The organism is Marinomonas atlantica, assembly GCF_001639725.1.
GTDB classification, from domain to species: domain Bacteria; phylum Pseudomonadota; class Gammaproteobacteria; order Pseudomonadales; family Marinomonadaceae; genus Marinomonas; species Marinomonas atlantica.
This window is the reverse complement of the sequence record NZ_LTAW01000003.1, coordinates 344,362-402,032: the sequence shown is the minus strand read 5'-3', so window position 1 is coordinate 402,032 and position 57,671 is coordinate 344,362. Positions and strand designations below refer to the sequence as shown.

Annotated in this window: 55 protein-coding genes and 1 pseudogene (2 of these 56 only partly in view); 20 read left to right on the top strand and 36 right to left on the bottom strand. The window is 43.0% G+C overall.

Translation table 11 applies throughout. The features are described 5' to 3' along the window. Nucleotides 1-278 carry the 5' end (the start) of a multiple monosaccharide ABC transporter substrate-binding protein gene (gene chvE, locus AYW75_RS07025; RefSeq protein ID WP_067097394.1) on the bottom strand. The gene continues 787 nt to the left of window position 1, outside the view, so only the first 278 of its 1,065 coding nucleotides appear in the window; the start codon lies at nt 276-278; the stop codon falls past the left edge of the window. Between the two features lie 179 nt (nt 279-457). After that, nucleotides 458-1,390, bottom strand: a complete 933-nt coding sequence (locus AYW75_RS07020; protein WP_067097392.1) for a LysR family transcriptional regulator — start codon at nt 1,388-1,390, stop codon at nt 458-460. Between the two features lie 137 nt (nt 1,391-1,527). On the opposite strand from AYW75_RS07020, the gene AYW75_RS07015 reads away from it, so the two are divergent. The 3 genes and pseudogenes from AYW75_RS07015 to AYW75_RS19215 all read left to right on the top strand — a co-directional run bounded on the left by AYW75_RS07015 (nt 1,528) and on the right by AYW75_RS19215 (nt 3,540). Beyond that, on the top strand, nt 1,528-2,538 hold the full coding sequence (locus tag AYW75_RS07015; RefSeq protein ID WP_067097389.1) for an aldose epimerase family protein: 1,011 nt from the start codon (nt 1,528-1,530) through the stop codon (nt 2,536-2,538). 161 nt (nt 2,539-2,699) lie between these two features. Next, a pseudogene (locus tag AYW75_RS07010) lies at nt 2,700-3,127 on the top strand (transposase); the annotation flags it as partial. Nucleotides 3,128-3,354: 227 nt separating this feature from the next. Further along, nucleotides 3,355-3,540 (top strand): helix-turn-helix transcriptional regulator, encoded by a 186-nt coding sequence (locus AYW75_RS19215; protein ID WP_067097383.1) that lies wholly within the window; start codon nt 3,355-3,357, stop codon nt 3,538-3,540. A gap of 145 nt (nt 3,541-3,685) precedes the next feature. On the opposite strand, the gene AYW75_RS07000 is transcribed toward AYW75_RS19215, so the two are convergent. The 7 genes from AYW75_RS07000 to AYW75_RS06970 all read right to left on the bottom strand — a co-directional run bounded on the left by AYW75_RS07000 (nt 3,686) and on the right by AYW75_RS06970 (nt 12,733). Next, nucleotides 3,686-5,596 (bottom strand): PhoX family protein, encoded by a 1,911-nt coding sequence (locus AYW75_RS07000; protein ID WP_067097380.1) that lies wholly within the window; start codon nt 5,594-5,596, stop codon nt 3,686-3,688. Between the two features lie 204 nt (nt 5,597-5,800). Next, on the bottom strand, nt 5,801-7,864 hold the full coding sequence (locus AYW75_RS06995; RefSeq protein WP_067097377.1) for an EAL domain-containing protein: 2,064 nt from the start codon (nt 7,862-7,864) through the stop codon (nt 5,801-5,803). Between the two features lie 2 nt (nt 7,865-7,866). Then, entirely contained in the window at nt 7,867-9,426 is a 1,560-nt protein-coding gene (locus AYW75_RS06990) for a methyl-accepting chemotaxis protein (RefSeq protein ID WP_067097374.1), read from the bottom strand. A gap of 294 nt (nt 9,427-9,720) precedes the next feature. Next, nucleotides 9,721-10,236 (bottom strand): cytochrome b/b6 domain-containing protein, encoded by a 516-nt coding sequence (locus AYW75_RS06985; RefSeq protein WP_067097371.1) that lies wholly within the window; start codon nt 10,234-10,236, stop codon nt 9,721-9,723. Nucleotides 10,237-10,259: 23 nt separating this feature from the next. After that, nucleotides 10,260-10,532, bottom strand: coding sequence for a PepSY domain-containing protein (locus AYW75_RS06980; RefSeq protein WP_067097368.1), 273 nt, complete (start codon nt 10,530-10,532; stop codon nt 10,260-10,262). A gap of 112 nt (nt 10,533-10,644) precedes the next feature. Then, nucleotides 10,645-11,889, bottom strand: coding sequence for an amidase family protein (locus AYW75_RS06975; protein ID WP_082856429.1), 1,245 nt, complete (start codon nt 11,887-11,889; stop codon nt 10,645-10,647). A gap of 31 nt (nt 11,890-11,920) precedes the next feature. After that, entirely contained in the window at nt 11,921-12,733 is an 813-nt protein-coding gene (locus tag AYW75_RS06970; protein WP_067097365.1) for a helix-turn-helix domain-containing protein, read from the bottom strand. Between the two features lie 296 nt (nt 12,734-13,029). Here AYW75_RS06970 and AYW75_RS06965 point away from each other — a divergent pair, with 296 nt between their 5' ends. The 3 genes from AYW75_RS06965 (at nt 13,030) to AYW75_RS06955 (ending at nt 15,984) form a co-directional block, all read left to right on the top strand. Continuing rightward, nucleotides 13,030-14,433, top strand: a complete 1,404-nt coding sequence (locus tag AYW75_RS06965) for an aspartate ammonia-lyase (RefSeq protein WP_067097362.1) — start codon at nt 13,030-13,032, stop codon at nt 14,431-14,433. A gap of 16 nt (nt 14,434-14,449) precedes the next feature. Then, nucleotides 14,450-15,469, top strand: a complete 1,020-nt coding sequence (locus AYW75_RS06960) for an asparaginase (RefSeq protein ID WP_067097360.1) — start codon at nt 14,450-14,452, stop codon at nt 15,467-15,469. Nucleotides 15,470-15,585: 116 nt separating this feature from the next. Then, on the top strand, nt 15,586-15,984 hold the full coding sequence (locus AYW75_RS06955; RefSeq protein ID WP_067097357.1) for a DUF2721 domain-containing protein: 399 nt from the start codon (nt 15,586-15,588) through the stop codon (nt 15,982-15,984). Nucleotides 15,985-15,988: 4 nt separating this feature from the next. Here the strand turns inward: AYW75_RS06955 and AYW75_RS06950 are convergent, their stop codons facing one another. Genes AYW75_RS06950 through AYW75_RS06940 form a run of 3 tightly spaced genes read right to left on the bottom strand, consistent with a single transcriptional unit; the run spans nt 15,989 to nt 17,461 of the window. Next, nucleotides 15,989-16,192 (bottom strand): CPXCG motif-containing cysteine-rich protein, encoded by a 204-nt coding sequence (locus AYW75_RS06950; protein ID WP_067097696.1) that lies wholly within the window; start codon nt 16,190-16,192, stop codon nt 15,989-15,991. Nucleotides 16,193-16,215: 23 nt separating this feature from the next. Further along, nucleotides 16,216-16,563, bottom strand: a complete 348-nt coding sequence (locus tag AYW75_RS06945) for a VOC family protein (RefSeq protein WP_067097355.1) — start codon at nt 16,561-16,563, stop codon at nt 16,216-16,218. A 13-nt stretch (nt 16,564-16,576) separates the two neighbouring features. Continuing rightward, complete coding sequence (locus AYW75_RS06940; RefSeq protein WP_067097353.1) at nt 16,577-17,461, bottom strand: DMT family transporter; 885 nt, start codon at nt 17,459-17,461, stop codon at nt 16,577-16,579. A gap of 173 nt (nt 17,462-17,634) precedes the next feature. On the opposite strand from AYW75_RS06940, the gene AYW75_RS06935 reads away from it, so the two are divergent. Then, on the top strand, nt 17,635-18,033 hold the full coding sequence (locus tag AYW75_RS06935; protein ID WP_067097350.1) for a GtrA family protein: 399 nt from the start codon (nt 17,635-17,637) through the stop codon (nt 18,031-18,033). A gap of 4 nt (nt 18,034-18,037) precedes the next feature. Here the strand turns inward: AYW75_RS06935 and AYW75_RS06930 are convergent, their stop codons facing one another. Continuing rightward, on the bottom strand, nt 18,038-19,072 hold the full coding sequence (locus tag AYW75_RS06930; RefSeq protein WP_067097348.1) for a pirin family protein: 1,035 nt from the start codon (nt 19,070-19,072) through the stop codon (nt 18,038-18,040). Between the two features lie 235 nt (nt 19,073-19,307). Here AYW75_RS06930 and AYW75_RS06925 point away from each other — a divergent pair, with 235 nt between their 5' ends. The 4 genes from AYW75_RS06925 (at nt 19,308) to AYW75_RS06910 (ending at nt 24,728) form a co-directional block, all read left to right on the top strand. Next, on the top strand, nt 19,308-20,879 hold the full coding sequence (locus tag AYW75_RS06925; protein WP_156490822.1) for a methyl-accepting chemotaxis protein: 1,572 nt from the start codon (nt 19,308-19,310) through the stop codon (nt 20,877-20,879). Between the two features lie 213 nt (nt 20,880-21,092). Then, nucleotides 21,093-22,379 carry a 2-hydroxycarboxylate transporter family protein gene (locus AYW75_RS06920; RefSeq protein ID WP_067097345.1) on the top strand — a complete coding sequence of 429 codons (1,287 nt, stop codon included), beginning with the start codon at nt 21,093-21,095 and terminating at the stop codon, nt 22,377-22,379. A gap of 67 nt (nt 22,380-22,446) precedes the next feature. Then, complete coding sequence (locus AYW75_RS06915) at nt 22,447-24,054, top strand: sensor histidine kinase (RefSeq protein WP_082856428.1); 1,608 nt, start codon at nt 22,447-22,449, stop codon at nt 24,052-24,054. After that, a complete protein-coding gene (locus tag AYW75_RS06910; protein ID WP_082856427.1) occupies nt 24,051-24,728 on the top strand; it encodes a response regulator in 678 nt (225 codons plus the stop codon). The genes AYW75_RS06915 and AYW75_RS06910 overlap by 4 nt, the downstream gene beginning before the upstream one ends. On the opposite strand, the gene AYW75_RS06905 is transcribed toward AYW75_RS06910, so the two are convergent. Further along, entirely contained in the window at nt 24,700-25,575 is an 876-nt protein-coding gene (locus AYW75_RS06905; RefSeq protein ID WP_067097342.1) for a DMT family transporter, read from the bottom strand. The genes AYW75_RS06910 and AYW75_RS06905 overlap by 29 nt on opposite strands. 130 nt (nt 25,576-25,705) lie before the next feature. Between AYW75_RS06905 and AYW75_RS06900 the strand changes: the two genes are divergently transcribed. Beyond that, the gene (locus tag AYW75_RS06900) at nt 25,706-26,194 is read left to right on the top strand and encodes a MarR family winged helix-turn-helix transcriptional regulator (RefSeq protein WP_067097339.1); all 489 of its coding nucleotides are present in this window, start codon (nt 25,706-25,708) and stop codon (nt 26,192-26,194) included. Between the two features lies 1 nt (nt 26,195). Here AYW75_RS06900 and AYW75_RS06895 read toward each other — a convergent pair whose 3' ends face one another. The 10 genes from AYW75_RS06895 to sdhC all read right to left on the bottom strand — a co-directional run bounded on the left by AYW75_RS06895 (nt 26,196) and on the right by sdhC (nt 38,847). Next, the gene (locus AYW75_RS06895) at nt 26,196-26,654 is read right to left on the bottom strand and encodes a hypothetical protein (protein ID WP_067097336.1); all 459 of its coding nucleotides are present in this window, start codon (nt 26,652-26,654) and stop codon (nt 26,196-26,198) included. A 563-nt stretch (nt 26,655-27,217) separates the two neighbouring features. Then, nucleotides 27,218-28,090 carry a succinate--CoA ligase subunit alpha gene (gene sucD / locus AYW75_RS06890; protein ID WP_067036831.1) on the bottom strand — a complete coding sequence of 291 codons (873 nt, stop codon included), beginning with the start codon at nt 28,088-28,090 and terminating at the stop codon, nt 27,218-27,220. A 2-nt stretch (nt 28,091-28,092) separates the two neighbouring features. Beyond that, on the bottom strand, nt 28,093-29,259 hold the full coding sequence (gene sucC, locus AYW75_RS06885) for an ADP-forming succinate--CoA ligase subunit beta (protein WP_067097333.1): 1,167 nt from the start codon (nt 29,257-29,259) through the stop codon (nt 28,093-28,095). 88 nt (nt 29,260-29,347) lie between these two features. Beyond that, on the bottom strand, nt 29,348-30,787 hold the full coding sequence (gene lpdA / locus AYW75_RS06880) for a dihydrolipoyl dehydrogenase (protein WP_067097330.1): 1,440 nt from the start codon (nt 30,785-30,787) through the stop codon (nt 29,348-29,350). A gap of 81 nt (nt 30,788-30,868) precedes the next feature. Beyond that, nucleotides 30,869-32,416, bottom strand: a complete 1,548-nt coding sequence (odhB, locus tag AYW75_RS06875) for a 2-oxoglutarate dehydrogenase complex dihydrolipoyllysine-residue succinyltransferase (protein ID WP_067097328.1) — start codon at nt 32,414-32,416, stop codon at nt 30,869-30,871. A 31-nt stretch (nt 32,417-32,447) separates the two neighbouring features. Further along, a complete protein-coding gene (locus AYW75_RS06870) occupies nt 32,448-35,285 on the bottom strand; it encodes a 2-oxoglutarate dehydrogenase E1 component (RefSeq protein ID WP_067097326.1) in 2,838 nt (945 codons plus the stop codon). A 350-nt stretch (nt 35,286-35,635) separates the two neighbouring features. Then, nucleotides 35,636-36,340, bottom strand: a complete 705-nt coding sequence (locus AYW75_RS06865; RefSeq protein WP_067097323.1) for a succinate dehydrogenase iron-sulfur subunit — start codon at nt 36,338-36,340, stop codon at nt 35,636-35,638. A gap of 12 nt (nt 36,341-36,352) precedes the next feature. Continuing rightward, complete coding sequence (gene sdhA, locus AYW75_RS06860) at nt 36,353-38,125, bottom strand: succinate dehydrogenase flavoprotein subunit (RefSeq protein ID WP_067097320.1); 1,773 nt, start codon at nt 38,123-38,125, stop codon at nt 36,353-36,355. Between the two features lie 3 nt (nt 38,126-38,128). Continuing rightward, nucleotides 38,129-38,476: a succinate dehydrogenase, hydrophobic membrane anchor protein gene (sdhD, locus tag AYW75_RS06855; protein ID WP_067097316.1), complete on the bottom strand. Its 348-nt coding sequence runs from the start codon at nt 38,474-38,476 to the stop codon at nt 38,129-38,131. Continuing rightward, complete coding sequence (gene sdhC / locus AYW75_RS06850; RefSeq protein WP_067097313.1) at nt 38,470-38,847, bottom strand: succinate dehydrogenase, cytochrome b556 subunit; 378 nt, start codon at nt 38,845-38,847, stop codon at nt 38,470-38,472. The genes sdhD and sdhC overlap by 7 nt, the downstream gene beginning before the upstream one ends. Nucleotides 38,848-39,415: 568 nt before the next feature. Here sdhC and gltA point away from each other — a divergent pair. Next, nucleotides 39,416-40,699: a citrate synthase gene (gene gltA / locus AYW75_RS06845; RefSeq protein ID WP_067097310.1), complete on the top strand. Its 1,284-nt coding sequence runs from the start codon at nt 39,416-39,418 to the stop codon at nt 40,697-40,699. A 65-nt stretch (nt 40,700-40,764) separates the two neighbouring features. Here gltA and AYW75_RS06840 read toward each other — a convergent pair whose 3' ends face one another. Both AYW75_RS06840 and AYW75_RS06835 read right to left on the bottom strand, forming a co-directional pair. Continuing rightward, nucleotides 40,765-40,998, bottom strand: a complete 234-nt coding sequence (locus AYW75_RS06840) for a hypothetical protein (protein ID WP_067097307.1) — start codon at nt 40,996-40,998, stop codon at nt 40,765-40,767. Beyond that, a complete protein-coding gene (locus AYW75_RS06835) occupies nt 40,999-42,081 on the bottom strand; it encodes a DUF2066 domain-containing protein (RefSeq protein ID WP_082856426.1) in 1,083 nt (360 codons plus the stop codon). A gap of 120 nt (nt 42,082-42,201) precedes the next feature. On the opposite strand from AYW75_RS06835, the gene purM reads away from it, so the two are divergent. From purM to AYW75_RS06820, 3 genes are read left to right on the top strand one after another with little or no spacing between them, the layout of a single operon-like run. Next, nucleotides 42,202-43,257, top strand: coding sequence for a phosphoribosylformylglycinamidine cyclo-ligase (gene purM / locus AYW75_RS06830; RefSeq protein ID WP_067097304.1), 1,056 nt, complete (start codon nt 42,202-42,204; stop codon nt 43,255-43,257). Beyond that, nucleotides 43,254-43,913 carry a phosphoribosylglycinamide formyltransferase gene (purN, locus tag AYW75_RS06825; RefSeq protein ID WP_067097302.1) on the top strand — a complete coding sequence of 220 codons (660 nt, stop codon included), beginning with the start codon at nt 43,254-43,256 and terminating at the stop codon, nt 43,911-43,913. Before purM ends, purN begins: the two co-directional genes overlap by 4 nt. An 11-nt stretch (nt 43,914-43,924) precedes the next feature. Then, nucleotides 43,925-44,716, top strand: a complete 792-nt coding sequence (locus AYW75_RS06820) for a DUF3108 domain-containing protein (protein WP_231886159.1) — start codon at nt 43,925-43,927, stop codon at nt 44,714-44,716. Here AYW75_RS06820 and mobA read toward each other — a convergent pair. The 4 genes from mobA to AYW75_RS06800 all read right to left on the bottom strand — a co-directional run bounded on the left by mobA (nt 44,713) and on the right by AYW75_RS06800 (nt 50,680). Beyond that, complete coding sequence (gene mobA, locus AYW75_RS06815) at nt 44,713-45,291, bottom strand: molybdenum cofactor guanylyltransferase (protein WP_067097299.1); 579 nt, start codon at nt 45,289-45,291, stop codon at nt 44,713-44,715. The genes AYW75_RS06820 and mobA overlap by 4 nt on opposite strands. A 2-nt stretch (nt 45,292-45,293) precedes the next feature. Further along, the gene (locus tag AYW75_RS18985) at nt 45,294-45,941 is read right to left on the bottom strand and encodes a response regulator transcription factor (RefSeq protein ID WP_067097296.1); all 648 of its coding nucleotides are present in this window, start codon (nt 45,939-45,941) and stop codon (nt 45,294-45,296) included. A 105-nt stretch (nt 45,942-46,046) separates the two neighbouring features. Then, entirely contained in the window at nt 46,047-47,384 is a 1,338-nt protein-coding gene (locus AYW75_RS06805; protein ID WP_067097293.1) for an HlyD family type I secretion periplasmic adaptor subunit, read from the bottom strand. Between the two features lie 2 nt (nt 47,385-47,386). Continuing rightward, nucleotides 47,387-50,680, bottom strand: coding sequence for a type I secretion system permease/ATPase (locus AYW75_RS06800; RefSeq protein ID WP_331709517.1), 3,294 nt, complete (start codon nt 50,678-50,680; stop codon nt 47,387-47,389). 138 nt (nt 50,681-50,818) lie between these two features. Here AYW75_RS06800 and AYW75_RS06795 point away from each other — a divergent pair, with 138 nt between their 5' ends. Continuing rightward, complete coding sequence (locus tag AYW75_RS06795) at nt 50,819-51,169, top strand: hypothetical protein (RefSeq protein ID WP_067097291.1); 351 nt, start codon at nt 50,819-50,821, stop codon at nt 51,167-51,169. 25 nt (nt 51,170-51,194) lie between these two features. On the opposite strand, the gene AYW75_RS06790 is transcribed toward AYW75_RS06795, so the two are convergent. From AYW75_RS06790 to AYW75_RS06770, 5 genes are read right to left on the bottom strand one after another with little or no spacing between them, the layout of a single operon-like run. Then, entirely contained in the window at nt 51,195-53,147 is a 1,953-nt protein-coding gene (locus tag AYW75_RS06790) for a bifunctional diguanylate cyclase/phosphodiesterase (RefSeq protein WP_067097288.1), read from the bottom strand. 10 nt (nt 53,148-53,157) lie between these two features. Then, nucleotides 53,158-53,850 (bottom strand): transglutaminase-like cysteine peptidase, encoded by a 693-nt coding sequence (locus AYW75_RS06785; RefSeq protein ID WP_067097285.1) that lies wholly within the window; start codon nt 53,848-53,850, stop codon nt 53,158-53,160. A 5-nt stretch (nt 53,851-53,855) separates the two neighbouring features. Further along, a complete protein-coding gene (locus AYW75_RS06780) occupies nt 53,856-54,152 on the bottom strand; it encodes a DUF1244 domain-containing protein (RefSeq protein ID WP_067097282.1) in 297 nt (98 codons plus the stop codon). 12 nt (nt 54,153-54,164) lie between these two features. Then, nucleotides 54,165-54,770 carry a tRNA-uridine aminocarboxypropyltransferase gene (locus AYW75_RS06775; RefSeq protein WP_082856425.1) on the bottom strand — a complete coding sequence of 202 codons (606 nt, stop codon included), beginning with the start codon at nt 54,768-54,770 and terminating at the stop codon, nt 54,165-54,167. Further along, entirely contained in the window at nt 54,770-55,495 is a 726-nt protein-coding gene (locus AYW75_RS06770; RefSeq protein WP_067097276.1) for a pyridoxine 5'-phosphate synthase, read from the bottom strand. The genes AYW75_RS06775 and AYW75_RS06770 overlap by 1 nt, the downstream gene beginning before the upstream one ends. A gap of 131 nt (nt 55,496-55,626) precedes the next feature. Here AYW75_RS06770 and AYW75_RS06765 point away from each other — a divergent pair, with 131 nt between their 5' ends. From AYW75_RS06765 to AYW75_RS06755, 3 genes are all read left to right on the top strand, one after another. Continuing rightward, nucleotides 55,627-56,301 carry a DNA-3-methyladenine glycosylase I gene (locus tag AYW75_RS06765; RefSeq protein WP_067097273.1) on the top strand — a complete coding sequence of 225 codons (675 nt, stop codon included), beginning with the start codon at nt 55,627-55,629 and terminating at the stop codon, nt 56,299-56,301. A gap of 10 nt (nt 56,302-56,311) precedes the next feature. Beyond that, a complete protein-coding gene (locus AYW75_RS06760; RefSeq protein ID WP_067097270.1) occupies nt 56,312-56,956 on the top strand; it encodes a DsbA family oxidoreductase in 645 nt (214 codons plus the stop codon). A 159-nt stretch (nt 56,957-57,115) separates the two neighbouring features. Beyond that, entirely contained in the window at nt 57,116-57,313 is a 198-nt protein-coding gene (locus AYW75_RS06755) for a (2Fe-2S)-binding protein (protein WP_067036230.1), read from the top strand. Nucleotides 57,314-57,325: 12 nt separating this feature from the next. Here the strand turns inward: AYW75_RS06755 and bfr are convergent, their stop codons facing one another. Continuing rightward, on the bottom strand, nt 57,326-57,671 hold the 3' portion of the coding sequence (gene bfr / locus AYW75_RS06750; RefSeq protein WP_067097267.1) for a bacterioferritin. 140 nt of this gene lie beyond the right edge of the window; 346 of the gene's 486 nt are visible here — the last part of the coding sequence; its start codon lies off the right edge, out of view; the stop codon is at nt 57,326-57,328.

Here is a 57,671-nt window from a genome sequence, read left to right as displayed (position 1 = left end):
TCAATCGCAGCAATAACCAGTACATCAACCCCTTTCACAATCATATTCTCGATCTGAGCCAGTTGATTAGGGATTTCATCTTCAGCGTACTGGAGGTCTACTTTATAGCCTGCATCTTTAAACAACTGAACCATGGATTCGCCATCGCTTATCCAGCGAGCAGAAGACTTTGTTGGCATCGCAATACCGACATACCCTTCACTTGCATAAAGACCATTAGACAGAATCAAGCTTGCACCTAACACTGCTGTAGCAATACCGCTTTTCACAAAATTCATTAGCTTCTCCTAGTGCATGCAACGCTTTATTGATCACGTTGATGCTGGTTTTTTTATCTTTATTTTTAGCCAATTAGGTATATAACCTAGAAGCAAGGTTAGTGCTAACGCCCATACCATTCAAATGAAATAAATAACAAACTACATACCAAAAAAGGTATGTTTAAGATAAATAAAAATTACCGTTTTTTAAGCTCTGCCTTAATTAATCGCTCCAGTTGATGCGCAACGGGCGATAAATGGCGGCCTTTAAGTTTTAATAAAAAATAAGGGCTAAGCTCAATTGTTTGACCTATATGCAAAGTAACCAGTTTAGCCCCAACTTGATCGCTCATTAATAGATCTGCTACCTCGCTGGCAAGTGGCGCCACACTGTTAGACGACACTAAAATTGCCATTAAGGCCAGCAAGGAAGTGCTGTTGGTAATGGTCAACGGAAATTCGGCATGTTCATTAACGAAAGCTTCTTCTATCGCTTCGCGTATCGGCGCTCGGTGCGATTGCATTACCCATTCAAATTTAGACAGTTCTCGCATAGTGACATCACTTGCACCTGCTAGCGGATGCCCTTCCCTCACCATAATTTTCACTGTTTCAGTACGAGCAGGCAGGACATCAAAGTCAGCTGAATTGTAGTGACTTGGTAAGCGAGATACGACAAAATCATTGTTTCCAGTAACGAGGTCTTTAACAAGATTCTCACTGGTATCGACATTTATATCTATTTCCGCACGCGGCGCTACTGCACGTAACTGTTGTATAGCGGGAATAACAAAACCCACAGCTGCGCCAGTTACGGCCCCAATAGAAATAGATCCGCCATTACCCTGTTTAAGCTCTTCCACCTCTCTTGATAAGTTTCTTAACTCTACAACGAAGTTATGCGCTCGCCGACATATTGCCTGACCAACTAGGGTCGGCTCCATGCCTTTTGCATGACGTACAAATAATTTCGCATCTAGCGTAGACTCAATCTCTCCTAGCATTCTTGAGGCCGCTGGTTGCGTAATAGCTAACTCGTCAGCTGCGATATTTAATTGGCCATATTCCGCAATTAGGGCAATTAAACGCAGTTGATTTAACTTAAGGTTTCTTGATAACCCGATATCCATAGCTTCTCCTATAATATGGAATTTAATAAGGCTTACTTGTCTTTATTTCACTTTCTGTATTTGCTTTAAGCTGATCTGGAGCGTTAAGGTCACATAATTCGTTTGTATTTATCAACAAAATAATAAGGACAGGTAAAATGATTAAGGTACAGTTATTTGGAGAAATTGAAGGACGAGCGGTGGACAAAATCACTCTATCAAATAACTATATCTCTATTTCTATGATTACCTATGGGATGCGTACTACCGAAATTAAGTTCGCAGATAGGCATGGCAGCATTGATAATATAGTTTTGAGCTATCCCAATTTAAATGACTATTTAAATGACAATAGTTTTTTAGGGGCAATTTGTGGGCGTGTTGCAAACCGCATAAGCGGTCACCAATTCAGTAATGAATCCGGTGAACATAGTCTTGAAGCAAATGAAGGTAATCATCATCTACATGGTGGGTCAGTTGGTTTTGATAAACGCATTTGGCAATACGAGACACATCAAGAAACGAACAGTGTTACTTTTTATATCACTTCGGAAGATGGTGACATGGGCTATCCAGGCCGCTGTGAACTTGAAGTCAATGTGGCGTTACAACACAATCAAGTCACGACATCTATCAATGCGATATCGAATAAAAACTCGATCATTAATATTACAGATCATTGTTACTACAACTTAACAGGTGACTCGAAACAAACCATTTTAAATCATAAACTGCTTATTCCCGCTGATTTCGTCACACCAACCGACCACGAACTTATACCAACAGGTGAGTTTCTTAATGTCAAAAAAACGAATTTTGATTTTTCCAACCTAAGAGATATCCATCAAACTAAAGCCTTTTACGCACCTAGCAAAGGATATGATATTAACTATTGTTTATTGGGTGATCGCTATGAAGATAAGTTAGCGTGTAAACTTTACGATCCAAGTTCGGGGAGGCAGCTGTCAATATTTACGACAGAATTGGGTTTACAGCTTTATACAGGGGGCTTTTTGAGCCATGATGGTATCCATGGGGATTATACGGGGGTAGCTTTGGAACCACAAAACTACCCTAACAGCGCAAACATTGACCATTTCCCGAGCGCAAAAATTGGACCCAATTTACCTTACCATCACACCATTCGTCATGTCTTCGAAATTGTGTAAACTGATTTTCAAGAGTCATTAAACAAGCATTTAAGCTATTTGATGCAACTTAAAAAAAACGGTGCATGAGACACCGTTTTTTATATTTAATACTCTAATATCAAACAAGCCGAACATATCTACGTCAAGCAATCATCTACAATATGTTTCAAAGCCACCAATGGTTCTTCGGGCTTAAAACGCATATTGGGGTCGATGCTACACGTGGCTTGGTGCACAGTTTCACCACAACACCCGCCAATGAGCATGACTTAAACCAAATCCATGAGCTGGTGCATGGGGATGAGACATTTGTATCCGCTGACTTGGGATATCGCGGTGTTGAGAAACGTGAGGAAACCAAAGATAAGAAGTTAGACTGGTTGACTGCAGAGATTCCAAGCAAGGGTCGGGAATGGAAGAAGCATCCCCGTATTAATAAAAAGCCCATCAATACTGAGTATATAAAAGCGAGCATCAGAGCAAAAGTAGAGCACCTGTTTCGAATACTCAAGTGCCAGTTTGGCTTCCGAAAAGTAGCCTATAAAAGACTATCAAAAATGACAATAAGCTCGCCGTGTTATTTGCGCTAGGAAACAAGACACGGTAAAAACTGTGGTTTTGAGCAAATTGAAAAGCAAATCAAATCAGCCATGGCTTAGTGCTAATTAGCTGACTTATTCGCGCATTCCTTAAACAACACTGGGGACAGAGACAACTTTTCTTAAAACAGCCCTCTGAAAAAAATCACAACCTAATTGTGCTCGACCCTATGTCTCAGGTACTCAAGCGATTTGACAACCACACACTGACAACAAGAGAACGCGACATAGCACTTTGATCATTCGTGGTTATTCGCTGAAAGCCATATCTGAGTTGCTTGGCATTGCATTTGGAACAAGCAAAGTACATTGTAAAAACTTATATAAGAAACTTGGCATCAACTCTCAGGCAGAGTTATTTGCTATTTTCTTAGATGAAATACTGTTGATACCGGAAGCCATTCCACCTAATAAAAAGTAATTCTCTTTTCTCACTTTTTTTGATGAAATTTCATCTAAGCAATTCTGCAACAAAAGCTTTTTAGCTAAGAGCTTTAAACACAATGTTTTAATTAAAAAAAACGGCGCCTTATGCGCCGTTTTTTATTCAATACTCTAATACGTAACTAGCCGATCATTTCGCCGTCTTCACGTGAAATCGCGATCACACTTGAGCGCGGTACTGAACCTGCTCCATTAGGCCAGTTTGAATTACCTTTCTCGCCCGGATGCTGAACACTGATAAACATGGTTGTGCGATCAGCACTCCAAGTAGCACCCGTAATTTCACACTCTTTAGGCCCTACTAGGAAACGCTTAATCTCACCTGTCTCAGGATCGGCCACCAGCATTTGGTTGTTACCTTGACCTGCAAAGCCTTTCTCGTTCGAGTAGTTACCATCCGTTTGAATCCAAAGCAGACCTTTTGAGTCAAACTTTAGACCATCTGGTGAGTTAAACATGTTGTCTTTGTTAATGTTCTTAGAGCCAGCATATGCATCATCATATACCGCTGGGTTACCCGCCATGACAAACAGATCCCAATTAAATTTAGATGCAGTATGATCTTGGCCCTCTGGACGCCAGCGAACAATTTGACCGTAGTTATTCTTAACGCGTGGGTTTGGCCCACCAGCTGGGGTTTCGTCACCACCCGCGTTCGGTTTAACACCACGGTTCTTGTTGTTAGTTAGACAGCAGTATACCTCAGCTTTGTTTGGATTAGATGCCACCCACTCAGGACGGTCCATCGTGGTTGCACCCACTTTTGATGCCGCTTCACGAGTGTAAATCGCAATCTCTGCTTCGCTCATACCCGTTGATTCAGGCGTTAGCTCTAACCACATACCGGTGTTGTTATCATTGAATTTAGCTACGTACAGAGTACCTTCTTCTAGAAGGTTATTATTATCGCCGCCTACAACGAATTTATTCTTAGAGACAAAGCGGTAAAGGAACTCTCCACGCTCATCATCGCCTAGGTAAACCACAACATGACCGTTAGCTGCCACTTCTACTTCAGCGTTTTCATGCTTGAAACGACCCAGTGCAGTGCGCTTCTTAGGACGTGCAGTAGGGTTAAGTGGATCAATCTCTACAATGTAACCGAAACGGTTTGGTTCTTGTGGGTCTTTTGACAAGTCAAAGCGAGAGTCCGCCATTGCCCATTTGTAGCCACGGTCTTCATGACTGATACCGTAGCGTTTCATCTGCGGCGTCAATTCATAGTTTTTATCACTTGAGGAGAAGTAACCATTGAAGTTTTCTTCACACGTAAGGTAGGTACCCCAAGGTGTTTGGCCGTTACCACAGTTATTCCAAGTACCTTTTGCAACCACGCCTTTTGGATCAGCTTTGGTTTTCATTAGATCATGGCCACGTGCCGGACCCGTGATGTCCATTTCTGTATCAGCGGTAATACGACGGTTGTATTCAGAGTCTTTTACAATACCCCATTTACCATCGCGACGTGCAATTTCAGCAACCGTAACACCGTGTGCAGCTTTGTTTTTACGAACATCGTCAGCAGTCGTTGGCACACCGTCTGTACGATTAGCATGCAGCGTTGAAGTATTAGTATACTCATTGTTCACACAAAGGATTTGGCGACCGTTGTGCGAAAAAAGTGCCATGCCGTCATTGTGATCACCAAATGCTAGCTCTTGTGACTCACCCGTACCGCCTGTTGCTGGGTTAAATGCTGGTGCATTTGAAAATAATGGTTCACCCCAAGACGCTAGAACTTCCCACTTGTAACCTTGCGGCACAGTGACAGTATCCATTGCGTTTGCTTTCACCATATCAAAAGCTAGACGAGACATTTCATTAGTTTGTTCACCTGCCAATGCCTTGCCGGCAGCAAATGTAGTAGAGCCCATTACAAACGCTGTCGCGCCTACAGCCGCGCCACCTGACAAGAAGCCACGACGAGAAACCATGCTTTTAGCCGTTTCTTCAAATTCAACCATTTCTGGCGCAGGACGAACTAGCTCATCATGCTCATCAAAACCTAACATTTGATCTTGCTTAACAGACATCGGTATTCCCTCAAATTATCGTTTCTAGTTATGAGGCTGTGAACACGTTTCCACTCAGTGCCACACCCTTAATTAAAATCGACATCTATTAAGCCTAACAAGCATGTCAGTTTGGTGTTATTAACATGACTGTTTGATAACAAAAATATTTCAACGCTGACATCTGTATGATAAGAGGGTAAAAAAACAGGGATAGAGTAGCTATTAATTCAAACTTATTGTCGCAGTATTTGAGGCTATTAAAGTATGATTTTTCAGAAATCGCTCTAGATGATACATAGGCAATGCCTTTGAAAACAAAAAACCTTGCGCAAAGTCACACCCCATTTGCGCTAATATCTGACGTTGCTCTTCGTCTTCCACGCCTTCCGCCGTCACTGTTAAATCTAAGGACTTGGCAATAGAGATGATTGCTTCCAACATCACTCTACCACGATGTGTTTTAACGTCATTTACAAAAACACGATCGATTTTAAGGTTATCCAATGGTAATTTTCCGAGGTAACTCAGCGCAGAATACCCCGTTCCAAAATCATCTAGACAAATTTTGATACGATGTAAGCGCAGTAAATCAGCATTGGCTTTAACGACTTCACCGATGGATAGGACAGCGTCTTCTGTCACTTCAACTTCGACAACTTCAGAACGCAAGTCACGCTCTTGTAGCCCCAACACTAAATGCTCAATCACATCACGCCGCACAAAGCTTTTTGCCGAGACGTTTATCGAAACAGGTGTATCTTCACAAAAAAGAGACTGGTGATCGTATATCTCATTTAACGTTTTGCTAATAATGTACTTATCTAATTCTATGACCAAATCCAGCTCATGTACCACCTTGATGATCTCCAAAGGCGACACAAACCCCAGCTGATCGTCAAACCAGCGCATCAGAGCTTCATAGCCACACACCGCGCCAGTGTTTAGATCGATTTTAGGCTGCATAAACACTTTTATTTTGCCCTGCCCTAATGCACCGACCAACCCACTTTCGATTTGCTTTGCACGCTCGTAATCTCTCTGAATCGAGTCGTTGTACAACACAAAAGGCAGCTCTTCTTGCTTAGCAAAGCCTAACGCAACATCAGAACGACTGACTGAGAGGTCAAAGCTGGCACAAGATTCATACAAAGCACATCCTGCTCTCATCTCGGAACTAACCACTGCACGAAGATTCAGTAATGCTTGTAGGTTCGATAAACAGGCTGTGACATAATCCTCAACGACACTGTATTCAGGCACACGATACACCACTAAAAAGCAACCTTCAGATAAGCGGCTTGCCATCATTATAGTGGGATCCTGTTCGAACACACTGCTAATACGGCGCAGCTTTTCATCAACTTCTAAGTCACCATCTAACTTAAGCATGCGCTTGAAATTAGACAATTCAAACTGCACAAAAGCATAGGGCTGTTTATCAGTAGTCGGTTCCAATTGATCAAACTTTTTACGCAGATATTCTAAGTTAGGCAGTTTAGTGACAGCATCAAAATGCTTTAAAAAGTAGGCCTCATTCGCGGCAATGACCTTTTCTGATATATCGATACCTACCGCTTGTATATGCAGCCCTTCGTGATCCATCACTCGACGCAACCACCACTCCACTTCATTACGACTGGCGCCAATCTGTAGCGTTAAAGGCAGCTTAAACTCGTTATCTCCACCATGCTTTAACAGCGTCATTCGCCCAATAAATTCTTCTCGGCTAGCATCAAAAAGACAATTAATAAAATTATCGCTTCGCTTAATACCTGCTATGGAAAATAAGCTATCAAAGGTACTGTTAGTAAGTAAAATCTCACCCTCTAAATCCATCCGTACGATATACAAGCCTTGGCTATTAAAGACACTTCGATAACGAGTATCGACCCGTTCCAACTGCCGCAAAGTATTTTTGTATTCAGTTAGATCATGACAAATACCCACAAATGATGGTTTTTCATCACTATCAGAGGTTTTCCCAACGGATAAATGCATATCGAAAAGATCACCATTCTTGCGACGCGCTGTGACCTCTCGACCCCAGCCAATGATTTCAGTATGGCCCGTAGTCAAATGATCATGAATGTACTCGTCATGCTTAATGGCAACGTTTTCTGGCATCAATACTGATACATTCTGACCAATTACCTCATCGGCGCAATAGCCAAACAAGTCTTCTGCAGCAGGAGAAAATTCTTCTATCAAACCACAATAATTAATAATAATGATGCCATCTGCTGCTGAGCTAATCAGTGCTCGGTACAAAACTCCATCTTGACTCATTGTCATTTCCTAAACCTTTGAACCAATTCATGCAGATCAACAGACGATTGCCTGGACTTTTCAACGGCCGCACCGAACACATTCATAAGTTCAGTGTTTTCGTGAGCCAGCTCAGCAATGCGTACAACTTGAGTACTCGTCTCATCAATCACACTGGCTTGCTGTACCGCTGCAGCCGACATTTGCATGGTTCGATCAGCTATATCGTTCATTCGCTGGCTAACTTGCTCCATTAAAGCCCCTTCTTGGTCAACTAACTGCATACTGTGCATAGATGCCTCTGCACCCACCCTTGCTAGATTAGCGGTACTAATAACGCTCTGTGATAGAGATTTCACTTGTTCATCAATATCATGTGTCAGCGCTTGAGTTTTAGACGCAAGGTTCCGTACTTCGTCAGCGACAACCGCAAAACCACGCCCATGCTCCCCTGCACGGGCCGCTTCAATCGCTGCATTCAAAGCTAACAAATTAGTTTGCTCGGCTATTTGATCGATCGACTGAGTGGCAGTGGAGATATGATCTGTTAATGAACGAACGTCATGGATCGCTTGCTCTACAGACTGAACTTTACTGGTGAGCTCCGCGATAGACTGTTTTACGCTCCCACCCAATACGGCCGCATCTTGCATCAATACCGCTCCGGCCTGAGTAAAGTCAGCGCTCTCCGTCACATGGCGCGACACCTCATCGGTTGTTGAGGACATTTCTGTCATCGCTGTGGCCATTAGATCGGTTTGATTATTTTGGTCCAGCATTTTGTCACGACTCAATTTCAATGAGCCGTAGCAGGTTTCCATTTGCAGTTCTACTGCAGAGCTAGATTCCTCAATACGCGTAAGCACAGTAATCATACGACTATGCAATGACTTTATCCCCATCGACAAAAGTGCGACTGGTGCGGAATGATTCGAATAGGTTTTCGCAATCAATGGGTGCTGAAATGCATTATCACCCAAGTGCTTTTGGATTGCTGACATCATTAGGCGTTGCTTGGAATATAAATAAAGACTGATTAAGGTGCTGATAAACAACGCTACTATTAATGCCACTTGCATTGAAAACACAGCGAAAGCACTTCCCACTATCAAGACGAGTAATACAGCCAGTACTATTGGATTTACAAACCAATCTATGAGCGTTGCGAAAGCGCTCGGACTCTTTAATTGTTGATAAACTTTTTCAGCACGAGCTACGTCTTCTCGCTTCGGGCAAGAGCGGACCGATTCATATCCAATTACTTTCCCACTTTCATAAATCGGCATGACGTACGCATCGACCCAGTAAAAATCACCATTTTTACAGCGGTTCTTGACGAGACCCATCCACGCGTTGCCAGATTTTAGTGTCTGCCACATATTTTCAAATGCCGCTTCAGGCATATTAGGATGGCGCACTAAATTGTGTGGCTGACCAATTAACTCTGAGTAATCGTATCCGCTAATTTCTACAAATGCCTGATTGCAGCTGACAATACAACCTTTGAGGTCCGTCGTAGAAATGAGAAGAGCATCATCTGCAAAGCGACGCTCAGTCAAATTAATAGGGAGATTATTTCTCATTTACATTCCGTAACATTTATATAATATGGCGTAATTTACGAGCGGATAATGCCTAAAAATATAATTTATAGAAATAACTAATCTGTATTTTCGACAGACAAACAAAAATTGATATAAAAAATACTGACATAGATCACATTGATAAAAACCGGAATATAGATACAAAGCAAAAAAAGTGCAAAAACTTGCCCGAAATAGGAATTATTACATAAAATTACAAATACTTTTTACACACAAAAAAGGCGGATAATCCGCCTTTTCTAAAATTAAGCCACTCATGACCCGTTGTTTAAGTTACTTAGATATTGTCCCTGTAATCATTTGCATAATAAGATTTCTTGGCCCAATCAAACTAAAAGCAACTACAGCTAAAGTATGAACGAGTACCAGCGTAAAAGTCATGTTTGCAGCCACTTCATGCAGCTCTTCAGCCCAGCCTTCTCCCCAAAAGATTCCCTCTAAGCTCCAGCCACTTAATCCCGTCACACAAAGGCCAAATAACAAGGCGAAGATCATCAACGCTCCTATCGGGTTGTGGCCGTTATCTTCGGGGATTTTACCAGAACGCATGATATGTATATGCGCCTTAATACCCGCCACGGATGGGAAAAAGTTTTTAAAACGAGCATTGGGACTGCCTACCATTCCCCAAACCAAACGAACAACCAGAGCGCAGAGAATGTAGTAGCCTGCCAACTCATGCGAATCACCGCCTTCTTCAAAAAAGAAATAGTTAAGCAAAAACGCAAGCGCCACTGACCAGTGAAACAAACGGATAACAGGATCCCATATTTTTCCATGAGTCTTCATGTGCGGATTCCTGAAGTCGTTACTTAATCATCGATTTCTACTTTTACAGCGTCTCCCGTTACAGGATGGAAATATATTTCAACGCGACGATCTTTATTGTCATACCCATAAATCTCATAACAGCTACCACTTGTTTCTTTAAATTTTTTAATGCGGTAACCCTGTTCTTCTATTTGCTTTTTCATTTGATCTTGGGACATCCACATACTGCGATCTTCATCAGTACATTTAGGGCCCGCTACCGCAGCCCCGGCAAACGTTAATGCTAAAACGGACGTTAAAAGAATGGTTTTCATAATCTATCTCCTAGTAAGTAAAGTTGACTAGGTAAGATTAAATAGAAAGTATTAACGCAAACTTAAAGCCAGCCGAAACAAGCAACCGTTCGTTTTAATGGGAACATGACCGTTAACTAAGAGCTGTTTCGATGACTTTGGCAAGTTTAAGCAACGATTGATCTTTACCATTCATGGCTGTCAGCATGAGGCCCATGACGTTAGAATTGAAACTGTATGGCAAGGATATACTGCATCCGTCGATGACGTTAGCAAACGTCGTATTTCTTAAACAAAGCAGATTAATCCGGTCAAAATTTTCATCGGATTCGAACTGATCAAACTTAGGTGGTAAGCAAGCAACAGTTGGCATTAAAAAAACGGTATTTGCGTGCTCGCTTTGAAAGCGTGTTATTAAGGCGCTACGTTGAGCGCACGTTTCCATAAATACTTGCTCTGATACCCCTTCACCGCGCTTAATGCGTTGCTTCACACGCGGGTCTAGTTGCCCATCCTCTAACGAGAACAGCTGTTTGTAATAGCGTCGACTTTCAACTGCAGAAAACTGCCATACGGGCAAAGCTTTGTACGTTTCAAATAACGATAAATCGCAATGCTGGACAACTACACCATGACTTTTTAAGTGATCCAGCGCCACTTTAAAACCGTCAGTAATGTCTTTATCTAAATCATCAAAGCCAAAATTTTTCGGTACTACGAGGGTAAGAGGTGCATCAGCTTGCTGAGACGCTTTATTCGATGTCAGCACATTCCATGCGAGCTCACACGTTTCAACATTTCGCGCCATCACTCCAACGCTGTCCAATGAGTCAGATAACGGTAAGCACCCTACTCGCGAAACACTTGATTGACTTGGCTTAAAGCCCGTTAATCCACAAAAAGCGGCGGGGATACGTAACGATCCCCCCGTATCGGTTCCCAACGCAATATCAGCCATTCCCTTTGCGACAGTAACAGCACCACCACTGGTTGACCCTCCCGGTATGCAACCTGGAACAACTGGATTATTGGGTGTTCCATAATGCGGATTCAAGCCAACACCTGAATAGGCCAACTCAGTCATATTCGTGTGACCAATTAAGCTTGCGCCAGCTGCTCTTAATAATGCGACAGCGTGAGCGTCTTGCTGGGCCGGACGGTCTTTAAGCAACGTCGTGCCGCCTGATGAAGAGTGTCCTTTCACGTCAAAGGTTGCTTTAATCGAAACCACGGCCCCAGATAAAGGCTTATTTTTTATATCCGCCACTTCAATAAACGGCGCTATAAAAACAGCATCTCTATTCTCTGTGATGTCATTAATGACAGCATTAAGATGCTCTGTCAGGTCACGATTACACCACGCTTTATGATCAATCATACTGAAATCTCCTTATCAGCCAAACACGAGTTTAGAAGCGCGCTCGAAAATGCCACTCTCCCTCAGCAATATCATTGCGAATGGAGTCACGAATATCATCATCTAAGTGTTCATCATCAAAATCATACAACCCTAGCAAGGGAAACACTTTATTACGCTTTATCTCTTTGCCAATGAATTCATAAACCACACGTGAACAACACGGCATTCGTTCTCCACTTCCTGACACACCTAAGCGCAGTCCCGTTAGTCGATCCACTCGGTTCTTAAACGTGGGGTATAAAATCGTTTGCGTCATTTCGAGATTGGTTAGTGTTTCGTAGTCGTGCAAGAAGATCCGATCTCCCAAAAACTGAACAACACCTTTGTATATACCATGAAAGGGCTTGCCAGTACGACGAGGGTTTAAGCGCTCAGTGCGTTGGTAGTAAGTTTTACTGCCTTGGCGCTCTATACATACCAATGTTCTCAGCACTTTTCCTGGGTAAGCCATCGATAAATAATATTCAAAGTAATAGCCCACGTACTTATCAATACCATGCTGACCAATACTGTTCAGCTTATCAAAATATTGTTGCTCTAAAGTAGATGCGATAGGCTCTTGTTCGGCAATTGGACGTACTTGAAGCAAACGACGAAATTGGCTATGAGGTAAAAGGATTTCATGCTCCTCAACCCCAAAAAAATCGCAAACTCGACGCAAGGTGCTGTTTGAGGGAAAGGTGGTACCGCTCAAATAGCGGTTAAATTGCGGACGATTAATTGACAGTCGTCGGCACACGTCTGCAATAGATTTATAATAGCTACAGAGTAACCTTAGGTTTTCTGGAAAACTTTCATTCATAAACACCCCCATTTACTTGCATACTAACGTGTCCACCCCCGCAGTTAAACCCCAAAAATAGTGCTAACTGGTGTTAAAAAAACATCAGAGAGCATCATATCAAGTCCATTTACGAACTCCCTTTTTAGCATCGAATTCGTTTCAATAGTATGTATCTTAATGACCGTTTTTATAGATCTATTGCAGATTTTGATCTTAAAAACTTACTTAAACGAATTGCTCAGTAAAGCTCACTCTTTCACCTTTGATGTGCAGTGTATTACCAATACGCTGCACATCTTTTTTAGGATGCTGTCATGAATACTCGTTCTGAATACGATTTATTAGGTAATTTAGATGTGCCAGCAGAGGCCTATTATGGCATTCAAACTCTGCGTGCATCACAAAACTTTTCCATTACCGGCGTACCGATTTCTCACTTTCCGGAATTAATCAAAGCTTTGGCCATGGTTAAAGCGGCCGCCGCCCGCACCAACCAAGAGTTTAATCGGCTTGATGATGAAAAAGCCGATGCCATTGTATATGCTTGCCAAGATCTCATTAATGGCCAACACCATGATCAATTCATTGTCGACGTGATTCAAGGGGGCGCGGGCACATCGACTAATATGAACGCCAATGAAGTCATTGCTAACATCGCACTGAGCAAGTTGGGGCACAACTTAGGTGAGTATCAATACCTTCACCCTAACGACCACGTTAACCAGTCCCAATCAACGAATGATGCCTACCCTACCGCTGCTTGCCTAGGTATACAGTTTGCTGCCGACAACTTCATTCCAGCACTTACATCATTAAAAGATGCATTGGAAGAAAAAGGTAAAGCGTTTGCTCACGTTTTAAAAATGGGCCGAACTCAACTTCAAGATGCGGTACCCATGACCTTAGGTCAAGAGTTTGACGCTTTTGCTGTCACTCTTGGCGAGGACATTGACCGTATTCATGAAGCTTGTGCCTTGCTATGTGAGGTAAATTTAGGTGGTACTGCCATTGGCACTGGAATTAATACTCCAGAAGGCTTTTCCAAAAACGCCATTGAAAAGCTTGCTATCATCTCGAAAAAACCACTCATACCTGCTTCTAACTTAGTTGAAGCAACCTCAGATATGGGGGCATTTGTATTCTTCTCTGGTATCTTAAAACGTTTAGCAATTAAACTAAGTAAAGTAAGTAATGATTTACGCCTATTATCAAGTGGTCCTCGCACTGGTTTTGGTGAAATCAAACTTCCTGAGATGCAACCCGGTTCATCGATCATGCCAGGTAAAGTAAACCCTGTAATCCCTGAAGCCATGAACCAAACAGCTTATCAAGTTATTGCATCCGACTTAGCCGTTAGCCTTGCTGCAGAAGCGGGACAGCTTCAGCTAAACGCGATGGAGCCAATGATTGTCTATAATTTATTAAATTCTTTAAAGATGCTAAAGCAAGCATGTGAGATGCTCGAAACTAAATGTATTCGTGGTATTCAAGCAAATGAAGACGCTTGTTTAGCTCATGTGGAGAATAGCATTGGTATCGTAACGGCTTTGGTACCACATATCGGTTATGCGAACACTTCACGCATTGCACGTCGCGCATTGCTAAGCAATGCGACTATAAAATCGCTTATTCTAGAAGAACAGCTGCTAACTGAAACTGAGCTTAATGAGCTATTGAAGCCCGAAAGAATGATCGCTCCTACTCAAGTACAAAGTTGATCATCAAGGAGATAACGTGACACAGAAACTTCTTATCATTTATACCGGCGGCACCATCGGCATGGCAAAAACTGAGCAGGGATTAGCCCCTGCAGCGGGCCTTGAAGGTCGCATTCAAGCCAGCCTCGGCGAAAGTCTGAACGATTTACCCGCGTTCGATGTGATCGAGCTCTGCCCATTGATAGACAGCTCAAATATCACGACGTCGAATTGGAGTGAAATTTTCGACACCTTACAAGGTAACTGGGCTCACTACGCAGGGTTCATTGTGCTTCACGGCACAGATACGTTAGCCTATACCGCAGCGGCTCTGTCTTATATGCTCGGAGCTTGCGATAAAAACGTCATCATAACGGGCTCACAGATTCCATTAGGTATGAGCCGAAGTGATGGTGTAAGCAACCTTGAAGCCGCGATGTCTATTGCAATAGAACCCAGCTTTGGAACCGCCACGGTCTTGTTCCATCATTCTTTGATGCAAGGTAGCCGGGTGACAAAGTTCAGCAGCCATAACTTCGCTGCATTTCAGTCATTTAATGCTGAGCCTTTAGCGAAGCTATCCATTCACAAGCAATTCGACAGAGTTAAATTAAATGATGGCAACACTTGTACGCCGCCACCACGTCACTATGAATTCAAAGCAGACAGTGTTGGTGTATTAGTATTGCACCCCAGTTTGCCATCAAGTGCCTATCAAGGCTTTTTAAAAGACGATCAATGCAAAGCCGTTATCATGCAAACCTATGGTGCAGGGAACATTGCTGATTCCAATCAAAACCTGGTCGCCTTTCTAGAAACTATGCAGCAGCAAAACAAACTTGTTATCAACGTCACTCAATGTGCCCATGGCGGTACGTCACAAGGTACTTACGCTGCGGGTTCTCTATTAAGTCGCTTGTCGATATTGGACGGTAAGGACATCACCTTGGAAGGGGCATTTACAAAGGTACATTGGTTACTTGCCCAAGGGCTGTCATTCGAAGATATTCAAAAGCAATGGAATACACCCCTTGCAGGCGAATTCACCCTTGCTTAAATCATGAACAAAACGGTCATAAGCAGCCACTACCTTAAAAATGAGCACCTCTGACTGTATAATTCTTTACCAACGAGGATGATTTAGTCCTCCATTGGTTCTTTTGGAAGGTGCTTATGACAATTTCACTCACCACACCAGCGATGCTGTTCCCTGCCGTGTCGCTACTACTCCTTGCTTACACAAATCGCTTCGTCACACTCGCATCATTGATTCGCAATTTTGATCCAGAACACAGTACCGAAGGTACCCAACAACAGATCGCTAATTTGCGGAAGCGAATTTATTTAATTCGTCGTATGCAGGAAGCAGGTGTGATTAGCTTTTGTTTATGCGTCGTCTCAATGATGGCACTGTACTGGAAATATGATACGGCTGGAGGTTATATTTTTGCTGCCAGCCTAGCCTGCCTACTCTATTCTTTGTTTTTATCGGTTCGAGAAATCAATATATCTTGTGACGCGCTTGATGTTCATCTACAGAATTTTAAGAAAGCCGACAATAAAAAGAAATAGACTTCTAAAATGACAGCGTGTCATTCTCTGAGCAGACCATGAGAGTCTGCTCACCATTGATACTGATATCAACACGAAATACAATCGGCCGACAGCACACTTGGCAATCTTCTGTGTATTCATAACTTTCGTCTATGAATTCAACCACTACTTCAATGGTTTCACCGCAATAAGGGCAATCTATCAGTTCGTTGGACAATATATTCAACGTGTCTTCTCCATTTGAGAGGATTATTTTGACCAAACCGCCCATTCATTACCGCTTGGATCGAGGAAATGAAAACGTCGCCCACCGGGGAACTCAAAAATAGGCTGCTCGATCGTTCCGCCATGGGATTCGACACGCGCCAAAGTCTGAGCCAAATCATTGCTGTATAGTACGACCAAGGCTGCGCCACTTTGTGGTCTAGAGGCAAACTCTGCACGAAAAAAACCACCGTCCAAGCCTGAGTTTGAAAAGGCACTGTAATCGGGGCCAAAATCTTCGAATACCCAATCAAAAACCTTTTCAAAAAAAGTTTTACTGGCCTCTAAATGCTGAGCTGGAAGCTCTACATAGTTAATATGATTTGATTGCACCTACACTACCTCTTTAAATAGTTGCCATGGTAACTAACACCACACTTCCCAAAATCATCACACCTCCAAACCATTGTTGAGAAGTAATACGCTCATTAAAGCGACGTTTCGAAAGATACAATGTACCTAAAATCTCTGCTTGCCCAAGTGTTTTCACTAAGGCAGGATTTACTAAAGCAAAACCCGTGAACCAACCTATCGACCCTAATGAGCTCAATATACCCACTTTACAGCTTAATTTTACAGAGCGGTTTATGGGGGCATTTAAATCTTTCATTAACACAATTTGAATCGTACATAAGATCACTGACTGTAAAGCTAGAACATACCAGAGCGTCGCGCCAGCACTGGTAATAATTGAACCCTCTAAAGAGTGACTGGCAAGTGATGCAGTGACCGACGTTATCGCAAAACAGAAACCACTTCCTAACCCCGCAATCAGAGACAGATCCTTATGCGCATGACGCAGATTTTCTAAGCGAATACTCATAACTAATGCGCCAAATACCCCCAACACAATCCCCATCCACGCCATAAAGCTCAGTGAATGATGAAGCAACGGGATACCAATCAGTGCGGCCAATACGGCTTCCGTTTTGGCCAACAACGTGCCAAGCGCAAAGCTCCCTGATTGAAAGACTCTTAGCATTAGATAGGTTGCAAACACCTGAGCAATTGCGCATACAGTAGCGTAGCCTACAAATTGCCACGCTAGAGGAAATGAAATACTGCCCAAAGCAAACCAACAAACGAATAAATACAACGTCACCAATGGTAAGCCATACAACGATCGCGCCATGGTTGCATGTAAAAACCCCTGCTCTTGGGACAATGTTTTTTGATGCGCGGTGCGCATTGCTTGGCAAGCTGCCGCAAATAAAGTGACAAAGATCCACATGTCGAAGTATTCTTCCCAATCTTTAATGTATTAGTGTCAAGAATGCTATCTATCTTATTATTTGTAAAAGGAATAATAAGAATTCTATAGATAACTAACCGGAATACAAATACATCAATTAAAAGGCTTTTAAGCTTTTTCATACACCTCTAATCGTTAAGTGATCAACTGTTGTGAAAAAACAATTTATTAAATTTGGTATCGTAGGAAGTGTCGGCTTCCTAGTCGATGCGTGCGTACTGTGGTTTTGCTCCCATTGGTTGCCCTATCCAACTGCTAGAGCCATTTCCTTTTGGGTGGCCGTGACCTCGAACTGGTGGTTTAACCGCATCTTTACTTTTCAGGACGCCACTCATCTAGAAAAACCGCATCAGCAATGGGGGAAGTTTTTCTTAGCATCTTTAATCGGCTTTATCCCAAATTGGGGGATTTTTGTATACGCAATGTGGTTAGGAGAACAGCTGGAACTTTCTCATTATGCGGTATTCCCTTATGTTGCGATGGTTCCGGGCGTCCTTGCCGGTATGTTAGTTAACTTTTCCCTGTCCAAGTTTTGGGTATTCAAAGCATAACGTTTTACTCAGGCGTTTCTATACGACCATCAGCATATTTTGCGAAGCGGCCAGCGCCATCTCCATGGGTCTGGTCGCTATCTGGCCAAGACCAACCACCAAATTGCGTGTTCTGGAAATCAAAGAACGCTTGCTGCAACTCTTGTCGAGTATTCATTACGAAAGGGCCGTGCTGCTGAACAGGTTCATCAATTGGACGTCCCTGAAGCAACAAGAAGCGAGCCTTCTCTGTCCCTGTATTTTTAAGAGCAATCGCTGCATCGCTGACCAACGTAAAGGCTTCTTTGATAGCGATAGATTCATCGTCTAGCTCGCCAGTTTGTCCTTCAAAGAAATACAGCGTACGACTTAAGTCAGCAGCAGCGGCAGGTAATACCCAATGAGCTTGTGGATCAAGATCTATAATCCAAATAGCCACGTCATTATTGGCCTCTCCGGCCCATGAGTCGGGTGGCGGCGTCAAGGCAGACTTAATCTCGCCACTTGGTAAGCGGTAATCCCCTGCCACCACCTTTACTTGTGCTTTATTGCCTTGCTCATCAGTCACATCGATGACTGGTGTTTGCTCATTCCAAAGCATAGCAAAGTGGGGCTCCACCATTTTGCTTTTGGCCGGTAAATTTAACCAAATTTGGAACAGCTCGATTGGATTTGGCTTGTCTTCGTAGACTAAAGGGAACATTTCAGAATGCTGCACACCTTTCCCAGCGGTCATCCATTGCGTATCACCTTCGCCATAGCGCCCTGCTGCGCCCATAGAGTCGGCATGATCAACAAAGCCTTCATTCACAATAGTCACGGTTTCAAAACCACGATGTGGGTGAGCGGGAAAGCCAGGTACTTTACTACCGTGATACATACGCCAGCCATTGATACCAGCGAAGTCTTGTCCAATTTGACGGCCAGATAATGAGGCAGCAGGGCCAAGCTGACCATTCCCTTTTGGAAAATCATCGTTGTGAAAAGCGCAAAATAGAAATGGATCAAAGGTAGGCCAAAACATTTCCAACTTTAATCTCTGCTTTATGGAAGCTGACATGGTAATTCCTTATCAAGTAAACGTATTTTTATAAGACTATCCCAAGCTCCCCTAAGATTCGACACTCTACACGCGACTTCCATACTCTATGAATTATGTTCCAAATCAAGCATACGCTAAATTTCTTATGTTAGCGTTTAGATAAGACTTTCGTCTTAAGCGCTATGTAATGTGTTGACCGCCATAAAGAAACTAAGAAAGACTACCAAAAAAATAATAGACTGGAGAGTACCTCATGGTACGTATTTGGATAACAACATTTATTATGGCAGGTGTTTCGATTGCTGCGTTTTTGTATGCAAACATTCCTATGTGGTACGCCGTTGGCACGACACTTATATGCGCTCTGAACGGCATTATTGCAATACTAAGTCATCAGCGTTACTTTAAAGATCAATTCGCTTCCTCCACTCAACTTAGTACTTCTTCTGTTGGCCATTCAGGAAAAATTGCGTCATCAGTCTCCGCAACCGCCTCACAAATGGCTATTGGTTCCGCAGAAGTATCTTTTGCTGTAGACAGCTTGACGCACAATATTCAAGAAGTAGAGCGACACAGCCAGCAGATTTCAGAGGCAACATCAGATCTGAGTAATAACGGCGAGCAACTCGCAAATCATATTGTGACGGTAAACAGTACGATGGAGCAAACAGCTGTGGCTGCATCGCAATCAGAGCACCAATTAAGAGAAGGTGCTGAGCGTGTTGTGGCACTCACTAACGCCGTTAACAGTGCTTCCGAACAGCTTGAGCGACTGAAACAAAGTGCAGATGATATTGAAACCATTACTGATGTGATCAAAGGCGTCTCAGAGCAAACTAATCTACTGGCCCTCAATGCCGCAATTGAAGCCGCTCGTGCGGGCGAACAAGGACGTGGCTTTGCCGTGGTAGCAGACGAAGTACGGACCTTAGCTGCAAAAAGTGCCGACGCCTCACAACAAATTGCAGACATGCTGAATGAAGTACGTGAAAATACACTTAGAACACGTGATGACATGGCTAATGTTACTGAGCAAAGCCAACATTTAGAAGCTGAGTTGAGCGAAGTCACCGACACATTTTTAGGCATCACTCAAGATGTCAGAACCGCATCGGAGTCAATGGAAGAAATCAAACAGTCGAGCCTTGGCTTTCAATCCACTAGCCTGCAAATCAACAAGTCCATTGATGACATCAGTGCTTCGCTAGCGACTCTGTCACGTCGCAGTGAAGAGCTTTCCAACCAAGCTGGCTCATTAAGTCAGGGAACCGAAAGCGTATTCTTAGCCTTAGATGGCATTCCTCATGACAACTTTTTTAGCACCACACTTGAAGAAGGCAGGGCTGCAGCAAAGCAAATTGGCGCACTTTTTGAGTCTTGGATTAAAGATGGAAAATTGAATCAAGATGAGTTGTTTTCTGAACACTACCAACCCATAACAAATACCAATCCGACTAAGTTCTCGACCAACTACGATCAACTGACAGACCAGTATCTACCTAACATTCAAGAACCTATCCTCGATCGAAACACTCATATCCTCTATGCGGGTGCAGTCGATCGAAAAGGTTATTTTCCCACACACAACCGTCGCTATTGCCAACCATTAACCGGTGATTACGAAAGAGACTTAGTAAACAACCGTACAAAACGTATCTTTGATGACCCAACAGGGCGTCGTTGCGGCAGTCACACTGATGCTTTTCTAATGCAAACCTACAAGCGTGATACCGGCGATATTTTGCATGATTTATCGATCCCGATTTACGTCAATGGCAAGCACTGGGGCGGCTTCCGTATTGGCTTCAAAGCACAGTACAATTAGTCCTTAGCGGTATATGGCAAACTGCCATCAGGCATCATACTTATCAAAAGCATAAAGGCGATATAACGAACGCTGTACCACCTTTATGCTTTATCTTGCTTACAAAAGTTTCAATTCCACCTTTTACTTTCTTTAGTAATTACAGACTTTTGTCTTTCCGTAAGATTGGTAGACTGCGCTCTAATAATAAACACAATATAGAGAGTATCTTCCATGATTAATAACGAAGCATTACCTTCGAACGACCAACGCGAGGTTAAAATCGTCCTTCTAATCGCGGCATTCGTGATTCTACTGGCAACATTTTTTAACCAACTTCCTGGTGGTATGATCGGCGCATTAGGTGCCATGGTCATTGTTGGTTATATTCTAAATTACCTTGGTGATCGAACACCTATCATCAATCAGTTCTTTGGTGGTGGTGCAATCGTTGTCATATTTGGCTCCTCTTACCTATTCCATTCGGGGTTCCTTTCGGGTGAGATTGAACAACAAATCACCACATTTACGAAAAGTGGTGGTTTCCTATCATTCTATGTTGCTAGCCTTGTGACAGGCTCTATTTTAGGAATGAGCACGGAAACTCTTAAGAAAGCAGCTCTAAAATATATTCCGGTTATTTTAGGGGCGGTGTCAATTTCCTTCTTATTTGCAGGCGTTATTGGCTTATTCTTTGGCAAAAACTTATTTGAATCACTGATGCTAATTGCCTTGCCTATCATGGGTGGCGGCATGGGTGCGGGCGCTGTACCTCTGGTCGAGATCATGTCTGGTCGTACCGGTATGGACACTTCTACTTTAATGTCTCAAATGGTTCCAGCGCTCGCCATTGGTAATGCCATTGCTATCGTGATCGCTGGCTTGCTTAACAAAGTCGGTCAACTCAAACCTAGCTGGACAGGTAACGGTGAGTTAATTCGTGGCGATGCTCCAGACTTGGAAGACAAATCAGGTACTGCCGACATATTAGATGTTAAGAAGCTTGGTATGGGTGCTCTGATCGCTATCAGTATGTTCTTCTTAGGTACATTGCTGTCGAATATCATCAGCATGCACACCTACGCACTAATGATCCTTTCAATTGCGCTTATCAAAGTGTCTGGTTTAATGCCTGAAAGACTCGAAAAAGCCGCGCATGCTTGGTACACCTTTGTGGTTGGCAACTTAACACCAGCTCTGCTTGTCGGCATCGGTGTGGCCTATACCGATCTAAATCAAATCATTGATGCGTTAACGCCGATGTACTTCGCTATGGTTTTTGCAACGGTACTTGGCGCGGCCATTGGTGCAGGTTTAGTGGGTCGTATCATGGGATTCTACCCTATTGAATCAGCCATTACTGGCGGCCTATGTATGGCAAACATGGGTGGCACTGGGGATGTTGCAGTACTCGCAGCAAGTAAACGTATGCAGTTAATGCCATTTGCTCAGATCTCATCCCGTATTGGTGGAGCTTTTATGCTGATTCTGGCTACCTTTGCCATTCAATTATTAGCGTAGTTAAGATTATTCCAAGGGTTCTCTAGGAGGACCCTTTCTCCTCCTCTATACTGTTAGGTATTCGCCCATGACCGCTAATACCATGACTCTTAAATCTTATTTAACGGCTATCATCCTTACAACCATCACGCTGATCATTGCCGTATCCGGCGCGCTGTTGGTATTCGTCACCAAGCAAACCTATTTAGATGGCATTAGTCAGCGTGGTATCGAGTTAGCCAAAGTCGTCGCAAGTGATCCTCGCATCATCGAAGCTGTTAAGCGCTCCAATCAAGGTATCAATCAATCACTGCAAGACTATATTGAAACAATCCGCGCAAAAACTGACGCGTCTTATATTGTCATAACTAACCAACAGGCCATTCGTTTAAGTCACCCGCTAACCCAACGTGTCGGAAAGCGTTTCCAAGGGAACGATATCTATCCGACCTTAGAAAAAGGCCTCACCCGTACCACTGTTGCTACCGGGACGCTTGGATCAGCCATCCGTAACTTTGCACCTATTATTGAAAACAAACAGGTGATCGGAGCGGTGAGTATTGGCTACTTAGAGCAGTCAGTAACGGACTTATTGTTTAATTATTATCTCGAAGCCATGCTTTGGTTGGGATTTATTTACATAGCCGCAATCCTGCTAACGCTGTCACTATTAAGTAAACTAAAGCGTACTTTTTTAGACTATGAGCCAGAAGAAATCGTACAGCGTTTTAAAGAACACAGTTTATTACTTGGCAGCATCAGAGAAGGCATTATCGCCATCGACCGACACCATAAAGTGACAGCTATCAATGATGCAGCATGCTATTGGTTAGCACCAGATCAAGACCATCATAAGCTCATCGGTTTACCTTTAAATGAGTTATCACAAACACTTGCTTTGCTCATTGTCGATACATTAAACCATCGCAGCAAACACTCCGTAACGTTAGGCCGACATGATTTCGCTGTATCCTTATACCCGATACAAATTGAAGCCACGCACTCCGGCTATTTGATCGTCCTTAACCATGAACAGGACATGTCTGAGCTTGAACAAGAGCTTTCCCGCACATCAGCCTATGCTAATCAACTCCGATCTAAAACACATGAACACAACAACAAGCTCAATGTAATTTCTGGGCTATTGCAGGCAGGTAAAACGCAATCTGCAATAGATTATTTACAACAAGAAAGTGATCATCATCAAAATCTACTGGGCGCGCTAGTAAGAAGTATTGAGAACAGCTCTGTCGCTGGCATGTTATTAGCGAAATACAATAACGCAGTTGAACGACACATTGATTTCTCACTAGACGAAGATAGCCAACTTAAAAATTACTCTCAAGCGGCCAACGATGATTTAGTCTCACTAATTGGCAACCTTATTAACAATGCCTGTGATGCGGCACTTGGCTCGCTTGAATCAAAATCCCGAGTTAGTATTTTTATCAGTGATAGGACAAATTTTCTGATGATTACCGTAGAAGACAGTGGTCAAGGTGTCGATGACAACATCGCACAATGTATCTATGATTTAGGCGTCAGCAGTAAACAAAATGCACCTGAACACGGTATTGGTCTTTATTTAGCAAGTCGTATTGTGAGCCGATATAATGGTACCTTAGACTGGGAACGCAGTGAGAACCAAACCACAGTATTCAGTGTCTACCTAGATAAACGAGAACTAGAACAATGACTCAATATTCCGTTTTGATCGTAGAAGACGATCCACAAGCAAGCTATACATTAGAACAAGCAGTTAATAAGCACCCTCTCTTTAAGGTCATCGCAGCAGCGGAGTCTGTTTCTGAAACACATGAATATTTAAAGCAGCAACCAGATGTTATTTTGCTCGACATTACGTTGCCTGATGGTGACGGCATGAGTTTATTAAGAGAAATACGCCAGCAAAATATCGGCACTTCCGTCATCATGACTACTGCTGAACGAGAGTCTAGTATGGTCGCTCAAGCGATTCAATTCGGCGTAATTGACTACCTTGTAAAACCTCTGCGACTTTCTCGAGTCCATCAAGCTCTTAATGACTTTATTGCTTTTCAAGCAAAACTCGAGGACTCGGAGCAAATCGATCAGCTTCAGATTGATGACCTGATGCGTAAAAGTAATATAGCAAGCAAGAGTCGTAAAACACCAAAAGGTATCGACACCACAACACTTGCAACCATGGTTGAGCACATTAAACAACATCAGGCACCGTTTTCAGCCCAAGAAATTGGCGACGCATTAGAGCTAAGCCGAATCACTGCTCGCCGCTATCTAGAGTATTTAGAAGAACAAGGCATGGTCAGCATGAGCCTTAATTACAATACCGGCGGCCGCCCTAAACAGCTTTATCATATTGTCGGCTAGCCGCGCTTTTCCACCATGGATACTTTACTCGCATATTCGCCAATAACAACGAGCCAATGATGAGTACAACACCGCTCCATTGCAGAAGATCCAACGACTCGTCCAACATTAACATACCTAATCCTACAGCAACGATTGGATTAAGCAGGGACAGCATACCAAAAGCATTTGGCCCGACTTGCTTTATTGCGTTGACGGCAATTAAATAGCCTAGTGCAGTATTCAAGATCACCAACCAAATTAATCCTGGTAGCTCTTTCGCGCCGACAGGCATGGGTACCCCCTCAAAGAACCACGCAACCGGCACCAAAAGCACACCAGCCATTAGCAATTGCCACGTCGCCACCCCTAATATATCGGATACCTGCCAATGCTTAGTCAATAAGCTGGCAATCGCGACAAACAGTACCGCAGCTAAAGCACAAGCCACACCGATGGGGTCAAGGTCTGCTGAAGGGTTCAACAAAAGAATCACCCCAGCCAAACCAACCATAGCACTGACGGTCGCTTTGAACTGCGGACGCTTCCCTTGTACCAACCACTGAATAATAATGAGCATCAAGGGTAAGGTAGCGCCCAATGTACCTACTACACCACCAGGCAAACGATAAGCCGCCGTCATCAGCAAGATAAAGAATAAACCAATATTAAAAAAGCCTAAAATAAATACCTTACATAAAGGCATATAAGGTAAGCGACGAACAAAGAAAAACAGAAAAAAACCCGCTCCCAAAGCACGCCAGACAGCCACCCAAAGTGGTGTCATATCCGTTAAAAACAAGCCAACTGCAGCATAGGTACTACCCCACAAAATTGGCGCTAACGCAGCGAGTAAAAATGAATACATACAGCCTCACATAAAGTCTTATCTTTTAAAAAAGATACTTTTATGAAAGATATTGTCATGACACCTACAAATCAAGTATCTTTTGTAAAAGATACTTTTTTGCAATGCATTTCCACAGTTTGAGAGAAATATGTCTGATCACGTAGAAAAGCTTTTACAACAATGGGGTGATGTTCGGCCCGACCTAGACTGCAGTCCGATGGGCATCATAGGTCGAATTAGCCGGATGGAGAAATTCATGTCGCCTTCAGTAGAGGCCGTTATAAATTCACATGGCATGAGTCGTATTGAATTCGATTTAATGGCGACACTACGTCGAGCAAATGGACCCCTTACTCCAACAGAACTTTATAAAACTACTATGCTTTCGTCTGGTGCCGTTTCTAGTAAGTTAGATAAACTCGTCGATCGAGCTTGGGTAGAGCGTCTAGTCAATGAAGAAGATCGCCGAAGCTGCCGAGTCATTCTGACTGAGAAAGGAATTGGAGTTATTGATCCTGCAGTTGAAGACCATGTTTGCAACCAAAAAAAACTCCTCGAAAGTTTAACCTTCGAGGAGCAACAGATTTTAGGAAACCTACTTGCCAAGTGGCTTGGCGAATATGAACGTCAACGTTAAATTAGTTCAGAGTACTTAACGAAGCGTAGCGTTCTGTAGATGTCATATTTACGGCTCGCTTTAAGCTGTCAGGCGTTTGATACACTTGAGTCATAAACTTTTGGCCTTCGATTTCTTTTTCATCTAAAAAGCTATTCTCAACTAACCAGCCTTTAAGTGCTTCTTGATCGAGCTGACCATCAGGCAATGTCATAGACTTCATCTGGTCTTCTGAAAGCTGAGCCACACCACCACCAGGTAAATAGATAGCGCCTGTTGCAAAATCGACACCAAATGCAACCACGCCGGGAATAAACCAAAGCAATAATCCAAGAGCATCCAGCGCAACTACTCCTAAGTCCAACTTGCCATCCACTTGTCCTTTTCGTTCCGGATAAATTAAAGTCCCACATGCTGCTAACTGGGAAGCAATAACCGAACCAACTACAAATTTAGTCACACCTTTTGATGTAATGCTCATTTTTCTCTCCTTTGATAGCTTATTACACTTAATTTGGCCTAGTTTAAGCTGCACATCAATGCCATGCACAAGAGTTTGTTTTTCTTTGCGTATTTAAGGCACATTAATTAGAGATCTAACTATTTATTTAACATTCTATTACTATGTTAGTTTTTCTAGCGCCAAAACTCTTTACTGACTAATTGAATTGAAAAAGTAATGTTAGCTGCTGTAGATGACGTATTAAAAAATACAAAGCCTGAGGACCAATACGTCACTGAATTGGCAAGGAAGGTGTTAATGAAGAGGCTGAAGTAGCCGTTAGATTCAGCTACATGGGATCTCTGAGACAATCCAAGCGAGCTTACCTATATCCATGATAGCAGCACTCATAACAACGATTCCTAATAGCTTCATTCTTTCACCTGATTTCAAATTGCATATTAGGCGTATATTACAACTTACTAAGTTTAATGCTTGCTCATTTGCACTCTTTTATAATCGGTACTCTTTTTCTTTACGACAAAAAAATCCCTGCGCTGGGCAGGGATTTTCTTCTCTCGATCAGGTCAGGAAAGCAATGCTTACCAGCCAGTGATTTCTTTTAGAGCAGAACCGATGTCCGCTAAAGAGCGAACTGTTTTAACACCAGCGTCTTGTAGTGCTGCGAATTTCTCGTCAGCCGTACCTTTACCACCAGAGATGATCGCACCAGCGTGCCCCATACGCTTACCCGCAGGTGCAGTTACACCAGCAATGTAAGACACAACAGGCTTAGTTACGTTTGCTTTGATGTATGCAGCCGCTTCTTCTTCCGCTGTACCACCGATTTCACCGATCATAACGATCGCTTCAGTTTGTGGATCGTTTTGGAACATTTCCAATACGTCAATGAAGTTAGTACCTGGAATAGGATCACCACCGATACCAACACATGTAGATTGACCGAAGCCAGCATCCGTTGTTTGCTTAACAGCTTCGTATGTCAATGTACCAGAACGCGATACGATACCTACTTTACCTGGTAAGTGAATGTGGCCTGGCATGATACCAATTTTACATTCACCAGGAGTGATAACACCTGGGCAGTTAGGACCAATTAGACGTACACCTAAGTTGTCACAAGCCACTTTACAGTCAAGCATGTCAAGCGTTGGAACACCTTCAGTAATACAAACGATTAGCTTGATACCAGCATTAGCCGCTTCAAGGATAGAATCCTTAACGAAAGGCGCTGGAACGTAGATCACAGACGCTTCAGCGCCAGTTTCAACGACTGCTTCTTTTACTGTATTGAAGACAGGCAGACCAAGGTGAGTTTGGCCACCTTTACCTGGAGTAACACCACCAACCATTTTCGTACCGTAAGCAATCGCTTGCTCAGAGTGGAATGTACCTTGGCCGCCAGTGAAACCTTGACAGATTACTTTAGTATCTTTGTTAATTAAAACAGACATTATTATTTGCCCTCCGCAGCTTTAACAACTTGTTCAGCTGCGTCTTTAAGACTTGTTGCAGCGATGATGTCTAGACCAGAGTTCGCAAGAACCTCACGGCCTTTCTCTGCGTTAGTACCTTCTAGACGTACAACAACAGGAACTTCTACGCCTACCTGTTCAACCGCACCAATGATGCCTTCTGCGATCATGTCACAACGAACGATGCCACCGAAGATGTTAACCAATACCGCTTTAACATTGCTGTCAGAAAGAATAATTTTAAACGCTTCTGCAACGCGTTCTTTAGTTGCACCGCCACCAACGTCAAGGAAGTTAGCTGGCTTGCCACCATGTAGGTTTACGATGTCCATTGTACCCATCGCTAGGCCTGCACCGTTAACCATGCAACCAACGTTACCATCTAGAGCCACGTAGTTAAGTTCCCACTGTGCTGCATGGGCTTCACGCTCATCTTCTTGAGACGGATCATGAAACTCTTGCATTTTCTTCTGACGGTAAACGGCGTTACTGTCGATGTTAATTTTGCCATCTAGACAGTGAAGATTGCCTTCGTCTGTAATCACTAGAGGGTTAATTTCTAGTAGCGCGAAGTCGTGATCATGGAACATTTGCGATAAACCAAGGAAGATCTTAGTGAACTGCTTGATTTGAGTCGGGTTAAGACCCATTTTGAATGCCATTTCACGCGCTTGGTATGGTTGTGCGCCAACTAGCGGATCGATCTCAGCTTTGTGAATCAGCTCAGGCGTTTCCTCGGCAACTTTCTCAATTTCCACACCACCTTCAGTAGAGGCCATGAAAACGACGCGACGAGTAGAACGGTCTACAACTGCACCTAGGTACAACTCATTAGCGATGTCTGTACAAGACTCAACTAGGATCTTAGCAACTGGCTGACCATTTTCGTCAGTTTGATAAGTGACTAGATTTTTACCTAGCCAGTTTGCTGCAAATTCTTTTACTTCATCTAAAGAATCAACAAGCTTTACACCACCTGCTTTACCGCGACCACCAGCGTGTACCTGAGCTTTAACAACCCACTTATCACCACCAATTTTCTTCGCTGCTTCTACTGCCTCTTCCGGCGTGTCTACTGCGTACCCTGTAGATACTGGCAGGCCATATTCAGCAAAAAGCTGTTTCGCCTGATATTCATGTAGGTTCATTTGATTCTTCCGCTCATCTTAATGATTGACATAAGCTCTGTCCTACTAAGACAGAAATTGCCGGCTCGAGGCCGGCAAATCGAATTTTTTATTTGCGTTTACGGTTTGCAATGTGGATCGCATGACCATCAACAGCAAGGGCTGCTTCGTGCACCGCTTCACTGACCGTTGGGTGAGCAAATACAGTCAAGGCGATGTCTTCAGCTGTTGAACCGAATTCCATAGCGATTACTGCTTGCGCAATAAGATCTGCAGCATGGCCACCAATAATGTGACAGCCTAGAATACGGTCTGTTTCTTCATCAGCAATGATCTTAACAAAGCCATCAGTATCGTTCGCAGCCATCGCACGACCAGACGCAGCAAATGGGAATTTACCTACTTTGAACTTAGCGCCCTCAGCTTTCAGCTGCTGTTCGTTTTTACCAACCCATGCTAATTCTGGGTGCGTATAGATAACAGATGGAACACAGTCATAGTTCATTTGAGCTTTATGACCAGCGATGATATCCGCAACCATGACACCTTCTTCAGAAGCTTTGTGTGCCAACATTGGACCACGAACAATATCACCAATAGCAAACACACCAGGTACATTCGTTGCACATTGCTCATCAACAAATACGAAGCCACGCTCGTCTAGGTTAACGCCTGAGTCACCTGCTAGACAGCCATCTGTAAATGGCTTACGACCTACAGCAACGATCAGCTTGTCAAAAGTTTGCTTTTGCTCTTCGCCTTTAGCATCAAGGAAAGTGACTTCAACTTCTTCACCTTTCACTTCGCTGCCCGTTACGCGCGCACCAACACGAATGTCTAGACCTTGTTTCTTGAAGATTTTAGCGGCCTCTTTAGCTAAATCTTGGTCACATAGACTTAGGAACTGATCTTGCGCTTCAAGCACAACCACTTCAGAACCAAGACGCTTCCATACAGAACCCAACTCAAGACCGATAACACCGGCACCGATTACACCAAGACGCTTAGGCACTTCACGGAAATCCAATGCACCTTCGTTATCAACGATGATGTCACCTGTACGAGGTGCTGGCGGAATATTAACTGGCACAGAACCTGTCGCAAGAATCACGTTGTCTGCTTCAAGTGTTTCTACAGAGCCATCGTGCGCTGTGAATTCAACTTTCTTGTTCGCAAGCAGCTTACCAAAACCTTCAAAACTGGTTACACCATTAGCTTTAAAGAGACCAGCAATACCGCCAGTTAATTGGTTTACAATGTTGTCTTTGCGATCAACCATCGCATTAACATCCATTGAAACACCTTCCACACCAATGCCGTGAACTTTAAATTCTTCTGTCGCATCATGGTATTTATGAGAAGAGTCCAATAGTGCTTTAGATGGAATACAACCTACGTTCAAACATGTACCACCTAGGCGTGGTTTGTTGTCTTTATCCAACCACTTCTCGATACATGCTGCTTTTAGGCCCAGTTGTGCTGCACGAATAGCAGCAACATAACCACCTGGACCGCCACCGATTACGATTACATCAAATTTATTAGACATAGGATTTATCCATTGTTGTTTGCTAGGACGTTGTACGTCCTAGCAAGTTTTACTCATATCCACAGAAGTGGGTGCAATTACTTAGATTTCAAGCAGTAGACGTGCTGGATCTTCTAATAAGTCCTTGATGGTAACAAGGAATTGCACCGCTTCTTTACCGTCGATCATACGGTGATCGTATGACAACGCTAGGTACATCATAGGCTGAATGACAACCTGACCATTCACCGCCATTGGGCGCTCTTGGATTTTGTGCATACCCAAGATCGCTGTTTGAGGTGGATTGATAATTGGTGTCGACATTAGCGAGCCGAAAATCCCGCCATTTGTGATGGTAAACGTACCACCTTGCATGTCATCCATACCAAGCTTACCGTCACGGCCACGTACAGCGAAGTCCATGATATTAGACTCGATGTCTGCAAGACCCATTGCTTCAGTGTTACGAAGCACTGGTACCATCAAACCACGATTAGTAGATACCGCAACACCGATATCTTGGTAACCATGGTAAACCATGTCGTTGCCATCAATTGAAGCATTGACTGCAGGGAAACGTTTTAAAGCTTCTGTAGCTGCTTTCACGAAGAAAGACATAAAGCCAAGTTTCGTACCATTATGAGTCTTTTGGAACAAGTCTTTATACTTGCTACGCAGCTCCATAACAGGACCCATGTTTACTTCGTTGTACGTTGTAAGCATGGCTGCACTTTGCTGAGCTTCCACCAAACGCTTAGCAATCGTTGCACGTAGACGAGTCATTGGCACACGCTTTTCAACACGACCTTCTTCGCCTAATGCTGCAGTTACTGCAGGAGCAGCAGCTGCTTTACTCTCTGGTGCAGCAGCTTTAGCAGGTGCTGTAGCAGATTTATTTTGCGCAGCAGCGTCCACGTCTTCTTTCGTAATACGTCCGCCTTTACCTGTGCCTTTGACTTGTGCTGCCGTCAAGCCCGCTTCAGCTAGTGCTTTGCGCGCAGCAGGACCTGCAACAGCATCTTCATCACCTTCTACAGCTGACGCAGCCGCTTTTTCAGCGGGTGCAGAGGCTGCTTCGCCTGAAGCACCAACAGCAAACTTAGCAAGGACTTCAGAGCTTAAAACAGTCTCGCCTTCAGCTTTAAGGATGTCTGCAATAACACCATCAGCTGGTGCAACCACTTCAAGCACAACCTTATCGGTTTCAATATCGACAATATGCTCATCACGCTTACATGCTTCACCTGGCTGTTTATGCCAAGCAGCGACCGTACCATCTGCAACAGACTCTGGGAAAACAGGTGCTTTTACGTCAACTGTTTCAGAAGCCGCGCTTGCAGGAGCTTCTGATTTATTTTCTTTAGCTTCTGTTTTTTCCGGCTCTGATTCTTTCGGTGCATCGGACGCAGATGCGCCAGAGTCAAACACTGCTAAAACTTCTGCGCTCAATACGATATCGCCTTCAGCTTTAAGAACTTCCTTCAACACACCATCAGCAGGAGCAACAACTTCTAAAACCACTTTATCAGTTTCAATATCAACGATGTGCTCATCACGTTTACACGCTTCACCTGGTTGTTTGTACCATGTAGCGACAGTGCCATCTGCTACAGATTCTGGAAAAGTAGGTGCTTTAATTTCAATACTCATTTTTTACCCTTATCTCTGACAGGCAGTGTTGCTAGCCGACAATCGCGTCGTTAACCAGCGCTTCTTGTTCTTCAACGTGTACAGACATGTAACCTGCTGCAGGTGCTGCAGAAGATATACGTCCAGCGAAGCGAATCTTAACGTCTGGATATAGCTTCTCTAATACACGGCTCATACGGTGGCGGTTTGCATGCCAAGCACCTTGGTTCTTAGGTTCTTCTTGACACCAAATCAGCTCTTCAACATTTTTGTACGGTTCCAACACAGCTTCAAAATCTGCATATGGGAATGGGTACAATTGCTCAAGACGAATGATTGCCACATCATCCTTGGCCAACTCTTCGCGACGGTTGTAAAGGTCGTAATAAACCTTACCGCTACAGATCACCAAACGCTTAACATTCTCAGGCTGAATATTATCCGCTGATTCTGGTAATACCGTTTTGAAGCTGCCTTCAGACAAGTCTTCTAAAGTCGAAATTGCTTGCTTGTGACGCAATAAACTCTTCGGAGACATGATAATTAATGGACGACGCATCGGACGAATCGCCTGACGACGCAAGATATGGAAGATCTGCGACGGTGTTGTCGGTACACATACCTGAATGTTGTACTCTGCACACATTTGCATGAAACGCTCAAGACGAGCAGATGAATGCTCTGGTCCTTGACCTTCATAGCCATGCGGCAACAACATGGTTAAGCCACATAAGCGGCCCCACTTATGCTCACCACTCGTGATGAACTGATCAATAACAACCTGCGCACCGTTAGCGAAATCACCAAATTGAGCTTCCCAAACAACCAAACCATTAGGTGAAGTCGTTGAGTATCCATATTCAAAAGCCAGTACCGCTTCTTCAGACAAGTATGAATCGTACAAGTCTAATGTAGGCTGATCTTCTGATATATGCTTAAGTGGAATGTAAGTGCTGCCATCTTTTTGGCTGTGGACAACCGCATGACGATGAGAGAACGTGCCACGACCTGAGTCTTGCCCCGTAATACGAATTGGGTAGCCTTGCTCCAACAACGTTGCAAAAGCTAATGTTTCTGCATATCCCCAGTTAAGAGGCATTGCACCAGCGGTCATTTTATCGCGATCTTCATAGATCTTCATAACTTGACGCTGAACCACAATACCATCTGGAACAGACGTGGTTTTCTTAGCCACTTCTTGCAACTGAGCCAACGGATAAGAGGTATCACCCGCATCAGTCCATTCCACACCTAGGTATGGCTTCCAATCGACAAAAAGCTCTAACTTAGGCTCAAGAACTAAGCTTTTGGCCACATGACGCGCGTTGTCTAAGTCTTCACGGTTTTCACTGACTAGCTCATCAGCTTCTGCTTCCGTAACCACTTTTTTCTCAATTAAGTATTCAGCATATTTAGTACGAGTCGTCTTCATTTTATTGATGACTTTGTACATTAATGGCTGAGTACCAGACGGCTCATCTGTCTCGTTATGACCACGGCGGCGGTAACAAACCATGTCAATCACAACATCACGACCAAACTCGTAACGGTAATCCAATGCAAGCTGAGTGACAAACAGCACAGCCTCTGGATCATCGCCATTTACGTGTAAGATCGGCGCCTGAATCATTTTCGCAACATCTGTAGCGTATTCAGTTGAGCGCGAGTCTTCTTGGCGGTTCGTTGTAAAACCAACTTGGTTGTTGATAACGATATGTACTGTACCGCCCGTGCGGTAAGCACGTGTTTGAGACATCTGGAATGTCTCCATCACCACGCCTTGACCAGCAAAGGCCGCATCGCCATGAATAGAGATAGGTACAACTGTTTTACCCGTTTTATCTTTACGACGATCCTGACGCGCACGTACCGAGCCTTCCACTACTGGCGAAACGATCTCAAGGTGAGATGGGTTGAACGCCAATACGGTGTGAACTTCACCACCCGCCGTCATCACATTTGAAGAAAAACCTTGGTGGTATTTAACATCACCAGACGTGTTAACAAGTTTTTTACCTTCAAACTCATCAAACAAATCTTTAGGGTTCTTACCAAGTGTATTAACCAGTACGTTTAGACGGCCACGGTGAGCCATGCCAATCACAACTTCTTTTGCACCCAGTGCGCCGGAACGTTGAATTAACTCATTCACCATTGGAATTAAGCTTTCGCCACCTTCCAAACCAAAACGTTTAGCGCCTGGATAACGACTTGCAAGGTATTTTTCAAGACCTTCTGCCGCAGTTAAACGCTCAAGCAATGCTTTGCGGGTCTCTTCAGAATACTCTGGACGAGATCGAACTGACTCCACGCGCTGTTGCAACCAAGCTTTTTCTTGGGTATCAACAATATGCATGAATTCGTAGCCGACAGAGCCACAGTAAGTTTTCTCAAGCTCAGCAACCATATCTTTAAGCGGCATGCTTTCTTGATTGAAAAATAGAGAGCCGGTATTGAACGTTGTATCTAGATCTGCACCAGTTAATTGATGGTAGCCCAGATCAAGATCAGCAACTTTATCTCGTTTAATTAGATCAAGTGGATCTAAGTTTGAGTGTTGATGACCTCGTACGCGGTAAGCGTTAATAAGTTGAAGTACGTTGATTTGCTTTTGCTCATGTTCTGAGCTAGCTGCGACACCTGAGGAAACAGGCATGTTGCGGAACTTGTTTTTACCAAGTTCTAAGAATTGTTGTTGAATAACAGAGTGAGGAAGATCTGTTGACTGCGCTTCGCTAACTCTCGGCAACTGATCAAAACATTTCCGCCATTCTTCCGATACTGAGTTGGGGTCAACTAAGTAGCTCTCAAACAGCCCCTCAACATATTCAAGGTTACCCCCTGAAAAGTGAGAAGTGCTCCATAGCAACTCCATCAAACTTTCATGCATTCTCGATCACCCTTTTATGTTCGAGCCAGCTATCGCCAATTTGCGATAACTCTTATATTTTTTCTGGTTTTTGGCTACCAAAAAGTAACCGCCAGCTTATTATTTACTTTTGCCTAACTGCACTAAAACAGCCCTATTCTAAAGCACGGGTGCATTACTATTTTAGTAATAAATGGGACTATTTGGTGCTTTTTCATATCCAGAAATACATCTGCTATGAAAAACTAAATTCTTTGCAACTTATAAATTTAAAGACTGTGCTCTTAACGTTGCTTTTAAGAACATCGGAAGGGTGGCTTAAAAAGCCACCCTAAGCATAACAAAAACTAGGTTATGCTGATCTGTTTCTCTTATGTTGCCCGCTGAACCAACATAGTACGAATGTGACCAATCGCTTTTGTTGGGTTCAAACCTTTTGGACAAACATTGACACAGTTCATGATGCCATGACAACGGAATACACTAAAAGGATCATCAAGCTCACTTAAACGATCTTGTGTTGCTGTATCACGGCTGTCTGCTAGAAAACGATAAGCTTGGAGCAAGCCCGACGGCCCTACAAACTTATCAGGGTTCCACCAAAAAGATGGACAAGCAGTCGAACAACATGCACACAATATACACTCGTAAAGCCCATCCAGCTTCTCACGCTCTTCAGGACTCTGTAAACGCTCAATCGCAGGTGCAGGCGTCTCGTTAATCAAAAATGGTTTGATTTTTTCGTACTGCTTGTAGAACTGCCCCATATCGACCACTAAGTCGCGTACAACTGGCAGACCAGGCAATGGACGAAGAACAAGTTTATTGTTCTTCGCTGCAGCCGAAACTGGAGTAATACATGCAAGACCATTTTTGCCTGACATATTCATACCATCCGAGCCACACACACCCTCACGACATGAACGTCGATAAGAGATACTTGGATCTTGTGCTTTCAACAGGTTAAGCACGTCAAGCACCATCAGGTCTTTGCCTGCTGGTAACTCGATTTCAAAATCCTGCATATAAGGCGCATCGTCCTTCTCAGGATTGTAACGATAGATACTAACTAACATTGACATAACTCCTTAGTATGAACGAACTTTAGGTGGGAAAGCATCCATTGTCTTAGGCGCAAAGTTCACATCACGCTGGGTTACTTTCTTATCAGTTGGGTGATACAAAGAGTGTTTCAACCAGTTTTCGTCGTCACGTTCAGTGAAGTCATTACGAGCATGCGCACCGCGGCTTTCTTTACGGAATTCCGCAGGAATCGCTGTTGCTTCTGCCACTTCCAACAAGTTCTCAAGCTCCAATGCTTCAATACGAGCAGTATTGAAGGCTTGACTCTTATCTTCTAGATGTAGATTCTCAACGCGTTTACGCAACTCTTTAAGCTGTTCAAGGCCTTTCTGCATCGAATCACCTTCGCGGAAAACGCCGAAGTAAAGCTGCATCGTTTTCTGAAGATCGTCGCGTACCTTAGCAACACTTTCGCCACCAGAGCTGTTATTCAAACGCTCTAGACGTGCCATTGCATCTTTAACATCTGTATCACTTGCATCCATAGATTCGAAGCCTTCATCAAGAGACTTCTTAACCTGCAAACCTACTGCACGGCCAAACACCACTAAATCAAGTAGCGAGTTACCACCTAGGCGGTTGGAACCATGCACCGATACGCACGCCACTTCACCACAAGCATATAGACCTGGAATGATAATATCTTCGCCAGTCTGAGTTTGCTTGATAGCTTGGCCACCAATATTCGTTGGAATACCGCCCATCATGTAATGACACGTTGGAATAACAGGAATAGGCTCTTTCACTGGGTCCACATGCGCGAACGTACGTGATAGCTCTAGGATACCTGGCAGACGTTTATTAAGTGTTTCTTCACCAAGATGATCAAGCTTAAGAAGAACGTGATCGCCATTTTCGCCACAACCACGGCCTTCAAGAATTTCTAGAATCATTGAACGGGCAACAACATCACGACCCGCAAGATCTTTTGCGTTTGGCGCATAACGCTCCATGAAACGTTCGCCGTCTTTATTAATTAGGTAACCACCTTCACCACGACAGCCTTCTGTTACAAGCGTACCAGCACCATAAATACCGGTTGGGTGGAACTGCCACATTTCCATATCTTGCATTGGGAAGCCAGCACGAAGTGCCATGCCAACACCATCACCAGTATTGATGTGCGCATTGGTTGTAGATTGGTAAATACGACCTGCACCACCAGTTGCCATAACTGTTGCCTTGGCTTTTAGGTAGACCGTTTCACCCGTTTCCACACAAATCGCAACAACACCTACCACTGCGTCATCAGCATTTTTAACAAGATCGACAGCGTACCACTCGTTTAGGAACGTTGTACCACCTTTCAAGTTAGCTTGATAAAGCGTATGTAAAAGCGCATGACCTGTACGGTCAGCTGCAGCACATGTACGAGCGGCCTGACCACCTTTACCAAAGTCTTTAGACTGGCCACCAAAAGGGCGCTGGTAGATACGTCCATTCTCTTTACGAGAGAAAGGCAAACCCATGTGTTCAAGCTCAAATACAGCTTGTGGACCAACAGAACACATATATTCAATAGCGTCTTGGTCACCAATATAGTCTGACCCTTTTACGGTGTCATACATGTGCCAGCGCCAATCATCGTTTGGATCTTCACTTGCGATGGCACAAGTGATACCACCCTGTGCTGATACGGTGTGAGATCGTGTTGGGAATACTTTTGTTACACATGCGGTATTCAAACCAGACTCTGTTAACTGAAGTGCAGCACGCATACCTGCGCCGCCGCCGCCCACTACAATGGCATCAAAAGAAATAGTACGAATATTCGCCATTATTTATAGCCCCCAAAGAACCTGAATTCCCCATACGACATAGATAAACATTACTAAGCCACATACGGATTGAAAGAAGAAACGAACACCTGTTGATTTAATGTAGTCCGTTGAAATAGACCACAAGCCTATCCACGAATGGATGCCAATGGAAAGAAGTGTCAAGAGACTAAAAATACGCATAGAAGTAGATTCAAATAAACCACTCCATTGCTCATAGGTTAGATCTGGGTTCAGAAGCAAGTAACCGATGAGAAAGATACTGTAAGCTGACAATACCAATGCAGAGATGCGCTGCATCATCCAGTCATACAGACCTGAACGGCCAAAGCTAGTAATTTGAGTTACCATATCCATACTCCTGCTAGTAGAATCAGAACAACTGCGATCACTAAGTTCGCTTTCGCCGCCATGCGGCCACTTTCAAGTTCTTCGAAATGCCCCAAATCCATAAACAAGTGTTTAATACCTGCTACAAAATGGTACATCAATGCAGAAACGACACCCCAAACGACAAATTTTGCTAGGAAGTTGTTTTGTAGCACCTCTACCACTTGATCAAAACCTTGTTGTGAAGACAATGACTGATCGAATGCATAGAACAAGAATGCTAACCCAATAAATAGGATGATCCCCGTTACTCGATGCAAGATAGAGACAATTGCGGTTACTGGCATTGATATTGTGGAAATATCAAGATTGACTGGTCTTTTTTTGTTCACGACTCTATACACCACTTTATTTGATTGAATGGTCAATCACGACCCAAGTTCTATTTTCACCAGTAAGTAACGATAGTTCTGCTCTTATTGGATCACATAGGCCTCCTTGAAAATCCCATCGATTTGCAAGCGACATTGGCACAAGCGACTCAAACTTGCCAAATAACACCGACAAATCAATGAAATCATCGGAACGCAATTATAGACTAGGCCAAAAACCTAAAACAAATACACAGGACAAGGGGTTTTCAATGATCACCATTCATAAAATGAATGGTGCCATAAACAAAAGCAATAATGGTATAAAATTACATATTTACGAAATTTTAATAAATTAATTTTTCCTTTTAAATTCAGTAAGATAAAAACAAAACGATCACTTATCGACCATCTCTTAGCAATAACTACGTTACAAATTTACAAAGAAATCACTAGGATCAAGTAAGCAGTAAGAAATTTGTCCAATTGACTTTGTAACCCCTAAGAAAGTATTTTTTCCGCACCTTCTGGGCCTGGAGAGCTAATTCAAGGCTCTTTGCCCCGGACCAGAGTACGAAGGAGACCAAAAATGGCTGACAAAAAAGCTCGCATAACGGTAGACGGTATCGATCAAACGATTGAACTTCCTGTATTAACAGGTACAGCTGGACAAGACGTGATAGATGTAAGAACTCTTGGTTCTCACGGTGTCTTCACTTATGATCCTGGCTTCATGTCTACTGGCTCATGTGAATCTGCTATCACCTACATAGACGGTGAAGCAGGCGTGCTTCTACATCGCGGTTACAAAATCGCTGATTTAGCAGAACACTCAGACTACCTTGAAACATGTTACCTACTTCTATACGGAGAGCTGCCAAGCACTAAAGAAAAAGCAGAGTTCGTTGAAACGGTAAAAAACCATACCATGGTGTCAGAATCTATGCAGAAGTTCCTTGATGGCTTCCGTAACGATGCTCACCCTATGGCAGTTATGGTTGGCTTAGTAGGCGCGCTATCCGCCTTCTACCAAGACCACATGGACATCAATGATCCTAAGCATCGTGAAATTGCTGCCTTCCGATTGATTTCAAAAATGCCAACGCTTGCATCAATGTGTTACAAGTACTCAAAAGGTCAACCGACCATGTACCCTCGTAACGACTTGAACTACGCGGAAAGCTTTCTATACATGATGTTTGCAACACCATGCGAAGAATATAAAGTAAACCCTGTATTCGCTAAGGCGATGGATCGGATCTTTATCCTTCATGCCGATCATGAGCAAAACGCATCAACATCGACCGTTCGCTTAGCAGGCTCTTCAGGGGCTAATCCATTTGCATGTATCGCTGCAGGCATCGCAACGCTTTGGGGCCCTGCTCACGGCGGCGCAAACGAAGCAGTTCTATCTATGCTTGAAGAAATTGGTGACGAATCCAAGATTGACGAATTCATCGCCAAAGCTAAAGATAAGAACGACCCTTTCCGCCTAATGGGTTTTGGTCATCGTGTCTATAAAAACTTTGACCCTCGCGCTAAAGTTATGCGCGAAACATGTGATCAAGTTCTAGCTGAACTAGGGCAATCAGATGACCCTATGTTGAAAATTGCAAAACGCCTTGAGCAAATTGCTTTAGAAGACCCTTACTTCGTGGAGCGCAAGCTTTATCCAAACGTGGACTTCTACTCTGGCATCATAATGAAAGCAATAGGCATCCCTACCTCTATGTTTACGGTAATCTTCGCGATGTCTCGCACTATTGGATGGATCTCTCACTGGAATGAGATGATTGGCGGTGCATACAAAATTGGACGCCCTCGCCAACTGTATGTGGGACACACTGAACGTGATTTCCCAACGGATAAATAAGTAAGCTATCCACGCATACAGACAAAAAAAGCGGCTTAAGCCGCTTTTTTTTGTGCTGATACTAATTACTCTTCGTCGTCTTCTACCACGATCTCAGTAATAATTTTTGTACCACATTTCACACAGTCACCCTCAATCCAAGTACGCTCACCCGCTTTATATTCTTGCGGGTTTTTCATCCCTAGGTCCATTTCCATACATTGGTTACACCAAGTTTGCTGCAAAAAATCTTGCCGTTCTTCTGCCGGACGCGCAAAAAAGTCTTTCAACACTGATGTTACTTCTGTTTCATTAGCCATCTAATTGTTACCTTTACCCGTATATTGATAATTAATAACTCGGTTTGCATTGTATTCCAGTGGGTCCACTGGCAAAGCAGCCAACATACTACTCAACGCCACACTGTTTCTAAGCTTACTTTCTGTACCATTCAAAGACACATTAAACTCAACTTGATCACCAACAACACTGCTTAACTGCCATTGCTTTACTACGCCTATAGAGCCTAAATAGTTTTTCAATGAAGACATTGCTTGATAATCATTCACCCCATTAACTTTCACGTACAGTTGATTAGGAGTAGCTAAGCGAATAGAGGCATATCGATCTGAAAGCAAAGCGGAGAGCTTCAACAATATCTCCTGCATCGCCTTACGCTTAGATGCATTTGTAACTGAAACTAGGCGCGACGACTGATTTGGGGCCAAAAGCATACTTTCAACGACAGCCTCACCGCGGTATTGACTAACTCTAATCGCCAACACAATATCTGTTTGATAGCGTTCACTGGCATTAAGAATATCCTCTTCAAAGAAGCCCCATAGTGCACTAGAATCTAAAGCGTTCTTATCCACACTATCCACAAGAGGTGCATAGACTGGCAAGCCATGCAACTTAGCGCCATCAAACAATTCTGACAAAGCGGCAGATGGATGGTTAGCGCCAAACATTTTTCGAGAGCCACTGTTTTCTTCAATCAACCAAACCAGAATACTCGGCCGATTACTACCCCAAACAGGCAACCCCTGATCAAGCAGAAAACGATCCACAGACTCCTTATAAAATGTCACATTGACCTCTTTAGCAGCCTCTGGCCCATCACTACCTAGAATTGTTTCAACAACATCTTGTACTGAGTGTTGAGCGACCCATCCAGCTACAGAACGATGTGCCTTAGCTAGCACTTGAGAAGATAAGTCATCTGACTTCCCTGAAACCCTCAACAACACGTCATCAATCGCTTGAACAAAGGCTCGGTTCAATAACTGCTGATCATCTAAACTAGCGGGCACCTGCACAATAGACGAATATAAGTTAGAAACTTGCACCGCATGGCCCATTGATGAAAGTAACAATAGCCAAACAAAGACAATACGCTTCAAAATAATCCCCTCACTTATCGTATTTTCTCTATTCTACTGTCTTCTGCGCAAAGAACCATAGCCCTTATTTTCCACTGTGTTAAAATGCCGTTTTTCCCACACCATGATAAGGCTTAGGCAATGACCGAATCGAATAAAACCTCGATTAGTTACAAAGACGCAGGCGTAGATATTAATGCGGGCAACGAACTTGTAGAACGCATTAAAGGCGTCAGTAAAAAAACGCGCCGCCCTGAAGTACTAGGTGGATTAGGTGGCTTCGGCGCCCTTACTCGTCTACCAGAAAAGTACAAGAAACCCGTCTTAGTATCCGGTACAGACGGTGTCGGCACAAAGCTGCGTTTAGCAATGGACCTAAACAAACATGACACCATCGGCATTGACCTAGTGGCAATGTGTGTGAATGATCTTATTGTTGCAGGTGCTGAGCCTCTACTTTTCCTAGATTATTACGCAACAGGTAAACTTGACGTGGACGTTGCCGCGGACGTTGTCACCGGCATTGGTGAAGGCTGTCTACAGTCAGGCTGTGCTCTAGTGGGTGGCGAAACAGCAGAAATGCCTGGCATGTACCACGACGGCGATTACGATCTTGCAGGTTTCTGTGTGGGTGTCGCTGAGGAAGACCAAATCATTGACGGCAGCAATGTTAAAGCCGGTAATACTTTGATCGCTTTAGGTTCATCAGGCCCACACTCAAACGGCTACTCATTAATTCGTAAGATTTTGGAAGTGAATAACTCAAATCTTGACGAAGAAGTGGATGGCATTGCCCTTAAAGATGCCCTACTTGCTCCGACGAAAATTTACGTTAAATCCATCCTAAAATTAATGGAAACCGTTAATCTAAATGCATTAGCGCACATCACTGGCGGCGGCTTACTAGAAAACATTCCTCGCGTTTTACCAGAAGGCACATCAGCGTATATTGATGCAACTAGCTGGACACGCCCGGCGATCTTTGACTGGCTGCAAGCAAAAGGCAACGTTGAGCAAGAAGAAATGTACCGCGTACTAAACTGTGGCGTCGGTATGGTTCTAGCAATCAACACAGAAGATACAGACAAAACGCTATCAACCCTTCAAGCTGAAGGCGAAAATGCATGGGTTATCGGTGAGATCCGTGAGCTATCTGACAAAGAAGTTATTATCTCTGATCTAGAGGCCTCTGCATGAGTTGCCCCGTCGTTGTTTTAATCTCAGGCAGCGGCAGCAATTTGCAGGCTTTGATTGATCAAAGCCTGCAAGGTGACCTCGATATTGATATAAAGGCAGTTATCAGCAACAAAGCCTCTGCTTATGGACTAGAACGTGCTAGCAATGCTGACATTGCTACTCATGCCCTTGACCATAAACAGTTTGAAAGTCGCGAAGCATTCGATCAAGCTCTGATGACCTTGATCGACCAGTATCAGCCTAAGCTGGTGGTTCTTGCGGGCTTCATGCGCATTCTTACGGAAGATTTTACGCGTCATTATGAAGGTCGTATGCTAAATATACACCCTTCATTATTGCCTAAGTACAAAGGCCTAAACACGCACCAACGTGCCATTGATGCGGGTGAAACGGAACATGGTGTGTCCGTTCACTTCGTTACTTCGGAACTGGATGCTGGCTCAGTTGTCTTACAAGCTAGCACTTTAATATCGTCAGATGAAACTGCTGACTCGCTAGCAAAAAAAGTCCATAGCCTTGAGCACATCATTTATCCATTAAGTGTCAAATGGTTCAGCTTAGGCAGGCTTACTCTTCAAGAAGGCAAAGCTTTGTTGGATGGAAAACCTTTGCCGCTGTCAGGTGTACGTTATACAACGGAATTAAACGATCACTAGGAAACCTCAAGATGGGCATTAGCAGACAAGTCTTCACAATCATATTACTTTTTCAGATAATGCCCTCTTATTCTCACTCGGATAATGACAGTACTTCGAGCCAAACTACGCGCATTGAGTACAATCAAAGTAACTCTACTATTAACTCATCAATTGAGTCTGAAAAGCACAGTTTTTTTGAGCCTTACAATGCGCTTTATAGCACTGTTTATAAAAAAGGAATAACCTTAAAAGTCGAAGGTACTCAAATCCTCACTCAGACAACAGACAATACATGGAAATTTGAATTTTCAGTCGACACACTACTCGCGTCGTTAAAAGAAAGTAGTCAGTTTAGACTTGATCGTGGCAGTTTGCGCCCTACTAAATACCACTATTCGTCGCGCATTTTAGGCAAGCATAAAGAAATGCTATTGCATTTTGACTGGGATGACATGAAAGTCACCAATGATGTGAAAAATGATCCATGGAAAATGGATATCAATGACTTAACACTGGACAGACTAACGCTTCAATTACAGCTACGCTTCGACTTACTGAATCAGCGCGAACAACTCTCTTATGACATTGCAGATGGCGGGAAATTAAAGCGCTACACGTTCGCTCAACAACAGATAGAAACCATCGACACTAAGTTAGGCCATTTAGAAACGATAAAGGTTGCCAGAACAGACAATCTTTCTGAAAAACGCCACTCATATTTTTGGTTTGCACCAGAATACGATTACTTGTTGGTCAAAATGGAACACTTTGAAAAAGGTGAGTCCTATATTCTGAATTTAGAAAAGATCAGCTCACCTTAAACTAGCTGCTCGGTATGATTAATATTAACAAGCTCATCATCATGCTCCCAATATACTGACTCAGCACCAATCGTTTTATAAAACTTCATTACACCAAAATGCTCAGTATTCTTTAGAAAATCTGGCAGCTGTTGTTTCAGCTGATTTACTGGTAGCACCGCATGCAGTGGCTGACGACCAGATTTGCTTTCCAAGTAATGCACTATATCCGGCGCCTGCTGGGCACTCTTCAAAAGTTTAAGCAATGCCTCTCGAGATAAGCATGGCGTATCACAAGGGACAATCAATAAGTGTGAGGAATTGATAGATTCAAGTGCTGAAAAGATGCCACCTAACGGACCAATGCCCTGCCAAGGCTCTACATCACTCACCACCAACCGAGTTAAAGCGCGATAATGCTTAATATTACGATTTGCACTGATCACAGTATCAACACATAAAGGTGATACCAGATCGACTAGACGTCTCGCCATAGAAACGCCTTGATACACCTGAAGACCTTTATCAACACCGCCCATCCGCTGTGCTTGGCCACCCGATAAAATCAAAGCAGTTATTTCAAATACAATTGCCATGACTATGAGCTGCCACGCTGAACCAATAAAGCAAGTGCCAAGCGATCTTTGACATTTAGCTTTTTAAAGGCTGCCGTTAAATGCGCTTTTACTGTCCTTTCAGTAACCTCTAAATCGCGGGCTATTTCTTTATTAGAAAGGCCCTCCGCAATCAGTTTTGCAACATCCACCTCACGCTCAGATAACAGCTCTGATCCAACGAAATTAGTGGTACACTCGAGCAGTTTTTCAGGCCGTGATGCCCCAGAAGACTGCTTAATAAGCTGTTGGATAAACTCCTTACCACCCCAAATTTCACCAGCAGATACTACCGACAACACCAACCGAAGCTGCTCTTTAGCAATATAAGGCGAACATTGGCCATTAATGCCCATAGAAAGCATACGGATAGCAGCTGATTGACTACTCAGATAAGGAAAAGCGAGAATTTTTAAAGATGGAAAAAACTGACGTAAAGCAACAACATCTTCAACTTTAGCTGAAAAACCATCGTCATCTAAATATACAAAACAGTACTCGTATGAACCGTCCCGTAACAACTCTGCAGTCTCATCAAAACCATGACTCTGAATGAGCTGACCATGCCCTTCAAACACTTTAATCCAGTGTTCAAAAACTGACTCATTCGTATTCCAGCACAGTACGTTCAAGATCTGCCCCTCGGTCTATTCTCAGTAACTTCATTCTATTAATGAAAGCCGTCTAACTATGTTAACTTTTGTTAAAATAACTAAACACAGATCAACATTTTGTAACTACCTTTCACGTAACGCATTTTGCTGGGCTTTGAAAATTGGCTTAAGTAAGTAATCTAAAACTGTTTTCTTACCTGTTATTATATCGACTGTAGACTGCATACCTGGAATGATCGCCAAAGGCGCAGAATCCGACCCTAGGAAGTTTTTATCAGTCCGCACACGAACCATATAAAAACTATTACCTTCTTCATCTATAATGGTGTCTGCAGAAATATTTTCTACTCTAGCCTCTAACCCACCATATATAGAGAAATCATAAGCAGACAATTTAACAACTGCAGGATAATTTGGTTGAATAAAGCCAACATCTTTAGGATTAACCTTTGCTTCAATAAGCAAAGAGTCTTCCATTGGCACGATTTCCATAAGGGTCATGCCAGGCTTAATCACACCACCTACAGTATTGATCTGCAGCTGTTTCACAATCCCCTTTACAGGCGACTTTACTAACGTACGATCAACTTTGTCTTCCAAAGAGACACTTGATTCTCTAAGTTGATCTAATTGCGCTCTAACATCTGTTAACTGCTCTTGTGCTTCAGCTCGAAACTTCGCATTGCTTTCAGCTAGTTTTGTACGAGCCTCTTCCAAAGCAGATTTTGCTCGAGGTAAAGCCAAACTGGTCGCTTGAAGATCTCCTTGCAACTGATTAACTTGTCTTTCTAGTTGAAGCATCTCAACCCTAGAAACAGCGCCTCGCTCAAATGCAGGGCGAGTTAAACGTAGCTCTTCACTAGCCAACTCAAAAGTACTTTGTAAATTTCCGAGCTTAGCTTGCTGCTCAACAATTTCTTGTTCTCTTTGTGCAATCTGTTGCTCAAATACAGCTTGATTTGCTCTTAATGAAGCCAATCTATTATCATAAAGAGCCTCTTCTCGTCTTACCACATCAGGATATTCCTGACGCATCCCCATCGAGAACAATGGATCTCGCCCACTTGCTTCTGCTGCCAATCGAGAAGCGCGCGCCATTAAATTCATACGCTCTACTTGCTGCTCACGTAGTGAGGATAATGCTTCTGTGTTTTCTATGGTCATTAATAACTGGCCTTCTTCAACCATTTGACCAACTCGAACACTGGTTTCTTTTAAGATACCACCCTCAAGATTTTGAATGACTTGGACTTGGCTAGATGGAATGACAGTACCTTGACCTACTGTAACTTCATCGATGGCAGTGTAGTTTGCCCACAACAATGCGGCACTCACAAACAAAAATACACACCATAAGATAATACGGCCACCACGAGGAGCCTTAAGCATAATCGCAGCATTTCGATCACTTAGGAAAGATAAGTCAGTTTGAGAAACCTTAGCCTTATTCTTGCTAGACATGATTAACTCACCTTCAACTTACCTTGACGCAAAGCTTCTAATACATGAGCTTTAGGTCCGTCAGCTAAAATACGACCATTATCCATAACAACAACTCGATCAACCAAATCTAACATAGAGGATTTATGTGTAATGAGGATAAGTGTCTTGTCCGCAATTACGTTAGCAAGTCGACGCCTCATTCTAGCTTCTGTAGTATTGTCCATTGAAGCTGTTGGCTCATCTAAAACAAGAATATTTGGATCAAACAATAGTGCTCTTGCAATAGCAACACTTTGCCGCTGACCACCAGATAGGTGTTGACCACGCTCACCCACTACACTGTCTAATCCGGAAGCTTTACGGTTTGCAAATTCAGACACACCAGATAATTCAGCAGCTCGAATAATAGCCTCATCTTCAATAAATGGAACGCCAAAGCAAATATTATCTTTAATTGAACCATAGAAGAGCGAAACATCTTGGGATACCGCCCCAACATTGCGACGTAAATCCACTGGGTTAATCTGTCGCATATCAATTCCATCAGCTCGAAGCGCTCCTGATTTTGGCTCATATAAACCCATCATCAATTTACCAAGTGTTGATTTCCCCGATCCTATTCGCCCAATAATGGCAACTTTCTCACCTGACTTAATATGCAGATTTATGTCACTAACAGCTTCTTGCTCCTGTTCTGGATAGCAGAAAGAAACAGCATCAAATTCGAAGCTTCCATCAAACTTAGCACGATGAACAAATTTCATATCATCTGGCTGCTCAACAGGCGAAGCCATAATATCTTTGAGACCTGTGTAAGCAGACTTTGCATGATTATAACGTGCTGCTAAACCTGCAAATTGTGCCATTGGCGACAATGCTCGGCCCGTCAACATAACACATGCAACTAAAGCCCCCATGCTCATTTCATGCTCTGCGATCATGTAGACACCTACTACAACCATAGCCACTGTAGTCATTTGCTGAGCAACCATGGCAAAAGATGAGCATGATTGTGCAAGTTGGCGTGTTTTTAGCCCCCAATCAGAAATATTACCTACGGCCTGCTCCCATTGTTGCTGTAATGTACCTTGAGCATTATTAAGCTTCACCATTTCTGCATTAGATAAGCTCTCAATTAGGACCGCATTTTTTTGCATTGACGTTTTTTGACCCTCTTCAATTGACCGCTTTAATGGCCCTTGAATAGCCAATGAATAGGTAAATACAGCTATGATCGTAATAATTGGTATGAACCCCACAGGCCCACCAATCAAGTAAATAATGCTTACAATCAAAAACATAAATGGAATGTCGACCAACGTGGTAACAGACGCAGACGTAATGAAATCGCGAATACTTTCAAAGTCTTGTAGGTTTTTTGCAAACGCCCCGACCGAGCGGGGGCGAGAAGCCATAGTAATATTATTTACTTTGGAAAAAATTGCTGCTGACATCAATATATCGGATTTTTTACCTGCAACATCAATAAAATAAGATCGCAATGAACGCAGCAAGAAATCAAAGCCATAAACAACTGTCGCACCAATAGCTAGCACCCACAAAGTATCGAATGCATTATTTGGTACAACTCGATCATATACATTCATCACAAACAAAGGACTAGCAATGGCAAACAAATTAATTAATAAAGAAGCAATGATGACATCACGGTATATACGCCATGAAGAGGTAAGAGTGCTCCAGAACCAATGCTTACCACCAATCTGCACATCAGCAGCAGCCATTGAGCGCTTATCGAAACGAAATTGTGGACGTATAAAAAAGCAATAGCCTGTATATAAATCAACAAGTTGAGTCAAAGGCAAATACACTTCACCTTCGCCAGATTCTGGCATAAACACTTTAGCTTGACTATTTTCGGCGTCAATTTCCAACAGCACACACGCTTGGTTATCTTCTAACAACAACACAACAGGAAGAAGCACTTGCGCAATTTTTGGAATTGGCCTTTTCACAAATCGAGTGACGAAACCAACTTTATTCGCAGCTCGCATAAACAGCTCAGGCGTCATACCACTGTCAGAAACAGGTAGCCCAGAGCGAATGCCATCAGCGGAATACGGATTATCAAAATGCTTAGTCAGACTCACAAGACAATCTACAAGAGGATCTACAGATTCGAGCTTTTCTAAATGCTGATACCACTTGGATTTTTTCTCTTTCGCTTCAGGTTGCCCCAGCTTGTCATCATTACCTGCCTCTAATTCTTCATGACTCTGCTCTGAAGCATTAATTGATTCTTTATCTACATTTGAATAGGCTTTGTCGGTACCATTACTCTCCCCAATTTGAGAATTATTATCACCTTTCTCCTCACAGCTTGAAGTTTTATGATCTTTAAGTTCAGACTGCACAGAAGTTTTTTTCTCAATTTTTTCAGTAGGCTTAGACACTTGAGTTGAGGAAGATAAATTCTGTACTGAGTGCTGATGTGCTTTAAAGACTTTTACTCTCTTCTGCTGCGGTTTTTCTGAAGCCACCTCAGGTTTGTTAACTTGCACTGTACCAACAGTGATTTTTCGCTTAGGTTTATTAGAATCAGCAGCATTCGACTTATCAGTTTGATTTAATTCTGATTTTTTTGGAGTGGATTGAGCTTTGATAGCAAGTTTAGAAGAGTTAGATTCTGCCCCAACTGAGCTTTCTGTTTTCTCAGATATCGATTTTTTTTCATCGCTTTTTTGGGTTTCAACAGCAGTGGGGCGATTAAGGATTTTGCTTTTCGGAACTGTCTTAAAAGCAAGCACACGTTTATCTTTGTTCGGCTTAGAAGAAGATCTTAATGGAGCCGTTACATCCGATCTTTTATAAGATAAATCTTCTGTATTCTTACTCTGATTTTTTACGTCAACAGCATCTGACTTTTCATGACTATCAGCTAACAATACATCTTTAGCTTTCTTAAACAACGTGCCGTCTAAATCAAATAATGATGGTTCAGTCTGACTACTATTTTGAGTCTTAACTCTATCTAGACTCAGCGAAGCCGTCCTTTCCGATTTTGCATCACGTGAACCTAGTGTACTAGGTTCTAAGGAGAACAACGCATCACTTAACTCTGTTTTTTTAGACGAAATAGACCCTGAAGTACTTTCAAAAGAGTCTTCACGAATAACTTTACCTTGAGAATCATCACTTTCATCATATGGCATTTCGGAATCCTTTTCGAGATTCAACCAAGAATGAGCGTTCTCCTTAAGACGCTCTTGTCGTGATTTAGAAGCAGAGTTTTGCTCTTTTTGCGCCTCATCGCTAAGTTCGTCTGTCTGTTTCTTTTTCCAAAATAGTGACATATCAAACACACTCTACCGATAATCTAACAATATTCAGATAGGAGTATCTGACTACTACTGGCTAGATTAAAATATGAAACATACAATACTAGTAATATTGTATAACGGCCACATTGCTTAAAACTAAAGGAATCTATCATGCTCTATGCAAAAATTAACTCACAGGGGTCAATTTTAGATGTCGCACCTTATCAAGACGACGAATACTCTGTATTAGTTGCTCCAAATGACCCTTACGTGGCTGAAATTCTTGCCGCTAAAATTAGTCAAGAATCCTCTCAAGACCTACTAACCTCTTCCGACCAAGATATGATGCGTGTATTAGAAGACTTGATCGATTTATTGACAGACAAAAGGCTTATACAATTTACTGAGCTACCCATGGCTGCGCAGAAAAAACTATTAAGCCGAAAATTTGTACGTAGTATCCATTCAGGTAATAACGACACCTTAATTGGCGAAATTCGTGATGACGACGCCTTGATTTAAAAACTACCATAACACGGCTCTACAACTAGTCATCAAAATCCACAGGCCTTCCTATACCATAACCTTGTAGGCCTCTAATATCAAAACGCTTTAATATTTCAGCTTGTTTGTCTGTTTCCACACCCGTTGCAATGACGTCGATATTCAAGCTGTTAAACATCTTACACAGCGTGTGCATGAAAAATGATTCTGATTCTTTGCCAATTGCCATTTTTGTATAAGATGGATCTACTTTGACATAATCAGGCATCAAATTTTGTAGATATTGAAACGCTGAGAACTGCTTGCCAACATTATCTATACCAAATTTTACCTTATGTCTTTTCAACGTTTGTGCCAGTAAAAAAGCATGATCTTCCGCACCTAAGACGCTTTGCTCAGACACTTCAAATGCTATTTTTTGCTTTAGCTTATCAGGCAACTCTTGAAGCTTATTATCTAGCCAACTTACAAACGATAATTTTGCATAGCCAGATGCTGATAAATTAACGACATAAGGACCAACGTCAGTCGACCTTTCAATAGCATCAATTACTCGTTGAATAATCACTTGATCAACTTGCTCGCCCAAATCGAACTGTTCCGCTAAACCAATAAAATAGCCCGCATGATAATGCTTACCTTCAAATTCTAAACTGGCATAAAGTTCTTGTTGTAACGAAATGTTAAGATCATTTGCTGAAGCAACTGCCTGACGACGCAACACAAAGCTTTTATTCGCTATGGCGTATTCCAGCATGTCTTTCCACGCCATACGACCAATAGCCATCTGTTGACCCATATCTGAATCAAATACACTAAACTGATTTGCACCAGCCTGTTTTGCTGAGCGCAACGCGGCATCAGCTTGCGCCATGGCATTAGAACGCTCAACTGAGGCATCAATAACCACTGCGCCAATGTTTGCAACAGCATCAGAGTAGCTGATACGCGCACCCACCAATTCATGCAAATCCGCCATGATGGCACCAACAAGCCCTTTCAGTCGTTCCGTTTCAATGTTCGGAATAAGGGCAACGAAATCTGCACCATTAAGACGAGCAAGCGTCGCATTAGGAAAGCTCAATAGATGCTTTTCAAGCACCCCTGCGGCAGTACGAATGAAATTATCCGCCGCCTCATACCCCATTTCATTATTAATTTTGGATAAATCCAGTAAGCTCAATAAAGCCAAACCATCATACGTCCTGTCACTATCTGCAAAGTGGGCAGAGACCTGACTTTCAAAGAAGTTTCGGTTACCCAAACCACTAACTGGATCTTTAAATGCTTTTGCTTGGAGCCACTGAGCCGTTTGAGCTTCGGCCGCAAATTCTCGCTCTAGATTTGCTGCCATTCGATTCATTGATTCAACCACCGATTTAAGCTCACGCGTTTTTGGCAAATTCTTCATTTGGATGAAACGACGCTGTTGAATGGCCTCCGCCTGTTTTTCAACTTCTACCAGCGGTTTAAATAGCCATCTAAGCATTAACCCCCCCAGCAGTACACAAGCGGCTCCAATGGCAAGAAAGGATAACAATAAGTCTCGTGACGCCAGCCAAAGCTGATAGTAGCCATAGCCAGCGCTACCTGTAACGTAAACTTGACCAAGTTCGTTCCAGCCATTAGAAATCACGGCTTTTGCTGTAGGGACATCAAAATCAATAACATCCGTAAACCAAGTGGGGACACCTGAAACCTTGATGGCATTACTGCGTACAATATTTTCATCTGTGGCATAGGCGTGTATTCTCACTTCAGAGAAATAACCACTGTCAAACACGGCATTCACATAACTTTCGACAGACGTATAATCCTCAAGCGCCATGAAATCGGAAACCTGCATACTTAGGGTCGTTGCAGAATCCTGAGTTGTAGAGCGTAACTGATCTATCAAATAACTTTTAGTTGTCTGGAAATTAATCGCCATGACCACCACAAGCATCAGAGACAGCAGTAAAACAATAGTAATAAGTAATTGTCGAAAAAGTGTCACGAGTTGTCTCCTAGCCTTCTAAATCCGTTAATCGGTTATTTAAATCTGTCCATAAGCTCAGTCGTGAAGAGCCGCCTACCAGTTGACCGCGCCCTTTCTCCTTTGATAACCATAAGTTTTCAGCATTAAAAGAGTATATCGGTAATAAATCTTTTCGCTGAACCGCAGGTTTAATGGTTTTATCTAAATTATCGAGTAGAACAGGTACAGATGTTGGAGTGTGGTAGTATGCCAACACCATATGGTGTTGATTAAGCTTTAGTGCCTTTACATACACTAGCCTGAGTTTTTCATCTGGAACGCCTAACTCACGCAAGGCGAAATATTTGGCAATAGTAAAGTCTTCACAGTCTCCACCACCTGTAGCAAGGAACTCAATGGGGGTTGCCCAATAATCATTTTTGCCCCAGTGTTGCTGATCACTTACAAACTGCAACATATTAAAGAAGATATTTACATTTTGTAACTTTTGACCGACGGAGAGCCCCTGCGATTCTTCCACCGTTCGCCGCCAAGCCATAATTCTAAGCTCTGCCCGCGGGCCATACTGAGCGCCTATGCGTTTTGCTAAGTTGACATACTTTTGCGATACATCAGCACTCAGAACCGACACTTCTACTGCACTTAATAAAAACAAAACAATTAGCCCACAATTAAGCCAATTAATCTTTTTTAGTTTGTAGCGTAGAAGCGATACTGTCATGCAAATTAATCTTTAGGGGCGTTCTTTGCAAAATCAGACAACTGCTCTGCTGATGCTTTACCTTGATACTTTGCTTTCCAGTCGGCATAAGGCTCCTTATAGATCACTTCACGAGCTTGCTCATAATCCATTTCTACACCTCGCTCTTGAGCTGCAGCGGCATACCACTTGCTCAAACAATTTCGACAAAAACCCGCTAAGTTCATTAGATCAATATTCTGCACATCTTTGCGTTCATCTAAATGCTCTACCAAACGACGAAACGCAGCGGCTTGAACTTCTAACTCGGTTTGTTTATCCACGAATACCTCTACTTAAGAGCGCTGTTTATGCTCTTGTGGTTGCTGTGACCATTGTAGTGCGATCGCCGCACTAAAAAAGTGTCTTAATTTAGAGATTTGTAACATTCCTAAACACTCCAACCCATAAGCTGCGGCTTCGAACGACGATAATGCCAAGTTGTTTGGCGACTTACGAATATCATACTTTGAAACGGGTGGCGTTAAAAAATGCACTTGCCTATACCTCAATAACATTGACTCAAGCAACATCATTCTTTTTGCTTTTGGCCACGTGCCATCCAGCAGGATTAAATGTTTGACCTTAGCTTTATCACTTTGTTCGATCGTTTCTAGACCCTCAGAACAACCACTGGGATATAGCAATAAGCTGTTATCGGCATCAACGCTTTGAAAAAAATTGCTCATTTCTTCGGCATCTTCAAAACTTACAATGACAGTCTTTAAATAGCACAAAGCAAATAAACGAGCCGTATTCTTCGCGTGCTTTGCCTCGTGCTTATCTTGTATCACCCAAACAGTCATGTCGCCTTCTAAGCTGACGATTAAATGGCAAACGCACTGCCCTAATGGATAACCACAATGCAAGCACGTTACTCGCTTACTAGAAGGGCTTGTCATTAAGACAATATTTCTAGATATTTCTTAACAACATTATCCCAGCCACTATCCAAGGCTTCTATCGTTAATGCGTGCCCAATAGACACTTCAGTTATACGTTTGCCTGCACACAACAAAGCTACATTTTCCAAATCTAAATCATGGCCGGCATTAACACCAAGCCCTGAATCCAACGCGGCTTGAGCAGCGGCTTGATATTGCTGATTAATCTGTTCAATTCGATCGGTATGATAAGCATTCGCATACGCTTCGGTATACAGTTCTACACGATCCGCACCAACCGCTTTAGCCAGCGCCATGTTTTCTGGAATTGGATCCATAAACAGTACAACTCGTATATTTTTTTCTCTTAACTTAGCAACTACTGAACGCAATGCATCTTGGTCACGAGCCACATTCCAACCATGATCTGAAGTCAATTGATTTGGGTCGTCTGGCACCAAAGTACATTGATCCGGCTCTACTTCAAGCACCACTTCAAGGAATTTTTCGTCCGGGAATCCCTCGATATTCAATTCACGACCAGGATACTGTTTTAGAAGCTCTTTAATATCATAAGCATCACGATAAGTGGCATGACGTTGGTCTGGACGCGGATGAATTGTGATGCCAAATGCACCTAGATCTAAGGTTCGCTGTGCCATGGTCAACATACTTGGGTAATCTCGGCCACGAGAATTACGTAATAGCCCAATTTTATTTAGGTTTACACTTAGGTGAGTCATGTTACTTCCTATCAATACATTATCCCTAAAGTATACGCGATACCCCCCTATTACTTTAAGAATTAAATTCCACGGATCAACCGCATAGCATCACCTATGATACACTTTGCCAATGAAATAAGGAGCAGAGTGTGACTTACGAACATTTCGATCTAATTTACGATCGCGCCATTTCAAGATTTAACAGCGAAGCGCTATTACAGACTAATCTCGCAACCCCAAAAACCACTGAAGCACTCATGAAAATAGGGGACGATCGCTGGTTAGCCGCTTTTACGCAGAAAGTGTTTCAATCGGGCATGAACTGGCAAGTCGTCAGTAATAAATGGCCTAACTTTGAAGACGCATTTTTCGGCTTTGACATTGAAAAGATGTTACTCATGCATGATGAAATGTGGGAAGAGAAAGCCAAAGACCCTAAAATCATTCGTCACTTTGGCAAAGTCATGACCATTCGCGAAAACGCCATCATGATGTCAGAAATACAAGCCAAACACGGCTCTTTCGCAAAATTTATCGCCGAATTCCCAGAAAATAACATTGTCGAACTTTGGCTGTACCTTAAAAAACAAGGTGCTCGTTTAGGCGGTAACACGGGCGCATATACACTTCGTATTATGGGTAAAGATACCTTTTTACTAAGTAAAGACGTTGAAGGTTACCTGAGAAATCATGGGATCATCACCACGGGACGTGATACACAAAGCGCCCTTAAAGCAGCACAACAAGCATTCAATCACTGGCACGAACAATCAGGCCTGCCCTACTGTCAAATCAGTCAGTGCATCGCCTTTAGCGTAAATTAACGGAGAAAACATGGCCGACTTAACCATCGATATCGTCGCTGACCCAATATGCCCATGGTGTTACCTAGGCTACACACGCCTCAAAGCCGCTATTGAGCACTTGGGCGATGACTTTCGCTTTGATATTCACTGGCTTCCATTTGAGCTACACCCTGACATTCCAAACGCTGGTGTATCACGTACGCAGTATTTAGGGCAAAAATTTGGCAGCCAAGAAAAGCTTAACGAAGTATCTCACGCATTACAGAATGTAGGCTATGAAGCTGGATTAGAGTTTAACTTCACTGACGATGATCTTATTCCAAACACTAAACTTGCCCAACAATTTGTCGCCCAAGCTAGCCGTATGAGTTTGGCAACGCCTATGATGACCGCTTTGTTTTACGCCTATTTTACCAAAGGTGAAAACATTGGCGATGCAGCGGTTTTGAGCAGAATTGCGAAAGAAGTCGGACTGCAAGATGAAGACGTCGAAGACGCACTGTCTCGCGAAGCGGAGTTATTGGTTGAGGAGAAGATAGAGCGCTTGAATAGACTACAGATTGAATCTGTACCCACTTATATCGTCAATGAAAAGTACTTGGTTCAAGGTGCTCACCCACCAGAGACGTTTGCCGAAATATTAACGGACATCAATAAAGAAAATGACGCCTAGGCGTCATTTTTTATGCCTCTTAAATCCAGCACATACCAAAAAACTCAAATTTAATAAAATCTATCAAATTCTCTCTCTAAATTGATTTTATTTTATTGATAATAGTTATCATCCCACATAGAATCGAAGATAAATCGAATTGAGAGTGATTTTCATTTTATGTATGTATGTCTTTGTAACGCAGTCTCTGATAAAGCTATTAAGAACTCGATTGCCAATGGCGCTACGACGATGCGCGATCTTTACAGTGAGTACAATCTTGGAAAACAATGCGGTAAGTGCTGTAAGGATGTGAAGGGAATCCTTAACGAGGAGCTCCTAAAGCTGGCAGACGAGCTCCTCGTTAAAGTGGCTTAATACTTCAATAGATTAATGATCTATTGAAGACTCACCCATTTGCGACTGTAAGTAGTTTTGCAAACCTGCCGTTTTGATAAGATTTTGCTGAGTTTCAAGCCAATCAATTTGCTCTTCCTGCTCATCCTGGATTTTCTCCAGCACTTCGCGACTCATAAAATCTTTCTTCTCTTCACATGCTTTCACACCGGACTGCAAATCAGGAAGTGTTGCTAACTCAAATGCCATGTTTGAAGCAATCATCTCTTCTGCATCTTCACCAATTCGCAGACGACCTAAATCTTGTAAATTAGGCAATCCCTCTAAGAAAAGAATACGCTCGATCAAACGATCCGCATTTTTCATTTTTTGGATCGAG

Excerpts from the sequence above, each read along its gene's own strand:
- AYW75_RS06865 (WP_067097323.1), bottom strand. The coding sequence starts at position 36,340 with ATGTTAGTTAGTATCTATCGTTACAATCCTGAGAAGGACGATGCGCCT.
- AYW75_RS06900 (WP_067097339.1), top strand. The coding sequence starts at position 25,706 with ATGTCTGATCACGTAGAAAAGCTTTTACAACAATGGGGTGATGTTCGG.
- AYW75_RS06895 (WP_067097336.1), bottom strand. The coding sequence starts at position 26,654 with ATGAGCATTACATCAAAAGGTGTGACTAAATTTGTAGTTGGTTCGGTT.
- AYW75_RS06925 (WP_156490822.1), top strand. The coding sequence starts at position 19,308 with ATGGTACGTATTTGGATAACAACATTTATTATGGCAGGTGTTTCGATT.
- AYW75_RS06930 (WP_067097348.1), bottom strand. The coding sequence starts at position 19,072 with ATGTCAGCTTCCATAAAGCAGAGATTAAAGTTGGAAATGTTTTGGCCT.
- sucC (WP_067097333.1), bottom strand. The coding sequence starts at position 29,259 with ATGAACCTACATGAATATCAGGCGAAACAGCTTTTTGCTGAATATGGC.
- AYW75_RS06840 (WP_067097307.1), bottom strand. The coding sequence starts at position 40,998 with ATGGCTAATGAAACAGAAGTAACATCAGTGTTGAAAGACTTTTTTGCG.
- AYW75_RS06805 (WP_067097293.1), bottom strand. The coding sequence starts at position 47,384 with ATGTCTAGCAAGAATAAGGCTAAGGTTTCTCAAACTGACTTATCTTTC.
- AYW75_RS06800 (WP_331709517.1), bottom strand. The coding sequence starts at position 50,680 with ATGTCACTATTTTGGAAAAAGAAACAGACAGACGAACTTAGCGATGAG.
- sdhA (WP_067097320.1), bottom strand. The coding sequence starts at position 38,125 with ATGGCGAATATTCGTACTATTTCTTTTGATGCCATTGTAGTGGGCGGC.
- AYW75_RS06905 (WP_067097342.1), bottom strand. The coding sequence starts at position 25,575 with ATGTATTCATTTTTACTCGCTGCGTTAGCGCCAATTTTGTGGGGTAGT.
- AYW75_RS06940 (WP_067097353.1), bottom strand. The coding sequence starts at position 17,461 with ATGTGGATCTTTGTCACTTTATTTGCGGCAGCTTGCCAAGCAATGCGC.
- AYW75_RS06920 (WP_067097345.1), top strand. The coding sequence starts at position 21,093 with ATGATTAATAACGAAGCATTACCTTCGAACGACCAACGCGAGGTTAAA.
- AYW75_RS06975 (WP_082856429.1), bottom strand. The coding sequence starts at position 11,889 with ATGATTGATCATAAAGCGTGGTGTAATCGTGACCTGACAGAGCATCTT.
- lpdA (WP_067097330.1), bottom strand. The coding sequence starts at position 30,787 with ATGTCTAATAAATTTGATGTAATCGTAATCGGTGGCGGTCCAGGTGGT.
- sucD (WP_067036831.1), bottom strand. The coding sequence starts at position 28,090 with ATGTCTGTTTTAATTAACAAAGATACTAAAGTAATCTGTCAAGGTTTC.
- odhB (WP_067097328.1), bottom strand. The coding sequence starts at position 32,416 with ATGAGTATTGAAATTAAAGCACCTACTTTTCCAGAATCTGTAGCAGAT.
- gltA (WP_067097310.1), top strand. The coding sequence starts at position 39,416 with ATGGCTGACAAAAAAGCTCGCATAACGGTAGACGGTATCGATCAAACG.
- AYW75_RS06970 (WP_067097365.1), bottom strand. The coding sequence starts at position 12,733 with ATGAATGAAAGTTTTCCAGAAAACCTAAGGTTACTCTGTAGCTATTAT.
- AYW75_RS06915 (WP_082856428.1), top strand. The coding sequence starts at position 22,447 with ATGACCGCTAATACCATGACTCTTAAATCTTATTTAACGGCTATCATC.
- purN (WP_067097302.1), top strand. The coding sequence starts at position 43,254 with ATGAGTTGCCCCGTCGTTGTTTTAATCTCAGGCAGCGGCAGCAATTTG.
- AYW75_RS06755 (WP_067036230.1), top strand. The coding sequence starts at position 57,116 with ATGTATGTATGTCTTTGTAACGCAGTCTCTGATAAAGCTATTAAGAAC.
- AYW75_RS06795 (WP_067097291.1), top strand. The coding sequence starts at position 50,819 with ATGCTCTATGCAAAAATTAACTCACAGGGGTCAATTTTAGATGTCGCA.
- AYW75_RS07000 (WP_067097380.1), bottom strand. The coding sequence starts at position 5,596 with ATGTCTGTTAAGCAAGATCAAATGTTAGGTTTTGATGAGCATGATGAG.
- AYW75_RS06820 (WP_231886159.1), top strand. The coding sequence starts at position 43,925 with ATGGGCATTAGCAGACAAGTCTTCACAATCATATTACTTTTTCAGATA.
- AYW75_RS07015 (WP_067097389.1), top strand. The coding sequence starts at position 1,528 with ATGATTAAGGTACAGTTATTTGGAGAAATTGAAGGACGAGCGGTGGAC.
- AYW75_RS06955 (WP_067097357.1), top strand. The coding sequence starts at position 15,586 with ATGACAATTTCACTCACCACACCAGCGATGCTGTTCCCTGCCGTGTCG.
- AYW75_RS06760 (WP_067097270.1), top strand. The coding sequence starts at position 56,312 with ATGGCCGACTTAACCATCGATATCGTCGCTGACCCAATATGCCCATGG.
- AYW75_RS06980 (WP_067097368.1), bottom strand. The coding sequence starts at position 10,532 with ATGAAAACCATTCTTTTAACGTCCGTTTTAGCATTAACGTTTGCCGGG.
- AYW75_RS06775 (WP_082856425.1), bottom strand. The coding sequence starts at position 54,770 with ATGACAAGCCCTTCTAGTAAGCGAGTAACGTGCTTGCATTGTGGTTAT.
- sdhD (WP_067097316.1), bottom strand. The coding sequence starts at position 38,476 with ATGGTAACTCAAATTACTAGCTTTGGCCGTTCAGGTCTGTATGACTGG.
- AYW75_RS07020 (WP_067097392.1), bottom strand. The coding sequence starts at position 1,390 with ATGGATATCGGGTTATCAAGAAACCTTAAGTTAAATCAACTGCGTTTA.
- AYW75_RS06870 (WP_067097326.1), bottom strand. The coding sequence starts at position 35,285 with ATGCATGAAAGTTTGATGGAGTTGCTATGGAGCACTTCTCACTTTTCA.
- mobA (WP_067097299.1), bottom strand. The coding sequence starts at position 45,291 with ATGGCAATTGTATTTGAAATAACTGCTTTGATTTTATCGGGTGGCCAA.
- AYW75_RS06965 (WP_067097362.1), top strand. The coding sequence starts at position 13,030 with ATGAATACTCGTTCTGAATACGATTTATTAGGTAATTTAGATGTGCCA.
- AYW75_RS06990 (WP_067097374.1), bottom strand. The coding sequence starts at position 9,426 with ATGAGAAATAATCTCCCTATTAATTTGACTGAGCGTCGCTTTGCAGAT.
- AYW75_RS06995 (WP_067097377.1), bottom strand. The coding sequence starts at position 7,864 with ATGAGTCAAGATGGAGTTTTGTACCGAGCACTGATTAGCTCAGCAGCA.
- AYW75_RS06985 (WP_067097371.1), bottom strand. The coding sequence starts at position 10,236 with ATGAAGACTCATGGAAAAATATGGGATCCTGTTATCCGTTTGTTTCAC.
- purM (WP_067097304.1), top strand. The coding sequence starts at position 42,202 with ATGACCGAATCGAATAAAACCTCGATTAGTTACAAAGACGCAGGCGTA.
- AYW75_RS06910 (WP_082856427.1), top strand. The coding sequence starts at position 24,051 with ATGACTCAATATTCCGTTTTGATCGTAGAAGACGATCCACAAGCAAGC.
- AYW75_RS06770 (WP_067097276.1), bottom strand. The coding sequence starts at position 55,495 with ATGACTCACCTAAGTGTAAACCTAAATAAAATTGGGCTATTACGTAAT.
- AYW75_RS06785 (WP_067097285.1), bottom strand. The coding sequence starts at position 53,850 with ATGACAGTATCGCTTCTACGCTACAAACTAAAAAAGATTAATTGGCTT.